At 73.0% G+C, this 47,251-nt stretch carries 38 protein-coding genes; 25 read left to right on the forward strand and 13 right to left on the reverse strand.

What is annotated here, in order from left to right; translation table 11 throughout:
* On the forward strand, nt 1–2,162 hold a 2,162-nt coding region (locus IEJ02_RS43175), incomplete at its 5' end, for a DUF6049 family protein (RefSeq protein ID WP_191069782.1).
* Between the two features lie 138 nt (nt 2,163–2,300).
* On the opposite strand, the gene IEJ02_RS43180 is transcribed toward IEJ02_RS43175, so the two are convergent.
* Entirely contained in the window at nt 2,301–3,572 is a 1,272-nt protein-coding gene (locus tag IEJ02_RS43180; protein ID WP_191069783.1) for a nucleotide sugar dehydrogenase, read from the reverse strand.
* A gap of 206 nt (nt 3,573–3,778) precedes the next feature.
* Between IEJ02_RS43180 and IEJ02_RS43185 the strand changes: the two genes are divergently transcribed.
* Entirely contained in the window at nt 3,779–5,485 is a 1,707-nt protein-coding gene (locus IEJ02_RS43185; protein ID WP_191069784.1) for a glycerol-3-phosphate dehydrogenase/oxidase, read from the forward strand.
* Between the two features lie 16 nt (nt 5,486–5,501).
* Here the strand turns inward: IEJ02_RS43185 and IEJ02_RS43190 are convergent, their stop codons facing one another.
* Complete coding sequence (locus tag IEJ02_RS43190; protein ID WP_191069785.1) at nt 5,502–6,698, reverse strand: serine hydrolase domain-containing protein; 1,197 nt, start codon at nt 6,696–6,698, stop codon at nt 5,502–5,504.
* Nucleotides 6,699–6,898: 200 nt separating this feature from the next.
* Here IEJ02_RS43190 and IEJ02_RS43195 point away from each other — a divergent pair, with 200 nt between their 5' ends.
* Entirely contained in the window at nt 6,899–8,902 is a 2,004-nt protein-coding gene (locus IEJ02_RS43195; RefSeq protein WP_191069786.1) for a serine/threonine-protein kinase, read from the forward strand.
* A gap of 157 nt (nt 8,903–9,059) precedes the next feature.
* Nucleotides 9,060–12,140, forward strand: a complete 3,081-nt coding sequence (locus IEJ02_RS43200) for a serine/threonine kinase C-terminal domain-containing protein (protein WP_191069787.1) — start codon at nt 9,060–9,062, stop codon at nt 12,138–12,140.
* A gap of 67 nt (nt 12,141–12,207) precedes the next feature.
* On the opposite strand, the gene IEJ02_RS43205 is transcribed toward IEJ02_RS43200, so the two are convergent.
* Nucleotides 12,208–13,755 (reverse strand): AMP-binding protein, encoded by a 1,548-nt coding sequence (locus IEJ02_RS43205; RefSeq protein WP_191069788.1) that lies wholly within the window; start codon nt 13,753–13,755, stop codon nt 12,208–12,210.
* Between the two features lie 147 nt (nt 13,756–13,902).
* On the opposite strand from IEJ02_RS43205, the gene IEJ02_RS43210 reads away from it, so the two are divergent.
* The 3 genes from IEJ02_RS43210 to IEJ02_RS43220 all read left to right on the forward strand — a co-directional run bounded on the left by IEJ02_RS43210 (nt 13,903) and on the right by IEJ02_RS43220 (nt 17,233).
* The gene (locus IEJ02_RS43210) at nt 13,903–15,066 is read left to right on the forward strand and encodes an acyl-CoA dehydrogenase family protein (protein WP_191069789.1); all 1,164 of its coding nucleotides are present in this window, start codon (nt 13,903–13,905) and stop codon (nt 15,064–15,066) included.
* Nucleotides 15,067–15,073: 7 nt separating this feature from the next.
* Entirely contained in the window at nt 15,074–16,210 is a 1,137-nt protein-coding gene (locus IEJ02_RS43215; RefSeq protein ID WP_191069790.1) for an acyl-CoA dehydrogenase family protein, read from the forward strand.
* Nucleotides 16,211–16,681: 471 nt separating this feature from the next.
* Nucleotides 16,682–17,233 carry an ATP-binding protein gene (locus tag IEJ02_RS43220; RefSeq protein ID WP_191069791.1) on the forward strand — a complete coding sequence of 184 codons (552 nt, stop codon included), beginning with the start codon at nt 16,682–16,684 and terminating at the stop codon, nt 17,231–17,233.
* 272 nt (nt 17,234–17,505) lie between these two features.
* On the opposite strand, the gene IEJ02_RS43225 is transcribed toward IEJ02_RS43220, so the two are convergent.
* A complete protein-coding gene (locus IEJ02_RS43225; RefSeq protein WP_191069792.1) occupies nt 17,506–18,432 on the reverse strand; it encodes a cyclase family protein in 927 nt (308 codons plus the stop codon).
* Between the two features lie 110 nt (nt 18,433–18,542).
* On the opposite strand from IEJ02_RS43225, the gene IEJ02_RS43230 reads away from it, so the two are divergent.
* From IEJ02_RS43230 to IEJ02_RS43280, 11 genes are all read left to right on the forward strand, one after another.
* The gene (locus IEJ02_RS43230; protein ID WP_191069793.1) at nt 18,543–19,454 is read left to right on the forward strand and encodes an SDR family oxidoreductase; all 912 of its coding nucleotides are present in this window, start codon (nt 18,543–18,545) and stop codon (nt 19,452–19,454) included.
* 58 nt (nt 19,455–19,512) lie between these two features.
* The gene (locus IEJ02_RS43235; protein WP_191069794.1) at nt 19,513–20,877 is read left to right on the forward strand and encodes an acyl-CoA dehydrogenase family protein; all 1,365 of its coding nucleotides are present in this window, start codon (nt 19,513–19,515) and stop codon (nt 20,875–20,877) included.
* Entirely contained in the window at nt 20,874–22,340 is a 1,467-nt protein-coding gene (locus IEJ02_RS43240; protein ID WP_191069795.1) for an aldehyde dehydrogenase family protein, read from the forward strand. Before IEJ02_RS43235 ends, IEJ02_RS43240 begins: the two co-directional genes overlap by 4 nt.
* A 21-nt stretch (nt 22,341–22,361) precedes the next feature.
* The gene (locus tag IEJ02_RS43245) at nt 22,362–23,411 is read left to right on the forward strand and encodes a Zn-dependent alcohol dehydrogenase (protein ID WP_191069796.1); all 1,050 of its coding nucleotides are present in this window, start codon (nt 22,362–22,364) and stop codon (nt 23,409–23,411) included.
* Between the two features lie 94 nt (nt 23,412–23,505).
* Entirely contained in the window at nt 23,506–24,237 is a 732-nt protein-coding gene (locus IEJ02_RS43250; protein WP_275562582.1) for an HAD family hydrolase, read from the forward strand.
* Nucleotides 24,234–25,271, forward strand: coding sequence for a LacI family DNA-binding transcriptional regulator (locus tag IEJ02_RS43255; protein ID WP_191069797.1), 1,038 nt, complete (start codon nt 24,234–24,236; stop codon nt 25,269–25,271). The genes IEJ02_RS43250 and IEJ02_RS43255 overlap by 4 nt, the downstream gene beginning before the upstream one ends.
* Nucleotides 25,272–25,320: 49 nt before the next feature.
* Nucleotides 25,321–25,980, forward strand: coding sequence for a 2'-5' RNA ligase family protein (locus IEJ02_RS43260; RefSeq protein WP_191069798.1), 660 nt, complete (start codon nt 25,321–25,323; stop codon nt 25,978–25,980).
* A 158-nt stretch (nt 25,981–26,138) separates the two neighbouring features.
* Entirely contained in the window at nt 26,139–27,047 is a 909-nt protein-coding gene (locus tag IEJ02_RS43265) for a carbohydrate ABC transporter permease (RefSeq protein ID WP_191069799.1), read from the forward strand.
* Nucleotides 27,044–27,934, forward strand: coding sequence for a carbohydrate ABC transporter permease (locus tag IEJ02_RS43270; protein ID WP_191069800.1), 891 nt, complete (start codon nt 27,044–27,046; stop codon nt 27,932–27,934). The genes IEJ02_RS43265 and IEJ02_RS43270 overlap by 4 nt, the downstream gene beginning before the upstream one ends.
* Before the next feature lie 61 nt (nt 27,935–27,995).
* The gene (locus tag IEJ02_RS43275) at nt 27,996–29,378 is read left to right on the forward strand and encodes an ABC transporter substrate-binding protein (protein ID WP_191069801.1); all 1,383 of its coding nucleotides are present in this window, start codon (nt 27,996–27,998) and stop codon (nt 29,376–29,378) included.
* Entirely contained in the window at nt 29,378–30,013 is a 636-nt protein-coding gene (locus IEJ02_RS43280; protein WP_191069802.1) for a 2'-5' RNA ligase family protein, read from the forward strand. Before IEJ02_RS43275 ends, IEJ02_RS43280 begins: the two co-directional genes overlap by 1 nt.
* 96 nt (nt 30,014–30,109) lie before the next feature.
* Here IEJ02_RS43280 and IEJ02_RS43285 read toward each other — a convergent pair whose 3' ends face one another.
* Nucleotides 30,110–31,165 carry a GlxA family transcriptional regulator gene (locus tag IEJ02_RS43285; protein ID WP_191069803.1) on the reverse strand — a complete coding sequence of 352 codons (1,056 nt, stop codon included), beginning with the start codon at nt 31,163–31,165 and terminating at the stop codon, nt 30,110–30,112.
* Between the two features lie 111 nt (nt 31,166–31,276).
* Between IEJ02_RS43285 and IEJ02_RS43290 the strand changes: the two genes are divergently transcribed.
* A complete protein-coding gene (locus IEJ02_RS43290; RefSeq protein WP_191069804.1) occupies nt 31,277–32,620 on the forward strand; it encodes an MFS transporter in 1,344 nt (447 codons plus the stop codon).
* Between the two features lie 262 nt (nt 32,621–32,882).
* Here IEJ02_RS43290 and IEJ02_RS43295 read toward each other — a convergent pair whose 3' ends face one another.
* From IEJ02_RS43295 to IEJ02_RS43310, 4 genes are all read right to left on the reverse strand, one after another.
* Nucleotides 32,883–33,500 (reverse strand): flavin reductase family protein, encoded by a 618-nt coding sequence (locus tag IEJ02_RS43295; RefSeq protein WP_191069817.1) that lies wholly within the window; start codon nt 33,498–33,500, stop codon nt 32,883–32,885.
* Nucleotides 33,501–33,657: 157 nt separating this feature from the next.
* Nucleotides 33,658–34,473 (reverse strand): enoyl-CoA hydratase/isomerase family protein, encoded by an 816-nt coding sequence (locus IEJ02_RS43300; protein WP_191069805.1) that lies wholly within the window; start codon nt 34,471–34,473, stop codon nt 33,658–33,660.
* Between the two features lie 16 nt (nt 34,474–34,489).
* Nucleotides 34,490–36,739, reverse strand: a complete 2,250-nt coding sequence (locus IEJ02_RS43305; RefSeq protein WP_191069806.1) for an acetate--CoA ligase family protein — start codon at nt 36,737–36,739, stop codon at nt 34,490–34,492.
* A gap of 201 nt (nt 36,740–36,940) precedes the next feature.
* Nucleotides 36,941–38,095, reverse strand: coding sequence for a flavin-containing monooxygenase (locus IEJ02_RS43310; RefSeq protein WP_191069807.1), 1,155 nt, complete (start codon nt 38,093–38,095; stop codon nt 36,941–36,943).
* A gap of 241 nt (nt 38,096–38,336) precedes the next feature.
* Between IEJ02_RS43310 and IEJ02_RS43315 the strand changes: the two genes are divergently transcribed.
* On the forward strand, nt 38,337–38,774 hold the full coding sequence (locus tag IEJ02_RS43315) for a DoxX family protein (protein WP_191069808.1): 438 nt from the start codon (nt 38,337–38,339) through the stop codon (nt 38,772–38,774).
* Nucleotides 38,771–39,238: a Zn-ribbon domain-containing OB-fold protein gene (locus tag IEJ02_RS43320; protein WP_191069809.1), complete on the forward strand. Its 468-nt coding sequence runs from the start codon at nt 38,771–38,773 to the stop codon at nt 39,236–39,238. The genes IEJ02_RS43315 and IEJ02_RS43320 overlap by 4 nt, the downstream gene beginning before the upstream one ends.
* Before the next feature lie 98 nt (nt 39,239–39,336).
* Here IEJ02_RS43320 and IEJ02_RS43325 read toward each other — a convergent pair whose 3' ends face one another.
* The 3 genes from IEJ02_RS43325 to IEJ02_RS50095 form a co-directional block, all read right to left on the reverse strand.
* Complete coding sequence (locus tag IEJ02_RS43325; protein ID WP_191069810.1) at nt 39,337–40,023, reverse strand: pyridoxine/pyridoxamine 5'-phosphate oxidase; 687 nt, start codon at nt 40,021–40,023, stop codon at nt 39,337–39,339.
* A 70-nt stretch (nt 40,024–40,093) separates the two neighbouring features.
* Nucleotides 40,094–41,272, reverse strand: coding sequence for a thiolase C-terminal domain-containing protein (locus tag IEJ02_RS43330; RefSeq protein ID WP_191069811.1), 1,179 nt, complete (start codon nt 41,270–41,272; stop codon nt 40,094–40,096).
* A 155-nt stretch (nt 41,273–41,427) separates the two neighbouring features.
* Nucleotides 41,428–41,556, reverse strand: coding sequence for a hypothetical protein (locus IEJ02_RS50095; protein ID WP_263408036.1), 129 nt, complete (start codon nt 41,554–41,556; stop codon nt 41,428–41,430).
* Between the two features lie 191 nt (nt 41,557–41,747).
* Between IEJ02_RS50095 and IEJ02_RS43335 the strand changes: the two genes are divergently transcribed.
* Both IEJ02_RS43335 and IEJ02_RS43340 read left to right on the forward strand, forming a co-directional pair.
* Nucleotides 41,748–43,133: an acyl-CoA dehydrogenase family protein gene (locus tag IEJ02_RS43335; protein WP_191069812.1), complete on the forward strand. Its 1,386-nt coding sequence runs from the start codon at nt 41,748–41,750 to the stop codon at nt 43,131–43,133.
* Nucleotides 43,133–43,615, forward strand: coding sequence for a nitroreductase family deazaflavin-dependent oxidoreductase (locus IEJ02_RS43340; RefSeq protein WP_191069813.1), 483 nt, complete (start codon nt 43,133–43,135; stop codon nt 43,613–43,615). Before IEJ02_RS43335 ends, IEJ02_RS43340 begins: the two co-directional genes overlap by 1 nt.
* A gap of 293 nt (nt 43,616–43,908) precedes the next feature.
* Here the strand turns inward: IEJ02_RS43340 and IEJ02_RS43345 are convergent, their stop codons facing one another.
* Complete coding sequence (locus tag IEJ02_RS43345; protein WP_191069814.1) at nt 43,909–44,556, reverse strand: TetR family transcriptional regulator; 648 nt, start codon at nt 44,554–44,556, stop codon at nt 43,909–43,911.
* A gap of 509 nt (nt 44,557–45,065) precedes the next feature.
* Between IEJ02_RS43345 and IEJ02_RS43350 the strand changes: the two genes are divergently transcribed.
* The gene (locus tag IEJ02_RS43350) at nt 45,066–45,935 is read left to right on the forward strand and encodes a VOC family protein (protein WP_191069815.1); all 870 of its coding nucleotides are present in this window, start codon (nt 45,066–45,068) and stop codon (nt 45,933–45,935) included.
* Nucleotides 45,936–46,165: 230 nt separating this feature from the next.
* Nucleotides 46,166–47,251 (forward strand): serine/threonine-protein kinase (locus IEJ02_RS43355; RefSeq protein ID WP_317986068.1); only part of this gene is annotated, 1,086 nt, incomplete at its 3' end.

Consider the following 47,251-nt stretch of genomic DNA (forward strand, 5'->3'; position numbering starts at 1 on the left):
CTCACCGCGCCGCCTCGGCGGACGGCCGGGGGGCTCGTGGCGCGGCCGCGCCGCGCGCCCGTGGGGCTTACGGCGCCGTTCCGGCGGACGGCCGGGGGGCTCGCGGGGCGCCGCGTGCCCCCTCGCGCCGGTACCCCGTATCCGTCGAGCTGGCCTCCCTCGCCCCGGCCGTGATCCGTCAGGGCGGTGAGCTGCGGATCAGTGGGCGGGTCACCAATACCTCGGGGCGGCGGGTCGGGACCGCGCGGATCGGGGTGCGGATCGGGGCCGCCGGGGCGATCGACACCCGGGGCGAGCTCGCCACCGTGGCCCGGCGCACGCCCCTGACCCGGGCCGACGGCCCCGAGGTGGCCGACCGCACGGCCCGACTCGCCCCGCTGCCGACCGGCGCCGAGCGCGGCTTCCGGCTCACCGTGCCCGTCCCCGACCTGGAGCTGGACGGCGCCGGGGCGTACGCGCTCACCGTGCACGTCGTCCGCGCGGACGGCGCGGCCGCCGGGACCGTGCTCGGGCTGACCCGCACCCATGTGTCCGCGTATCCCGACGCCACCCGGCTGGAGCCGCTGCGCACCACCGTGCTGTGGCCGGTCCTGGACACCCCGCGGATGGAGGCGCTGACCCTGCGCACCCAGGACAGCGTGCTGCCGGTCTTCCGCGACGACCAGCTGACCGCCGCCTTCGGGCCGGGCGGGCGGCTGCGGCGGCTGGTGGAGATGGGCAAGGGACAGCCGGTCACCTGGGTGCTCGACCCGGATCTGATCGTCCAGGCGCGGGCCATGGCCGCCGGCTACCGGGTGGCCCGTACGCCGGGCGACACCGATCCGCGGCACGCCGCCGAGGGGCAGGGCGGCGAGGCGGCGGCGGGCTGGCTGGCCGCGCTCCGCGCGGCGGTCCGGGGCCGCGAGGTGATCGCGCTGCCGTACGCGGACCCGGACCTGACCTCGCTCGCGCGCGGCGGCGGCGCCCCGCTCGCCGGGCTGCTGCGCCGGGCCTCGCGCACCGGCCGGAGCGTGGTGGACCGGGCGCTGGGCGTCCACGCGCGCGGCGGTGTGGGCTGGCCCGCGGGCGGCGAGCTGGACGACGGGATCGCCCGGTACGCCAAGGGGCTCGGCCTGGACACGGTGCTCGCCTCAGGCGCCGGGGTGGCCTCCGCCGGTGAGCTGGTCTCCGAAGGGGCCACCGACGACGGCGCCGTCTCGCTCGAGGGCAGCACGACCGCGCTGCGCTACGACGCGGCGATCGCGTCCCAGCTCTTCGCGAGCCACCCGGCCGCGGGCGCCTCCGGCGCGCCCGCCCGGCTGCGCCTGCGCCAGCGGCTGCTCGCCGAGACCCTTACGGCCGCGCGGGAGCTGCCGTACGCCCGCCGCGACCTGGTCATGGTGCCGCCGCGCCGGATGCCGCTCGCGGTCGGCCGGGTGCTGCTCACGGTGGTGGCCGAGGGCCGTAAGGCGGGCTGGCTGGAACCGGCCGGGTTCGCGGCCGCGCTGCGCAGGCCCACGGCCGGGCGGCTGCGGGGCTTCGACGGCTATCCGCTGGCGCGGCACGCCCCCGAGCTGCCGCCCTCCCGGCTCGCCGCGGTGGTCCGGGACCGGCTGCGGATGCGTGCCCTGGCCAAGGTGCTGTCGGACGCGCGGGCCACCGCCGCGTCCGTACGGGCCGCGCTGGCCCGCTCCGTGGCGACCGCCTGGCGCGCCGACCCGGCGGGCGCGGCCTCGTACCAGCGGGGGGTGTCCCGCTATCTGACCGCCTCGATCGCGTCGGTGCGGCTGGTGCCGAAGTCCACGGTGGTGGTGACCGGAGGGTCGGCGACCATCCCGGTCACCGTCGACAACGGCCTCCAGCAGGACCTCACCGGGGTGGAGCTCCGGGTCCTCTCCAGCCGCCCCGAGCGGCTGACCGCCCGGGACCGTGCGATGCCGGTCCAGGCGGCGCGGGCGGTGAGCCGTACGGTGCGGATCCGGGTGAAGGCGTACGCGAACGGGCCGGTGCGGCTGACCGCCCAGCTCTACACCACGGCCGACGGCAGGCCCTGGGGCGCGCCGATGACGTTCACGGCGGATGTGCGGGCGGTGCCGTCGGGAGCGGTGATCTTCGTGCTGGGCGGGACGGCGCTGATCGTGCTGGCGGTCGCGTTCCGGCTGCGGCGCACGCGGACCCGGTGACGGCGGGGCGCGGACCTGATGACGGCGGGGCGCGAAGCGATGACAGCGGGGTGCGGACCCGGTGACGGCGGGCCGCGAAAGCGATGAGGAGGGGCGCGAAGCGTTGACGAGAGGGCCTGAGGCGGCGCCCCGCGGGCCTCACAGCCGGTGCGCCGCCCCCGCCGGTCCCGCCCCCCGGGTGTCCAGCAGCAGCTGGGCCTTCACCGAGAGCCCCTGGAGGTCATAGGTGCGGTGCGGCTGGAGCAGGACGGTCAGGTCGGCGTCGGCCACCGCCTCGTACACCGAGTCGGCGCGCTCCACCTCGCGCCCCAGCACCCGCCAGCGCGTGACGTACGGATCGTGGTAGCTGAGCCGGGCGCCCAGCTCGATCAGCCGGGAGGCGATCTCCCGCGCGGGCGAGCCCTCCGCGTCGGCGACGTCGGCCTTGTAGCCGACGCCCAGCAGCAGGACGTGCGCGCCGCGCGCCGACTTCCCGTACTCGTTGAGCAGGGCCGTGCAGCGGCGGGTGACGTAGCCCGGCATCCGCCCGTTGACCTGCTGCGCGAGCTCCACCATGCGCAGCGGGATGCCGAGGCCGCGCTGCGGGTCGGCCATGTGGCCGTGGTCGACAGGTACGCCGTGGCCGCCGACGCCGGGGCCGGGACGGAAGGACTGGAAGCCGAACGGCTTGGTCTCGGCGCAGCGGACCACGTCCCACACATCGACGCCGAGGTCATGGCAGTACACCGCCATCTCGTTGACCAGGGCGATGTTGACGTGCCGGTAATTGGTCTCCAGGACCTTGACGGTCTCGGCCTCGCGGGTGCCGCGGGCCCGGACGACCTTCTCGGTGAAGCGCCCGTAGAAGGCGGCGGCCGCCTCGGTGCAGGCGGGGGTGAGGCCGCCGATGACCTTGGGGGTGTTGGCGGGGCCGTGGGCGCGGTTGCCCGGGTCGTGGCGGCAGGGGGAGTAGGCGAGGTGGAAGTCGCGCCCGGCCCGCAGCCCGGATCCCTCCTCGAGAAGCGGACGGAGGAATTCCTCGGTGGTGCCGGGGTACACGGTCGATTCCAGCAGAACGGTGGTGTGCGGGCGCAGCCGCGCCGCGAGCGTACGGGCCGCCTCGCCGACCGCCGACAGATCCAGTCTGCGGTCGTCCCCGCGCGGGGTCGGGGCGCAGATCACAGCGGTGCGGACGCGGCCGAGCTCGGCGGGGTCGGCGGTGATCCGGAAGCCCTGGGAGGCCATCCGGCGCAGCTCGGCGGCGGAGAGCAGGCCCTCGCCCGAGCCGGCGGGCAGCCGTCCGGCCCGGAGGTCGTGGGCCGCGCGCGGATCGGGGTCGTAGCCGACGGTGCGGACGCCGGCGGCGGTGGCCGCCCGGGCGAGAGGAATTCCGAGATGACCGAGTCCGATGACGGCGAGATCTGCGGGCATGACGTCGTGTCGTCCTTCCCGGGACGATGTCGGATGGCGCAAACCCCCCAAAGACAGACTAAGCGGAAATATGACTCGTATTCAGTATTGGTGAGGGGTGTTGACACGGTGTCGCGGCGACGGCCGGAGCAGTGGCATGGCACGGAGGGGAGAAAGCCAGGAAAATCGGCAGGGCGGCGTGACGTCGATCACAACGGGAGGCAGCGGTGAAAACACCGGCACTGGGACCGGCCGAGCGCGGCGAGGCGCTGGCCCGGATGGCGGACCGTGAGCTCGATGTGCTGGTCGTGGGCGGCGGGGTGGTCGGCGCGGGCACCGCGCTGGACGCCGCGACGCGGGGCCTGGAGACCGGTCTGGTCGAGTCGCGGGACTGGGCCTCCGGGACCTCCAGCCGGTCCAGCAAGCTGATCCACGGCGGGCTGCGCTATCTGGAGATGCTGGACTTCGCACTGGTGCGCGAGGCGCTGAAGGAGCGCGGGCTGCTGCTGGAGCGGATCGCACCGCACCTGGTCAAGCCCGTGCCGTTCCTGTACCCGCTGCGACACCGGGTCTGGGAGCGGTTCTACGCGGGCTCGGGCGTCGCGCTCTACGACACCATGTCGATCTCCTCCGGGCACGGCCGCGGACTGCCCGCCCACCGCCATCTGAGCCGCGGGCGCGCGCTGCGCGTGGCCCCCTGCCTCAAGAAGGACGCGCTGGTCGGGGCGTTGCAGTACTACGACGCCCAGATGGACGACGCCCGCTACGTCACCACGCTCGTGCGCACGGCGGCGGAGTACGGCGCCCATGTGGCCAACCGCGCGCGGGTGGTCGGCTTCCTGCGGGAGGGCGAGCGCGTGGTCGGCGCCCGGGTGCACGACCTGGAGCAGGGCGGCGAGTTCGAGGTCCGCGCCCGGCAGGTGGTCAACGCCACCGGGGTGTGGACCGACGAGACCCAGGCGCTGATCGGCGAGCGCGGCCAGTTCCACGTCCGGGCCTCCAAGGGCATCCACCTGGTGGTCCCCAAGGATCGCATCCACTCCACGACCGGGCTGATCCTGCGCACCGAGAAGAGCGTGCTGTTCGTGATCCCCTGGGGCAGGCACTGGATCATCGGCACCACGGACACCGACTGGGACCTGGACAAGGCCCACCCGGCCGCCTCCAGCGCCGATATCGACTATCTGCTGGAGCACGTCAACGAAGTTCTCGCGGTGCCGCTGACCCGCGACGACGTGGAGGGCGTCTACGCCGGGCTGCGCCCGCTGCTGGCCGGGGAGTCGGACGCCACCAGCAAGCTCTCCCGCGAGCACACGGTCGCCCATCCGGTGCCGGGCCTGGTGGTGGTCGCGGGCGGCAAGTACACCACGTACCGGGTGATGGCCAAGGACGCCGTGGACGAGGCGGTGCACGGCCTCGACCGCCGGGTCGGGCCCTGCGTCACCGAGGAGATCCCGCTGGTCGGGGCCGTCGGCTACAAGGCGCTGTGGAACGCCCGGGAGCGGATCGGCCGGCAGCACGGGCTGCACGCGGCGCGGATCGAGCATCTGCTCAACCGCTACGGCTCGGCGGCGCAGGAGGTGCTGGACCTGATCGCGGGCGACGCGTCCCTGGGGAAGCCGCTCGCCGGGGCGGAGGACTATCTGCGCGCCGAGGTCGCTTACGCCGCCTCGCACGAGGGGGCCCGCCACCTGGACGACGTCCTCACCCGCCGCACCCGCATCTCGATCGAGACCTTCGACCGCGGTACGCGCTGCGCCCGCGAGGTGGCCGAGCTGATGGGGCCCGTGCTGGGCTGGACCGGGGACCAGCTCGACCGGGAGGTCCAGCACTACGAGAAGCGGGTGGAGGCGGAGCGCGAGTCCCAGCGTCAGCCGGACGACCTGACGGCGGACGCGGCCCGGCTGGGCGCGCCGGACATCATCCCGCTGTAGGAGGAGGTCGCGTGTCTTACCGGCGAGGACAGAACTCGGCCTCGAGCAGGGATGTTTCGGCGGTCAGACCGGAGGCGGCGGTGCTGTTGAGCCGGTAGGCGAGGCTGCGGCGGCCGTCGGGTGTGGTCACGGCCAGCGCGTACGAGCCGTTGATCTCGCCGTTGTGGCCCCACAGCGTCACCCCGCACGCCAGCGGCACCGGGAAGAGCCCCATGCCGTACCGGCCGTCGGAGGCGGAGGTGTTCCGCATCTGCCGCAGCTCGGCCCGGGGCACGACCTTGCCGCGCAGCAGCCCGGGGAGGAGGCGGGTCAGATCGCCGAGCGTGGAGATCAGCTCCCCCGCGGCCCCCGCCGAGGAGGGGTTGAGGTCGGTGACATCGCGCCGGGCGCCGCCGTCCCCGGCCCCGCCGTCCCGCGTGTACGCGCGGCCGTGCGGGTCCGGGAGGGTGGTGCGGGTGCCGGGGAAGGAGGTGCCGTGCAGACGCAGGGGGGCGAGCACGTCGCGCCGGGCCTCGGTCGCGTAGGAGCGGCCGGTGACCCGCTGGACGACCATGCCCAGCAGCACGTAGTTGGTGTTGGAGTAGCGCCAGGTGGCCCCGGGTGCGGAGTACGGGCGGTGCGCGACGGCGGTCCGCACCAGGGAGGCGGGGGTGCGGGTGCGGTCGGCCGCCGCGGACAGCTGACGCGCCAGCGCCGGGTCGGCGGTGTAGTCGAACAGCCCGCTGGTCTGGTTCAGCAGCTGACGGATCGTGATGGCCCGGCCGTCGTTGCCGTGGCCGCGCACCAGCCCCGGGAGGTGTTCCTCCACCGTGTCGCCGAGGCCGAGCCGCCCCTGGGCGGCAAGACGCAGCGTCACCGCCGCGATGACGGTCTTGGTCAGGCTGCCCGCCCGGAAGCGGTCGTTCCGGTGGATCCGGCGTCCGGTGCTGACGTTCGCGACCCCCGAGGCGAGGTACCGCGTGCCGCCGCCCTCCCGGCGGATGAGCACCGCGGCCCCCGGCGCGTCGCCCTGGGCCGCCAACCGCCGTACGGCGGCGCGCAGGACGCCGTCACGGCCGCCCTCGGCGCCCGGGCTCGCGCTCGCGCCTGCCCGCGGGGCCGCGTCCCGGCCCGGTTGCGTGGCCGCCGCGTCCCGGCCCGGTTGCGTGGCCGCCGCGCCGCAGCCGGACAGGACGAGCGCGAGGGCGGTGGTGAGCGCCACGGCGGTCGGCATACGGCTCCGCCTGTGCCATCGTATGGCGGAGATGGGCATGACACGGACCTCCGTTTCCTGCGTACTCCCAGATGGTCGCAGGTACCGCGGTGGCCGCCACGCCGCGCCCCGGACCCGAGGCGGTTCCGGGTCCGCGGATGAGAGACAATGGACGCTCTCCCAGGGTGGGTTCAGGGTGGGTAGATTTACAGAGGGGTCGCATGTCGGAGGCTGAGAAGACGCAGGGTTCGACTGGGCGCCTCCTCGCCGGGCGGTACCGGCTCGGGGAGATCCTCGGTCAGGGCGGCATGGGCACGGTCTGGCGTGCGAGTGACCAGACCCTCGGCCGTACGGTCGCGGTCAAGGAGCTGCGCTTCCCGTCCAGCGTGGAGGAGGACGAGAAGAGACGGCTCATCACCCGTACGCTGCGCGAGGCGAAGGCGATCGCCCGGATCCGCAGCAACGGCGCCGTCACCGTCTACGACGTGGTCGACGAGGACGACCGCCCGTGGATCGTCATGGAGCTCATCGAGGGCCGCTCCCTCGCCGACGTCGTCCGCGACGACGGCCCGCTGACCCCCAAGCGCGCCGCCGAGGTCGGGCTCGCCGTCCTCGATGTGCTGCGCGCCGCCCACCAGGCGGGCATCCTGCACCGCGATGTGAAGCCCTCCAACGTGCTGATCTCGGACGACGGCCGGGTCGTCCTCACCGACTTCGGCATCGCCCAGGTCGAGGGCGACCCGTCGGTGACCTCGACCGGCATGCTCGTCGGCGCGCCCTCCTACATCTCCCCGGAGCGGGCCCGCGGCCACAAGCCCGGCCCGCCGGCCGACCTGTGGTCGCTGGGCGGGCTGCTGTACGCGGCGGTGGAGGGCGTGCCGCCGTACGACAAGAGCACGGCCATAGCGACCCTGACGGCCGTGATGACCGAGCCGGTGGAGCCGCCGAAGAACGCGGGCCCGCTGGAGGAGGTCATCTACGGCCTGCTCACCAAGGACCCGGACCGGCGGCTCGACGACGCCGGGGCGCGGGCGCTGCTGGAGCATGTGGTGAACGGGCCCGAGGTGACCAAGGCCCCCGCCGACGCGACCCGCACGATGAGCCTGCCGCCCGCCCCGTCGAAGGAGGACGAGGCAGACGCCGAGGCCAAGGAGACGGCCGTCGCGGAGCGCAGGCGCGGCGCGCTGAAGTCGGTGCGCAACGCGGCCGCCGCCGCGGCCGCGAAGAAGGCAGGGGACGAGAGCGGGGCGGCGTCGGGGGCGGTGTCGGCGTCGGCGTCGGGCGTGAAGTCCGGTGCGAAGTCCGGTGCGGCGGGCTCCGGGGCCGCGGGCTCCGCGTCGGACGCCGCGACGCCCGAGGCCGCGCCCGGCCCGCGGCCTCCCCTGCCGCCGCGCGCCTCGATCACCGACGTGGTCCCCAAGCGCACGCTGATCATCATCGCGGCGGTCGTGGTGCTCGCCATCGTGGCCACCGTGCTCGCCGTCGTCCTGAACGACGGTGGGGACGGCGGCGACAACGCCAAGGGCTCCTCCGGCGGCGACAAGTCCGCCTCCGCCGGGGCCTCGGGCGGCTCCAAGGAGGACCAGGGCAAGGGCACCGACAAGACCGGCCAGTCGGCGGGCGAGTCGCCGAAGACGGAGACGTCCGGCGGCAAGCGGAGCGGTCAGCCGGAGTCCTCCAAGGAGTCGGACGACAACTCGGGCAAGGGCGGCGGCGGAAGCGACGACAACAGCGGTAAGGGCAAGGGCGGCGGCGGTAAGGGCGGCCTGCCCGGCGGCTACAAGACCGTCAAGAGCTCCGACTTCCCGTTCAGCATGGCCATGCCGGAGGGCTGGTCGGTCCACCCCGGGAGCTATTCCGGAAGCCGTAAGTACTACGGCGGCTCCAGCATTCCGCGTATTCAGATCGACTTCACCAACGCGCCGAAGTCCGACGCGGAGGCGGACTGGCGCAAGAGCGAGGAGAACGCCCGGCGCACCATGTCCGGCTACAAGGGTCTCGGCATCAAGTCGGTCGACTGGCGCGGCTATCCGACCGTCGCGGACTGGGAGTTCGAGCGACTCGATCGGGACGGCAAGCGGGTCCACGTCATCAACCGCGGCTTCAAGGCGGACGGCAGCCATGGCTTCGCCATACTGATCACCTGCGAGGCGAGCAAGTGGGACGACAAGGAGTGCACCACCCTCCGCCAGACCGCCTTCGACACCTTCAAGATTACGGACTGAACACTCCTGTCGGCGAAGCGTCGTTCGGGCACGTATCGTGAGAGGCCCTAGACTGTGCGCAGCCGCAGGAACCCGCCAAAACGACCATATTTGAAGGGTTTTGCGCTGCGCTGATCGCTGATGAGGGCGGCGTTGGTCGCGCGCTTGGGGAGGCGTCGTGGAGGAGTACGCGGGCCGGGTGCTGGCCGACCGCTATCGCCTGCCCCTGCCCCCCGCCGACGAGTACGAACTGATCGAGACCCGCGCCTTCGACACCTACAGCGGGCAGGAAGTCCATCTGCGGCAGATACCGCTGCCGGAGGTCGTCGACGCGGAAGTCGTGGGTGACGACGCGCGGTGGGGCGGCGGTGGGCCGTCCGGGCGGAACGGCACGTCCGCCGGTGCCGGGCGTACGGCACGGGGCGGCGGTGACCCGGCCGTCCGGCGCGCCATCGCGGCGGCGACATCCGCCGCGCAGATCCCCGACCATCCCCGGCTCGGCCAGGTCTTCCATGTCTTCGCGGAGGCCGGAAGCCTGTGGATCGTCAGCGAACTGGTCTCCGGCCGCCCGCTGGCCGCGCTGCTCGCCGAGGGCACGCTCTCCCCGCACCGCGCCGCCGAGGTCGCCAACGACATCCTTACGGCGCTGCGAGCCCTGCACGCCCACGGCTGGGTGCACCGCAACATCACCGCCCGTACGGTGCTGTTGTGCGACGACGGGCGCGCGATGCTCACGGGGCTGGCGGCGGGCGCGGCGGAGGAGGCGCTGTGCGGCTACGACCCCGTTCCGGCGCCCGCGTCCTCGCCGTCGCCGGACGCCGTGTCCGCTGCTGAGGAAGGACCGTCGGCTGACGCCCCGGCCTCCCTGCCGCCGGGCCCGGCGGGTTCCGGCGACCACCCGGACCGGGCCGCCGGGGACCCGGCCGCCGGGGACCTGGCCGAGCGAGGGGACGCGGAGCGCGCCGCCATCCCCGGAGCCCGTACGGCCGAGGGCGGCGAGGCACGGCCGCACGGCGGCCCGCGCTACCACGACCAGGGCGCCGCGGGCGGCTTCCCGCCGCCGGGCCGCCCTTACGGTGGCCATGAACCGGCGGGCGCGGCACGACCCGACGAATCCGCGGGCGCGGCCTGGCCCGACGAACGGGCGGGCGCGGTCTGGCCCGAGGCCGACGGCCGGGAACACGGCGGCCAGGGCACATCGCCGAGTCTCCCCGAGCCACGGTCGCCTTATGGCGACCACGGGGCGCTGGAGGCGAGTTCGGGGCCGGGCGCGGGTGGCTCTGCGGGGTCCGGCGCGGGCGGTTCGGCGAGGCCCGGCGCAGGTGGCCCGGCGGGCCCGGGTGGTGCGGCGGGCGCGGGTCCGGGTCCGGGTCCGGGCGCGGGTGGTCCGGCGGGTGCGGGCGCCGGTGGTCCGGCGAGGCCACGGCCCGGCGGCCCGGTGTATCGGGATCAGGTGACGTTCGGCCCGGGGGCCGGTGGGCCCATGGCGCCATACCGGGACCAGGCGGCCGCCGGTGGGCTGCCCGGGCCGCGGCGGGTGGGCCGGCCGGGACAGCCGGAACAGCCGGGGGACCGGGAGGGCGAACGGGGCGGCGTCGGCGCCGATGCGCCGAACGCGGCCGCGCGGGCGGCACGGGCCAGCGCCATCGCCGCCTACGCGGCGGGCGCGCGGGCCGCCGCACGGGCCAACGTCGACGCGGCCCCCCACTCCCCGCACGCCCCCGAGCCCGCACCCGCACCCGAGCCCGCCCCGGAGCCGGTGACCGGCGGCGCTCGCTGGCCCGGTCAGCCGGAGGGGGCGGAGAACGCCCAGCCGACCGCCTCGGAAGCCCCGTCCGCCTCCGAAGGCCCGTCCGTCCCCCAAGGCCCGTCCGCCCCCGGAGGCGGCTCCTGGGACTCCGGCGGAGCCACCGGCGGCGGCCCCGCCACCGCGCTCGCCGCCGAACGCGCCCGCCAGGCCCGTATCGTCGTGGTCGGTGCCGTCACCGAGCGATGGGCGCCCGAGCAGGCGGGCCCGGTCCATGAGAACTGGCGGCTGGCGCCCCCGGTCGGCCCCGCCGCCGATCTGTGGGCGCTCGGCGTGCTGCTGTTCCGCGCGGTGCAGGGCCATGCCCCGTACCCGGAGGAGAGCGCCGCCGAGCTGGTGCAGATGGTCTGCGCGGAGGCACCCGCGTACGCGGAGGAGTGCGGTCCGCTGCGCCCCGTCGTCGAGTCGCTGATGCGCCAGGACCCCACCGAGCGCCCGGACTTCGAGGAGCTGCGCGGCTGGCTGCGGTCCCTGATCCGGTCGGCGCCCGAGCCGGACGTCGGCATCAGCACGGTCACGGTGCCCTCGCTCGGCTCGGGCGGCGCCTCCGACCCCCGGCGGCTGCCGATCGTCCGCAGGCGGGGCTGGCTGGTGCGCAGGGGCCGGGGTCGCCGCCCCGCCGCGGCGGCCGACGCGCCGGTGGGCCACGCGCGGCACCGGCGGGACAAGCGCGAGAAGCGGGAGCGGAGAGAGCCCCGGGAGACCCGGCAGGCTCCCCCGGCACCCACCGAGCGCAAGCCGCGCAGACTGGGGCGGATGCTGCTGCTCCTGATCCTCCTGGGGCTGGCGGCCGCGGTGCTCTACGCGATGATGTTCATGCCGCGCTCCAAGGACGACGGCGGCCAGGGGCGTACGGGCTCGGCCGGTGCGCCGAGCGCGGCACCGAGCGCCCCCGCGGGCGGCGACGGCGTCAAGGGCGACGGCGACGAGGGGGAGGCCGGAAAGCCCGCCGACCCCGGCGACCAGGAGCCGCAGTCCACCGACCCGGCCGGGCTGGCGAAGGGCTTCGCGGTCCGTAAGGACCCCAAGGGCTTCAAGGTCGCCGTTCACGAGGGCTGGACCCGCCGGGGCGAGAACGGCCGCGGCCAGATCCGCTACCTCGGCGGCGACTTCGAGCTGGTGGTCGTGGCCGGGCGGGACAAGATGTCCGAGTTCGGCGGCGACCCGATGGCGTACCAGCAGGACCGCGAGGCCGAACTGTCCGCCTTCCGCGGCTCCTCCTGGGCCTCGTCCTCCGGGCTGCGGCGGATCGACGTCGGCCGTACGGCTATGGCGGAGGGCGCGTTCACCTGGCGCGACAGCAGCGGGCGCAATGTGTACGCGCGCAACCTCGCGATGCTGATCGACGGCCGCTACCACGTGGTCCTGGTCATCGGCCCGGCCGATGAGCGCCGGGCGGTCAACCAGTACTTCGAGCAGGCCACGGCCACGTACAGCACCACCACCGGCTAGGCCCCAGGCGGCTCCCTCCGCTGGGGCTCCCTCCGCTGGGGGCCCCTCGGCTAAGGGGTTCCCTCCGCTAAGGGGTTCCCTCCGCGAACCGCTCCCGCAGCCGGTACTTCAGCACCTTCCGCAGCGTCTCATTGCGGGGCAGGGCGTCCACCACCTCGAGCCGCTCCGGCAGCTTGTGCACCGACAGCCCGGCCTCCCGCAGATACGACACGACCTGGCCCAGCGTCAGCGCCGCCGTCCCGGCCGGCTGCTCCACGACGGCGCAGACCAGCTCGCCCCGGTCCGGGTCGGGCAGGCCGATCACCGCCACATCGCCCACGTCCGGGTGCTGGTACAGCAGCTGCTCGATCTCCTTGGCCGAGATGTTCTCGCCCTTACGGATGATGATGTCCTTGACGCGGCCGGTCAGCACCAGATGGCCGCTCTCCGTAAGGTGGCCGAGATCGCCGGTAAGGAAGAAGCCGTCCGCGTCGAACGCCTTACGGGTCTCGGCCTCGTCCAGATATCCGGCGCAGACCGCCTCGCCGCGCAGCCGCACCTGACCGTCCACCACCCGGATCTCCATCTCCCGGGGCGGCCGGCCCTCGGTGGTGGCCAGGTTCTCGTCCGTGTCGTCCGGCGATCCCATGGTGATCATGGGGACTTCTGTCATCCCGTAGCCGTGGGTGAGGGTGCAGCCCAGCTCCCGTACGACCTCGTAGTAGAGCTCGGGCGGTTTGGGCGCGCCGCCGCCCGCGAGCAGCCGCAGGGTGGGGATGAGCCGGCGCGAGGGATTCTTGCGCTGCTCGGCCAGGAACATCGAGTAGAAGGCCGTGCTGCCGCCCGCGACCGTCACTCCGTGCCGCCGGTAGGCGGGCAGCGACTCCGGCAGCGAGAAGTGCTCGAGCAGCACGGCGGGGAAGCCGTAGAGCAGCAGCATCACGGTGTAGTCGGGCCCCGCGACATGGGCGTACGGGAAGGCCATGGACCCGACGTCGTCCGGGCCGAGCCGCAGCGCGTGGGCGAGGCAGGCACCGGCGGCGATGAGGCTGCGGTCGGTGTGCAGCACGCCCTTGGGGTCGGAGGTGGTGCCCGAGGTCCAGTAGATCCAGCGGACGGCCCGCCCGTCGGTGGGCGGTGGCGGCAGCCGCACCGCCTTGGGGTCGGCCACCGGCAGCGTGTCGTACGCCTCGAAGACCATCGGCGGCTCCGGCAGTTCGGCGGCCAGGCGGCGCGCCATCGCCGTGTGGTCGAAGCCGCGCCACCGGCCGGGCACGGCGAAGAACCGCGCCCCGGACTCGCGGAGCGCGAACCGCACCTCGCGGTCGCGGTAGTAGGGGATGAGCGGGGTCTGCATGGCGCCGAGGCGGGCGAGCGCCATGGTCAGCACGACCGTCTCGATCCGGGTGGGCAGCTGCCAGGCGACCCGGCTGCCCGGGCGTATCCCCAGCTGGTACAGCCCGGCGGCGGTCCGCTCCGCGCGGGTACGCAGGGCGCCGAAGGTCAGCCGCCGGTCGTGGCGGGCGGAGGCGGTGGCCTGGAGCAGGGCGGGGGCGTCGGGGGTGAGCGCGGCGCGCCGCTCGAGCAGTTCCCACAGCGTCGCCGATGTGCCGAGCTCATGCGCGATGTCGGTCATCCCGGCCTCCCGTGGGACGGTAGCTGACGATCCATCAGATAGTGCTGGAAGCGTAAGGGCGCGCGCCTTGTCGGTCCAGGGGGCGCGGGCTAGCCTGCGGAAGCCCGCCTTGCCTGACGGGCCATCAGAAAGGGAGGTCGGCCGCTGATGGATCTCACCTACACGGAGGACGAGGAGGACTTCCGGCACCGGTTGCGCGCCTGGCTCGCCGACGTCCTGCCCAAGCTGCCGGACCGCCCGCACCCGGCCGACTGGCCCGGCCGCCGCGCCTACGACTGCGGCTGGCAGCGCATGCTCCACGACGCGGGCTACGCCGGGCTGCACTGGCCGACGGACGCGGGCGGCCGGGGCGCGACGCCCACCCAGCATCTGATCTTCCTGGAGGAGACCGAGCGGGCCGGTGCGCCCTATGTGGGCGCGGGGTTCGTCGGACTGCTGCACGCGGGCCCCACCATCGCCGCCGAGGGCACCCCCGAGCAGCGGGCGCGCTGGCTGCCGCCGATCCTGCGCGGGGACGAGGTCTGGTGCCAGGGGTTCTCCGAACCGGACGCCGGCTCCGACCTGGCGTCGCTGCGCACCCGGGCGGTACGGGACGGCGATGCGTACGTCATCAGCGGCAGCAAGATCTGGACCTCGCACGCCGAGATCGCCGACTGGTGCGAACTATTGGTGCGCACCGCGCCGGTAAACGCCGACACGCCGAAGCACCGGGGCATCACCTGGCTCGCGATGCCGATGGACGCGCCGGGGGTGACGGTGCGGCCGCTGCGAACCCTGGCCGGGACGGCGGAGTTCGCCGAGGTGTTCCTGGACGAGGTGCGGGTGCCGGTCAGCCACCGGGTCGGGGAGGAGAACGACGGCTGGCGGGTGACCATGGTGACCCTCTCCTTCGAGCGCGGTACGGCCTTCGTGGGCGAGGTGGTCGCCTGTAGGCGGGTACTGGAGGCGCTGGCCCGGACGGCGCGGGCCAACGGGCGCTGGGACGACGCGGTGCTGCGGCGCCGGTTGGGGCGGCTCGCGGCGGAGTGCGCGGCGCTGTGGCGGCTCACCCAGTGGAACGTGAGCGAGGCGCAGCGCACCGGCGGGGTGCCGGGCGTTGGCGGCTCGGTCTTCAAACTGCGCTTCTCGCAGGTGCGGCAGGAGCTGTACGACGCGGCCGCCGAGGTGCTGGGGCCGGACGCGCTGGACGCCGGTCAGGAGTGGGTCGCCGACCGGCTCTCCTCGCTCTCGTACACCATCGCGGCGGGGACCTCGCAGATCCAGCGGAACATCGTGGCCGAGCGGATCCTCGGCCTGCCGAAGGGACGGTGAGCGGGGCGTGGACTTCCAGCTCACGGACGACCAGCGGGCGCTGCGGACGGGCATGCGCGAACTCCTGGAACGGCGCTTTCCGCGGGCCCGGCTGCGGGCGGTGGTGGACGGGGACGCGGCGCGGGGCGACGGGATGGCGGAGGGGGGCGACGGGGCGGCGGAGGGGGGCGACGGGGCGGCGGCGCGGGGCGGGGAGCTGGACCGGGCGCTGTGGCGGGAGCTGGGCGCGGCCGGCCTCTTCGCGCTGCGGGTGCCGGAGTCGGCGGGCGGGGTGGGGCTGGGGCTGCCGGAGGCGGTGCTGGCCTTCGAGGAGGCGGGCCGGGCGCTGTTGCCGGGACCGCTGGTCGCGACGGAGCTGGCGGCGGGGCTGTGGGCGGCGGGGTCGTTCGGGAGGGGGCCTGCGGGGTCTTTGGCGGCGGGTGCGGCCCAGGGCGAGACGGTGGTGACGGCGCTGGAGGAGGGCGGTGCGCCGGTCGAGCATCTGGCGTCCGCCGAGGCGGTGCTGGTGCTGGGGCCGACGGCGGTCGCGGTGATTCCGGCGGAGCAGGCGGCGCGTTCGGCGGAGCCGATGCGCTCCGTCGACCCGGCCACCCCACTGCACCGGCCAACCCCGAGCCGAACCCGGCTTGACCAGGCGGGCCAGCCCGACCGGACGGGCCAGCCCGACCGGACGGACCAGGCGGGGCCGGGGCGTTCGGGGCTCGCCGCCCGGCTGCGCCGCGAGGCGGCGCTGCTGACCGCGGCCCAACAGCTGGGCAGCGCCTCCCGTACGGTCGAGCTCGCGGTGGACCATGCCAAGCACCGCACCCAGTTCGGCCGACCGATCGGCGCCTTCCAGGCCGTACAGCATCTGTGCGCCCAGATGCTGGTTCGTGCCGAATCAGCCAGAAGTGTGGTGTATGCCGCGGCGGTCACAGAAGACCCGGGTGACATCGCGGCCGCCAAACTGCTCGCCGATGAGGCCGCCGTCCACAATGCCCGCGATTGTCTGCAAGTCCACGGCGGGATGGGCTTCACCTGGGAGGCGGACGTCCATCTCCATCTCAAGCGGGCCTGGGTGCGGGCAGGTCAGTGGCAGTCCGTGGCGGCGGCGGAGGAGGAACTGGCGGCCGGGCTCGTGTCGACCGTTGAAACATGTTTGTAGCCGGGCTCGATGGATACGCCTGAATTGTTGGGATGTCGCATTCTCTGGGAAGATCCCCAGGGCTTCCGAGGTGACCGAGCGTTGATACCAGGTTGTTTCCTAGGCGTGACTCGTCACAGGGTGGAGTCGGGCCCGGGCTCGGGTACTCTCCGTGGGGTGCGAGCGCTTATGGGGTGCGAGAGGCCCGGCGTTGCCCATGGGGCGATTCCGGGCATGACGACGTGCCCCGCTCGCCCGGGGTGCGCGACGCCCCAACCTCGATGTTCGAGTCCTCAGGACGCGTGTCGCACAGTATGCCCCACGCATACTCCTTGGCGCTGGAATATGACCGAAGCGCTTGTTGGGGTGACTGTACGTCAACCATGCTGTCGCGCACGGGGGTACCTCCCAGCGGTAGCTGGGGGAGTGTCACGGTCCGTGACCTCTTGGAGGTACAAGGCGATGTGTCTGCCGGTTCGGATGGTGTGAGCGGTGCAGGTGCTTCAGGCGCAGATGGAGGTCAGGCCCGACCCGGCGGAGGTGAGTCGTGCCCGTCGGTGGGCGCGTTCGCGGCTTGTCGGGTCCGGTATCGGAGCCGATGAGCCAGTCGCTGAGACGTTGATTCTGCTCATTTCCGAACTCGTCACCAACGCCGTGGTGCACACCGGCTGTCCGGCCGTGCTGCGGATGCTCTTCCCCGCCCAGGGGGTGAGCGGCGGGAGCGGTGCCGGGGGTGGGGTGCCGGGGCCGTTCACGAGCCGGGATGCCGGTGCGGGCACGGTCCGGGTCGAGGTCGCCGACGCCAGTGACCGTGCTCCGCGCCAGCGCTGCGCCGATGAGGAGGACACTCATGGGCGCGGTCTGGAGCTGGTCGACGGTCTCGCCGACCGCTGGGGCTGGCAGCCGGAGGGCTCCGGGAAGCGGATCTGGTGTGAAATCGACCGCGCGAAGGGCGAGGAGCAGCTCTCCAAGAAGCGAGCGGCCTCTCATGCGCCGTCACACATAGGGCGAATCAGACAAAGTCCAGACCAGGTGTTGACGTGACGTGTTCGGTTGATCACTCTAGGATCAGCGATTCGTCGCGAGGGGACGCCGAGGGCTGTGGTGTCTTTGTGGACCGTGTGTTCACGGGGACGTTCCTTGGCGAGTGCGGGTCGCGCCCCCGCTGCTGAAACAGGGCTCAGCGTCGGGAGCCGGGTGGCGGTGCGCGGTGCCGTGCTCGGGGCGCGCATGAGCGCACCGCCACCCGAAAGAGAGCGGCCCGCCGTCCCTTCCATGGGTATCGGAGAGGTCAAGGCCTCGGCGGCGTCAAGCCGTCAGAGGATCGCGACGGGTGCCACGGGCGCGCCCGTGCCGCCGACGAACGGCTCCGGCGGGGCCGACAGCAGAAAGGCGTAGCGCCCCTCCTCGGCGCAGGTCTCGGAGAGCTCCTCCAGATTCCAGTTCTGGCCCTGGAGCATGCCCATCTCGACCAGGTCGAGGGCGTGGACCGGCATCCAGAGGTCCTCGATCTCGGGTGGGAAGGCCTCGAAGGTCAGCGTGTCATTGGCGACCGCCGCCACATCCCGGGCGTGGAACCACTCGGGCGTGCGCAGGGACAGCCCCGGTGAGGGGAAGGCGTACGCCTCCTTCTCGCCCGCCAGATAGCGCTGGATCTGCCCGGTGCGGACGAGCGCGATATCGCCGGAGCGCACCCTCGTCCCGGCCAGCTCCTCGGCGGCGTCGAGGTCTTCGGGGGTGACCACATGCCCCTCGGGCAGCCGCTCGGTGCCCCGGGCCCGGGCCACATCGAGGAGCACCCCGCGCGAGACGAGGGGCCCCGCCTTGTCGATACCGCTGAAGGCGGCGCGGTCATGAGTGGTGATGGAGTCGGCGGGGCGGCCGTTGTAGATCCTGCCGGAGTGCGAGACATGGGTCAGCCCGTCCCAGTGGGTACCGGCCTGGAGCCCCATCGTCACGGCGTCGTCGCTGGTCGCCACCGTGCCCGGGCCGAACATCTCGAAGTTGACCGCGATCATCGTATGCAGCGGGTTGACCCGCCCGGGGATCATTCCGGTCTGGATGCCGTCCTGCCGCAGCGGTACCGCGAGCGGTATGCGACGGCCGGTCCGTATCGTCGCGGCGGCGTCCCGGACCACGGCATCGGTGATCAGGTTGAGCGTGCCGATCTCGTCCGCCGTCCCCCAGCGACCCCAGTTGTTGACCCGCTTGGCGATCTCGTGGAACTCGGCTGGCAGCGACATGGCGTCTCCTTCGGTGTTCCCGGTCGACGTTTGTGCGCGGGGGCTTGTACTCGGGCCGCGTCTGCTCAAAAATCTAACGGACCGTCAGAAACTCCGGGAGGGGATGCGACGTGGGCAACTTCTTGGACGGCAAGGTGGTCGCCGTCACCGGGGCCGGACGCGGTATCGGACGTGCGGTGGCCCTCGCCTGCGCGGCCGAGGGGGCACAGGTCGTCGTCAACGACTACGGAGTCTCGATCGAGGGCGGCGAACCGAGCAGCGAGGTCGCCGAGGCCGTGGTCAAGGAGATCGCGGCGGCGGGCGGCGAGGCGGTCGCGGTCGCCGACGACGTCTCGACCATGGCCGGTGGCCAGCGGATCGTGGACACCGCGCTGGAGCGGTACGGACGGCTGGACGGGGTCGTCTGCGTCGCCGGGATCCTGCGCGAGCGGATGCTCTTCAACATGTCCGAGGAAGAGTGGGACCCGGTCGTCGCCACCCATCTCAAGGGCACCTTCACGGTCTTCCGGGCGGCGTCGGCGGTGATGCGCCGCCAGCGCTCCGGCACCCTGATCGGTTTCACCAGCGGCAACCACCAGGGCAGCGTCGCCCAGGCCAACTACGCCTCCGCCAAGGGCGGGATCATCTCCCTGGTGCGCAGCGCAGCGCTGGGGCTGCACAAGTACGGCGTCACGGCGAACTGTGTCGCCCCGGTCGCCCGCACCCGGATGTCCGCCAACGTGCCGATGGAGCTCAAGGAGATCGGCGAGCCGGAGGACGTGGCGGCCCTGGTCGTCTATCTGCTGAGCGAACGCGCCCGCGCGGAGCGGATCACCGGGCAGGTCTATACGATCGCGGGCCCCAAGATCGCGGTCTGGGCCCAGCCCCGCGAACTGCGCGCGGGATACGCCGAGGGCGCCTGGACCCCGGAGAAGATCGCCGACTTCCTCCCGGGCACGGTCGGCACCGACCCCATGCCGATGCTGGCCCAGCTGGAGGCCATGGCCCAGGCCGCCGCCGACGGCCGGCGCCCCAACGCCTGACCCCGGCAAGGGCGAGGCGTGCCGGGAACACCCACCAGGGCCGACGAGGGGAGAGGCTGTGGACTTCGCTTTCGGGCCGGAGGACGAGCGGTTCCGTGCCGAGGCGCGCGACTGGCTGGCCGAGCACTTCACCGGCCCGTTCGCCGCCCTCAAGCAGCAGACCGGCGGCCACCCCGGTGAGGGGCACGGCGACATGGCGGTCCGCCGCGCCTGGGAACGTGAACTCGGCACGGGGGGCTGGATCGGCCTGGGCTGGGACCGTACGGACGGGGCGTACGGCAACCGCGCCGCGACGCTGACCCAACAGGTCGTCTGGGCCGAGGAGTACGCCCGCGCCGGGGCGCCCGGCCGGCTGGGCCATATCGGCGAGAACCTCCTCGGGCCCACCCTGCTCGCCCATGGCGACTCCGCCCAGCGCACCCGCTTCCTGCCGCCCATCGCCCGAGGCGAGGAGGTGTGGTGCCAGGGCTACAGCGAACCCGACGCCGGTTCGGACCTCGCCGGGCTGCGGACCCGCGCCGTCCGCGACCCGGGCGAGCGCACCTATCGCATCACCGGGCAGAAGATCTGGACCTCCCTCGCCCATGAGGCCGACTGGTGCTTTGTGCTGGCGCGCACCGAGGAGGGCTCACAGCGCCATCATGGACTCTCCTTTCTGCTGGTGCCCATGGACCAGCCGGGACGGATCGAGGTGCGGCCGATCCGGCAGCTGACCGGGACCGCTGAGTTCAACGAGGTGTTCTTCGACGGGGCCGTGGCCCGCTCCGAACACCTCGTCGGCGGCGCGGGCCACGGCTGGCGCGTGGCCATGAGCCTGCTGGCGGTGGAGCGCGGGGTCTCCACCCTGGTCCAGCAGATCGGCTTCGCCCAGGAGCTGAGCCGGGTGGTGCGGCTGGCGCTGGAGACCGGCGCGGCGGAGGAGCCCGTCCTGCGCGACCGGCTGATACGGCAGTGGGCCGAGCTCAAGGCCATGCGCTGGAACGCCCTGCGCACCCTGGGCAGCGCACAGAGCCCCGCCCCGAACTCCGCCCGGCCGGCCCGGGACCCCGCCCCGCGGAAGGCCGCCCCCCATGACCTCCCTCCGAGGAACGCGGACCCCCGGGCCACCGGCTCACCCGACCCGGGCTCACCCGCCCCCGGCCCCCAGTACTCCGGCCCGCAGGACCCCGGCGCGCCCAGCGTCGCCAAGCTGCTGTGGGGCGGCTGGCATCAGCGGCTCGGCGAGCTGGCCGTGCAGGTGAGAGGCGCCGCGGCCGCACTCGGCCCGGCGCGCTGGACCGCCGGCCGGCCGTACGAACTCGACGCCTTCCAGCGTCTCTTCCTCTTCTCCCGCGCCGACACCATCTACGGCGGCTCGGACGAGATCCAGCGCACCATCATCGCCGAGCGCGTACTTCACCTCCCCAAGGAATCACGCCGATGACGAAGACCTACGCGCACTGGATCGGCGGCTCGTGGCGGGCTCCCGGGAACGGGCACTACCCCGTCATCAACCCCGCCACCGAGGAAACCGTCGGCCATGCCCCCGAGGCCGACCCGGCCGATGTGGACGCCGCGGTCCGGGCCGCCCGGGCCGCGTACGACGGCTGGTCGCGCACCGCCCCGAAGGAGCGCGCCGCCGTACTCGACCGGGCCGCCGATCTGCTCGCCGAGCACGCCCCGGACCTGGTGCCCCTCGTCCAGGCGGAGACCGGGGCGACGCTGCGCGTCACCTCGTCCCTCCAGGTGCCCCCGGCGATCGACCGCTTCCGCCGCTATGCGCGCGGCGCCCTCGAACCGGACACCGTGCCGCTGGCCCCGCTGCCCGTGGCCGCCACCCCGCTGGCGCCCGGCGGGCTGATCGGGGCGGCAGCGGTCCGCCGTCCCCTGGGTGTCGTCTGCTGCATCACCTCCTACAACTTCCCTCTCACGAATCTCGCGGGCAAGGTGGCCCCGGCCCTGGCCATGGGCAATACGGTCGTGGCCAAACCCGCGCCGCAAGATCCGCTGTGCTGTCTCGAACTCGGCCCCCTGCTGAAGGAGGCCGGGCTCCCGGACGGTGCCTTCAATGTCGTCACCGGCTCGCGCGCGGCCGCCGGCGAGGCGCTGGTCGCGCACCCCGGTGTCGACATGGTCAGCTTCACCGGATCCACCGCCGTGGGGAAGAAGATCGCCGAATCCGCGGGGCGGTCGATGAAACGCACCCTGATGGAACTCGGGGGCAAGGGCGCGGCCATCGTCCTGGGGGACGCCGACGAGCGAGTGATCGCGTCGGCGGTCGGGGCGGTCGGTTCGACCTTCTCCTTTCACAGCGGGCAGATCTGCACGGCGCCGACCCGTGTGCTCGTCCATCGATCGCTGTACGAGAAGGTCATCGCCGCACTCACACACTACGCAGAGTCACTGAAGATCGGGGACCCTGTGGATAACTCCACGGTCGTCGGTCCGTTGATCTCCGCCGCGCAGCGCGATCGCGTCGAGGCGTATGTCTCCGGCGCCCGTGAGCAGGGCGCCCGGATCGTCGTGGGCGGCGAACGCCCCGCGCTCAAGCCCGGCTTCTACGTGGCCCCCACCCTCATCGCCGACGCCGACCCCGCGATGACCGTCGCGCGCGAGGAGCTGTTCGGCCCGGTCGTCGTGGCTCTGCCCTTCGACGACGAGGACGAGGCGGTGCGGATCGCCGACGCCACCCCCTACGGCCTCTACGACTACGTCTTCAGCGCCGACGCGGGCCGCGCCTGGGCCCTGGCCGCCCGTCTGCGCAGCGGAAACGTCGGCATCAACACCGCCCAGCGCCACCCCGAGACACCGTTCGGCGGCTTCAAGGAAAGCGGAGTCGGCCGCGACGGCGGCTCGTTCGGCCTGCACGCGTACAGCGAACTCCAGTCGCTGGTCTGGGTCGCCTGAGGCACCGGAAGGGTGATGAGGATGAGGGGCGTCATCTTCGACGGCACCGCGCCGCGCGTGGTCGGGGACTTGGCGGTGCGCGACCCCGGCCCCGGCGAGGTGCTGGTGCGCATCGCCGCCGCCGGGCTGTGCCACAGCGATCTGTCGGTCGTCGACGGCACCATCCCCTTCCCCCTCCCCGTGGTCCTCGGCCACGAGGGCGCGGGCGTGGTCGAGCAGGTCGGGCCGGGCGTCACCCATGTCGCGCCCGGTGATCATGTGGCGCTCTCCACCCTCGCCAACTGCGGGACCTGCGCCGACTGCGCCCGGGGCCGCCCCACCATGTGCCGCGCGGCGATCGGCCGGCCGACCCGGCCGTTCCGCCGCGGTGACGAGCGGCTGTACAACTTCGCCTCGAACTCCGCCTTCGCCGAGCGCACCCTCGTCACCGCCGTCCAGGTGGTGCCGATCCCCGAGGACATTCCGCTCGTCCCCGCCGCCCTCATCGGCTGTGCCGTCCTCACCGGCGTCGGCGCCGTGCTCAACCGCGCCAAGGTGGACCGCGGTGAGTCGGTCGTCGTCATCGGCAGCGGCGGCATCGGTCTCAATGTGCTGCAGGGGGCCCGGATCGCCGGGGCGTCGCCCATCGTCGCCGTGGACTCCAACCCCGCCAAGGAGCCGATGGCCCGCCGGTTCGGCGCGACCCACTTCGTCCCCTCCGCCGACGCCGTACGGGAGATCCTGCCGACCGGCGCGGACCACGCCTTCGAATGCGTCGGCTCCACCCGGCTCATCCGCCAGGCCGTCGATCTGCTCGACCGGCACGGCCAGGCGGTGCTGCTCGGGGTGCCGCCCGCCGACGCCGAGGCGGCCTTCCGCGTCTCCTCCATGTATCTGGACAAGTCCATCCTGGGCTGCCGCTACGGCTCCTCACGGCCACAGGCCGACATCGCGCTGTACGCCGACCTCTACCGGCAGGGGCGGCTGCTGCTGGACGAACTCGTGAGCAGGACTTACCCGTTGGAGGACTTCGCCAAGGCCGCCGACGACGCCCACCACGGCCGGGTGGCGCGCGCCGTGCTCACGTTCTGAACGGGCGTCCGGTGCGTCTGGCGACGAGGGCTGTTCACCCTGCCTTCCCGTCGCCGTTGCCCCGCTCGTGGGCCTCGCCGGTTACGTTGCCCTGGTGGAACGTTCCCGCCTGGATGGCGCAGCCGATGTGACAGCCGATGTGACAGCCGAGACGGCAGCCGATATGGACACCCCTCCCACCGTGGTCTTCGACCTCGGCGAGGTGCTGACGCGGCCGCGCGGTCTGTCCGGTCTGGAGGAGCGGCTGGCCGCGCTGCTCGGCGTCGAGGAAGCGGCGTTCGCCCAGGCGTACTGGGCGCATCGCGACGCCTACGACCTCGGCAGCTCCGACACCGCCTACTGGTCGGCCGTGGCCGGCGCGCTCGGCGCCCCGCTGCGCCCCGGCACGGTCGACGCGCTCGTGAGCGCCGAAGTCGAGATCTGGACACGGCTCGACGGGCCCTCCCACGCCCTGGTGGCGGACCTGAAGCGGCAGGGCACCCGTCTCGCGCTGCTGTCGAACGCCCCCCATGCGCTGGCCCGGACCGCCGAGCGCAGCGACTGGTCCGCGCACTTCGACCGGCTGATGTTCTCGGCGGACCACGGCCTCGCCAAGCCCGACCTCGCCGTCTACCAGCGGATGACCGAGCTTCTCGGCACACCGCCGGAGCGTGTCCTCTTCTTCGATGACCGCCGTAAGAACGTCGACGCGGCCAGGGAGTACGGCTGGGACGCCCATCTGTGGACCGGGGCCACGGCCGCCCGCGCCGTCCTCGCCGACCGAGGCCTGCTGCCCCACGGGCCGACCCCGGACGGCTCCATGAGCTGTGGTACTGGTAGCCGGTGACGGAGGAAAAGGCCAATAGGGCGCCCACGATCATCGACATAGCGCGGGAAGCGGGGGTGTCGAAGTCCGCGGTCTCCCGGGCCCTGCTGGGACAGGGACGCATCAGCGAGGAGGCCCGCTCGCGCATCCTCGACGCCGCCCAGCGGCTCGGCTACGTCAAGAACGCCATGGCGCAGGGGCTGGTCGCGCAGCGGACGCACACCCTGGGGGTGCTCGTCCGCGACGCCGTCCGCCCCTTCTACGGGCAACTCCACGCGGCCCTCCAGGGGCGCGCCATCGAAGGCGGCTACAGGGTCGTCACCGCCACCGGCGTACGGGACTTCGCCCTCGCCGAGGAGCGCCGTGCCCTGCAGACGCTCCTCTCCCTGAGGGTCGAGGGTCTGGTGGTGTGCAGCGGTCTGCTTCCGGCCCGGGACATCGCCCCCTTCGTCGAACGGGTGCCGACGGTCGTCGCCGGGCGGCCGGAGCCGCATCCGGCGATCAACAGCGTCTACTGCGACGAGGAGGACGGCGCGGAGCAGCTCGTGGACCACCTGGTGTCCCTCGGGCACCGCCGGGTGGCCGTGCTGCTGGTGCCGGAGACGCTGTCCTTCACGCAGTACGCCCGTACCGCCGCGATGGTGAACGGCCTGCGGGAACGCGGTGTCGACACGGTCGTCACCGAACTGGCCGACGGCCGGGAAGCCCCCGCCGACGCGGTGCCCGCACTGCTCGCGGACCGCGAGATCACAGCGATCATGTGCCCCCAGGACGACGCCATGGTCAGCGTCCTGGAACGGCTCCGTCGAGCCGGAGTGCGGGTGCCCGACGACATGTCGGTCACCGGCTTCGACGGCATCGGGCCGCTCACCACCCCGCTCCTCGGGCTGACCACGCTGCGCCAGCCGTTGGACGAGGTCGGCCGACGCGCCATCGACCTGCTGCTGGAGCTGCGCGAGGACCGCTCCATGCCCACCCGCCACATCCCCCTGCGCGGGGCGCTGGTGGCCGGAACCACCACCGCCCCACCCCCGCCCCATCCCGCGCGGCGCTGAATCCGGGGCCCGCCCGCCGGAACCGCGCCGCTGACGTACCGGAGAAACCATGTCCGCGCCCTCGGCCGCCTCGTCCTTCCGCTACGGCGTCTTCCTCCGCCCCGACCCCGGCACCTGCGCCCTGCTGACCGATCTCCATCTGCTGCTCAGGCAGCAGTACGGGCTGGTCTCCTGCGCGGCCTACCCGCCCCACGCCACCCTGGTGGGCAATATGCCCACCGACGCGCCGGAGGACGAGCTGACCGATCGGATCGGTACGGCGCTGGCGGGCACCGTCTCCTTCACCGCGTACAACGTGGGCATCGAGAAGGGCGGAGGAGGCATCGGGTTCAATCTGCACGGCCTGCCCGATGGCTCCCCGAACCCCGGGATCACCGCCCTGCTCGACACGGTGCGCCGGGCGGTGGCGCCCGTGGCCAGGCCGATGGACCACTACCGCGCCAACCCGCTGGACCCCGGCCGCTTCCGCGCGCATCTGTCGATCGCCTCCCATGAGCTGCTGCTGCGCCCCGAACTCCGGCCGGAAATCCTCGATTTCGTCGAGGGCCTGGGATGGGAGCCGCCGCGGAGCTTCACGGCCGACACGGTCTCGCTGTTCCGCTTCCGGAGCCCGGACTGGCATGCGCAGTGGTGGCTCCATATGACCTGGGACCACGTCCGCAGCTGGCGCCTGGAGCCGGGCGCGGCGGTGACCCTCGATGCCGCGTGACGCCCCCGCGACCTCCCCGCGCCGGGGGCGTTGCGTCCCCGAGGCGTCGCTCCGGCGGCAGGGCCGCGCCCGAGGCCACGTGTCGTCACTGAGGACGTTCGTCGGGCCGTAACCTTTCGGCCGCCCCCAGGACGTCGGTGCCGCATAGCTTTTCAGCCATGTGCGGGAACGTTCCACCACTGAAGCGCGCGAGCCCTCGTCGCCCCCGGCTCGGCCCCTGGCTGACCGTGCCGACCCTGCTGTTGATCGCTGTCTTCCTCTACTGGCCCCTGGGGCGCGGCATTTGGCTGAGCACCCGGGGGACCGACCTGCTCGGCAATCCGACCCGCTCGGTCGGGTTCGACAACTACACCCAGCTGCTGACCGACCCGGCGAGCCGCCGCGTGCTGCTCACCACGCTCACCCTCACGGTCGCCAGCGTGGCCATGGCCACGGCGGGGGCGCTGGCGGCCGTGCTGCCGCTGCGCCGCCGCATCGCCGGACGCCGCCTCTTCCAGCTCGTCTTCTCCCTTCCCTTCGCCTACTCCGCCGCCTCGGCCTCGGCCTGTTTCGCCGGGCTGTTCGCCCCGTCGGTCGGCACGCTCAACCACGTCCTGGCAAAGCTGGGGTACGAGGGTCCGCCGTGGCTGCAGTCCCCGGGGTGGGCGATGCTGTGCGTGGCCCTGGCGACCGCCTGGTACGAGTTCGGGTTCGCCGTCCTCGTTCTGACGGCCGCTGTCCGGAATCTGCCCTCGGAGGTCCTGGAGGCCGCGGAGCTGGACGGGGCGAGCGGTGTGCGGCTGGTGCGCAGCGTGATCGTGCCGTTGATCTCGCCCAGCCTGTTCTTCCTCGCCGTCACCCAGACGATCAGCGGACTGCAGATCTTCACGCAGGTTCAGGTGCTCACCCGGGGCGGCCCCTCCGACGCGACGACCACCCTGGTCGTGGAGTTGTATCGGCGGGCCTTCGGCGGCGGGGTGCCCGACTACGGCCGGGCCTCGGCCATCGCGGTCGTACTGCTGGCGCTCGTCCTGCTCGTCACCGCCGTGCAGTTCCTCGTCCTCAACCGCCGGGTGACCACCTCATGACCGTCTCCACGACACCCACGCGCCCCACGGTCGCCGAGGCCACCGCGGCGGCCCGAAGGCCGCGGAGGTCGCGACCCCCGCTGCGCGCACGCGACATGGTGCGCTGGTTCTGGCTCGTCGCCCTTACGGTCGTCATCGGCTTCCCGGTCTACGTCACGCTGCTGACCGGGTTGCTGCCGCCGCAGGACGTGGCGCACGGAACGCTGCTGCCCACCCGGCTGACCCTGGACAACTTCCGTGAGGCGCTGCGCAATGTGCCCTTCGGGCAGCAGTACGTCGTCAGCGTGCTCGTCACCGCCCTGCAGACGGGCGGCCAGCTGCTGACGTCCTCACTGGCCGCGTACGCCCTGGTGTTCCCGCGCTGGAGGGGGCGCGCGGTGGCGTTCGCCGTGATCGTCGCCACCCTGGCGATCCCCGGTGAAAGCCTGGTCATCCCGAACTACGAACTCGTCACCGGCCTCGGGCTGCGCGACTCCCTTCTCGGGATCACCTTGCCGTTCCTGGCCGCCGGGTACCCGGTCTTCCTGCTGCGGCAGGCGTTCCTCACCCTCCCCCGGGAGGTGTGGGAGGCGGCGCGGCTGGACGGCTGCGGCGATCTGCGCTGCCTCTTCCTCGTCGTCCTCCCGATGGCCAGGCCGCAGGTGACCGCGGCCACCCTGTGGAGCGCGCTGGCCGCCTGGAACGGCTACTTCTGGCCCCTGCTCATCACCGACTCCCCGGACCGGCGCACCGTCCAGGTGGGGATCTCCCAGCTGGTCAACGCCGAGTCGACCAGCCCCGGCGTGATCTACGCCGGTACCACCCTCGTCCTCCTTCCCACCCTCCTGCTCGTCATCGTGGGCCAGCGCTTCCTGCTCCGCGGCCTCGCCCGCACCTCCCCGCGCTGACACCGCTCTCCCCACCTCCCCGCACCCCTTTCCCAGATGCCCTTCCCGGAGGAACACCACCATGCGCAGAAGCGCGTCCGTCCTCGCCGCCCTCGTGGCGCTGACCGCCCTCAGCGGCTGCGGCGGCAACGGTAAGAACGACACCGGCGATTCCGGCCAGGCCCCCGGCCCCGCGGCCCTCAAGGCCGCCAAGGGGCCCGTCACCGTCACCCTGTGGCACGGCCTCGGCGACACCAACGCCGTGGCGCTCCAGAAGCTCGTCGACCGGTTCAACGCCCAGCACCGCGGCAAGATCGAGATCAAGGCCGTCTACCAGGGCCAGTACCCCGACGTGCTCGCCAAGTACACCGCCGCCATCCGCGACAAGAGCACCCCGAGCCTGCTGCTCTCCTACGACATCAGCACCGGCTTCCTGCACGACGCGGGCCAGACCGTGCCCGCCCAGGACCTGGCCGAGGCCAACCCCGGCACGCTGTCCCTGGACGACATCCGGCCCGCCGCGCGCAACTACTACAGCGCCCAGGGCAAGTTGATGGCCGTCCCCTTCAACACGTCGATGCCGATGCTCTACGTCAACGACGACCTGCTGAAGAAGGCGGGGCTGCCCGCGAACACGCCCCTGAACACCCTGGACCAGGTGGTCGCCGCCGCGAAGACCGTCCACCGTAAGGTGCCGAAGGCCGGGGGTCTGGTCCAGCCCTTCGACACCTGGTGGATCGAGCAGCTGACCGCCGCCGCCGGAGTGCCCTACTGCGGGCCCGACAACGGCCGTAAGGGCAGCACCGCGTCCAGTGTGAAGCTCACCAGCCCGCAGCAGCGCAAGGCCATCGGCGCCGTGAGCGACCTCTACACCAGCGGCGCCGGACTGGACACCGGTGAGGACGGCTCCAACGCCGTGACCGCCTTCCAGCAGGGCAAGGTCGCGATGATGTTCAACAGCAGCGGAGCCGCCGGGAAGGTCAAGGAGGGCGCCGACTTCCCCTACCGGGCCCTGCCCTATCCGCTGTCCGGTCCGGCCGCGACCTCCGGGCCCGTCGTCGGCGGCGCGGCCCTGTGGGTCAACGGCCCCGGCCACAGCGCCGCCGAGCAGGCCGCCTCCTGGCAGGTGGCCGCCTTCCTGGCCTCGCCCGCGTCCCAGGAGGAGTTCAGCCGCGCGACCGGCTACGCGCCCATCAACAAGAAGGTGGACGCCCTGCCCGGCCAGCGGAAGACCCTCGCCGCCCGGCCCGATCTCAAGGCCGTCATCGACCAGTTCAACAAGACGCCCGCCACCACGGCCACGGCGGGATGCCTGACCGGCGCGATGCCCACCGTGCGCACCGATGTGCTCGGCCCGATCCAGTCCGCCTTCGCCGGGAAGACGCCGCTGGACACCGCGCTGAAGAACGCCGAATCCGCCGCCAACCGCGACATCGATCGCTACCGGGAGCAGGCAGGTCAGTGATGCGAGACAACCCCCATCGCTACGGAGTCTTCCTCCGCCCCGATCCGCAGACCTGCGCGGTGCTCGCGCGGCTGCACCTGCTCATGAAGCAGCAGTACGGCCTCGTCTCGTGCGCGGCGTTCCCGCCCCACGCGACCCTGGCGGGCAATGTGCACGCCACGGTCACCGAGGAGGAGCTGATCGCGGCGCTGGACCCGCTGCTGTCCGAGACCACGTCGTTCACCACGTACAACTCCGGTATCGACCGGCACGGCAAGGGGTTCGCGTACAACGTGCACCATCTGCCGGACGGGACGCCCAACCCCGAGATGGTCGACCTGGCGGTCTCGGTGAACGCCGCGCTGGCGCCGGTGTCGTCCGTTCAGCCGGACTTTCTCTTCAAACCCTTCGACCCGGCGGAATTCCGGGCGCATCTGTCCGTGGCCTCCCATGAGCTGACCCTGCGGCCCGACCTCTACGAGGAGATCGGGGAGTTCCTGGACACTCTGGTCGCGGACCCGCCCAAGCGGTTCACCGCCGAGACCATCTCGCTGTTCCGCTTCCGCAGCGGCGACTGGAACGCGCAGTGGTGGCGGGACATGACCTGGGTGCACGTCCGCAGCTGGCGGCTCCAGGGCGCCGAGGCGGCCGTGTGAGGGCGTGGGAGTGGCCCTGTGACGGCGCGGGAGTGGTCCTGTGGCGCCACGGGAGCCCGTGACGGCGAGAGAGCGGTCATGACGGGCTGAGCGGCCTTACGCGCGGGCGTCGGCGCCGGAAGCGGTACCGGCCTCGGCGCCCGCGCGGAAGGTGCGGCGGTAGGCCGTGGGAGAGACCCCCACGGCCGCCTGGAAGTGCTGGCGCAGGGACGCGGGGGAGCCGAAACCGGCCTCGCGCGTCACCTGGTCCACCGACAGATCGGTGCCCTCCAGGAGATGACGGGCCCGCTCGACCCGCTGCTGGGTCAGCCACTGGCCCGGGCTGACGCCGACCTCCTCGCGGAAGCGACGGGTGAACGTCCGTACGCTCATCGACTCCTGGGCGGCCAGTTCCCGCAGCGAGATGGGCCGGTCCAGCCGGCCGAGCGCCCAGGCGCGGGCCGTCGTCGTGGTGGCCTGCTGGGGTTCGGGCAGCGGGCGCGGGATGTACTGGGCCTGGCCGCCGTCGCGGTGGGGCGGTACCAGGCTGCGCCGGGCGACGTCGTTGGCGACGGCCGTGCCGTGGTCGCGCCGCACCAGATGCAGACACAGGTCGATCCCCGAGGCGACACCGGCCGAGGTGAGCACATCGCCGTCGTCCACGAACAGCACGTTCGGATCGACATCGACGGTCGGGAAGAGGCGCTGGAAGCGGTCGGCGCTGGACCAATGGGTGGTGGCCGGGCGGCCGTCGAGAAGCCCCGCGGCGGCCAGCACGAACGAACCGGTGCAGATGGACACCCAGCGCACGCCCGGCCGGGCATGGGCCAGCGCGCTGCCGAGCGACTCGGTCATCACGCCCTCCTCGTGGACCGGGCCGAGTTCGTACGAGGCGGGCACCACGATGGTGTCGGCCTCGGCGAGGGCCTCCGGGCCGAGCTCCACGGCGATCGGGAAGTCGGCGTCCGTGGGCACCAGACCGGGCTCGGGGGTGCAGGTGACCACCTCGTACAGCCGTCGGCGGTCGGCGGAGCGGGCCTTGCCGAAGATCCGGTACGGAATGCCCAGCTCGAAGGGGATCACGCCGGGGAGGGCGAGAACGACGACGCGATGGCGCTCGTCGGTGGTCCCGGGTGGGGAGTGGGGCGCGGATCGGGGTTGGGGTGGGGACACTTCCGGCCTCCCGTCGTTCGGACACGGCCCGAAAGGGGCATGGCCCGATCCTAGCGAATGCTGTCCCTCGGGCCACTCGTCCGTGCCGACCAGCTGCTCGATGCTGGTCCGGTGACGCAGACGACCGAGCTCTCCGATCCCCCCGAACAGGACGAACAGCCGGAACGGCCCGCCCGGCCCACACGGCGGGCCCTCCTACACCTACCGCACCGTGCCTGGTCGGTCGCCGCCATCGCCTTTGTGACGATCATCGGCGCGGCCGGATTCGCCTCCCTGCCCGGTCTGCTCATCGACCCGCTCCATGAGGAATTCGGCTGGTCGCGCGGCACGATCGGGTTCGCGGTCTCCGTCAACCTCGCCCTCTATGGGCTCACCGCTCCCTTCGCCGCCGCCCTGATGGATCGCTTCGGCATCCGTAAGGTCGTCGCGGCCGCGCTCGTCGTCATCGCGACCGGTGGCGGCCTTACGGTCTTCATGAGCGAGCCCTGGCAGCTCATCCTGTGCTGGGGTGTGCTGGTCGGCCTCGGCAGTGGCTCCATGGCGCTGGCCTTCGCCGCGACCGTGACCAACCGGTGGTTCGTGGCCCGGCGCGGGCTGGTCACCGGCATCCTCACGGCGGGCGGGGCCTCCGGGCAGCTGATCTTCCTCCCGCTGCTCTCCTGGATCGTCGAAGGGCACGAATGGCGGCCCGCCGCGATCACCGTCTCGGTCGCCGCGCTGGCGATCGTGCCCCTCGTCTGGCTGCTGCTGCGGGACTACCCCACGGACGTGGGCCTCGCCGCGTACGGCGCCGACGGGCCGCCCGCCCCGCGGCCCGCGCCCCGGCGCGGTGCGGCCCGGCGGGCCGTCAAGGCCCTCACCTCGGCCTCGCGCACCGGCTCCTTCTGGTTGCTCGCGGGGACCTTCGCGATCTGCGGCGCGTCCACGAACGGCCTCGTCAAGACCCACTTCGTGCCCGCCGCGCATGACCACGGCATGCCGGTGACGGCCGCCGCGAGCCTGCTCGCCGTCATCGGCGTCTTCGACATCGTGGGGACGGTGGCCTCCGGCTGGTTCACCGACCGCTTCGACGCGCGACGGCTGCTGGCCGTGTACTACGCGCTGCGCGGGCTCTCGCTGATGTTCCTGCCGATCCTGCTGGACGACGTGGTCCATCCGCCGATGCTCTTCTTCATCGTCTTCTACGGCCTCGACTGGGTCGCCACCGTGCCGCCGACGATGGCGCTGTGCCGGGAGCAGTACGGGGAGGACAGTGCGATCGTCTTCGGCTGGGTGCTCGCCTCCCACCAGGTGGGGGCCGGGGTCGTGGCCTTCGTGGGCGGCGCGGCGCGGGACACCTTCGGCTCGTACGACCTGGTCTGGTACGGCTCGGGGGCGCTGTGCGCGATCGCCGCGCTGATGTCGCTGGTCATCCGGCGCGGCCCGGGCGCGAAGACCGCGTCGGCGACGGTCTAGGGGCCGACGGATCTCGGCGCCTGCGGCGGGCCACGCGGCGGAGCCGCATATCGGTGCTTCCCCCTCCCCGCCCCTTCCCTCAACTGGGGCTCCGCCCCAGACCCCGGGGGCCCAGGGGCGAAGCCCCTGCCACGTGGCGGAGCCGCATATCGATGCTGCGGGAAGGGGCGGGGAGGGGAACCGGCCGGACACCCCGTAAGGCCGCCTGGGCCTNCGGCCGGACACCCCGTAAGGCCGCCTGGGCCTACGCGAACGGGCGGCCTCAGGGAAGCGCCGTGAACTCCCCGAAGGAGCCGCGGTGGAAGAGCAGCGGCCCCGATCGCGCGGCGGGCGCGTCCGTGCCCAGGGCCCGGACGCGGCTCACCACGACCAGATGGTCGCCGCCCGTGTGCACGGCGTGGATCGCGCAGTCGATCCACGCCGGGACGTCCGCGAGCCGCGGTGAGCCGGTGACCGGGGACGGCTCGTAGCGGACGCCCGCGAACTTGTCGGGGCGCCGCGAGCCGCTGACCGCGAAGGAGCGGCACAGCTCGCCCTGGTGCGCGCCCAGGACATTGACGCAGAAGACGCCGGCGCGGGCGATGCGCGGCCAGGTCGTGGAGGTGCGGGCCACCATGAAGGCGACCAGCGGCGGGTCCAGCGACAGCGAGGCGAAGGACTGGCAGGCGAAACCGGCCGGTCCGTTCTCGTCGGCCGTGGCGATCACGGTGACCCCGCTGGCGAAGTGGCCCAGAACACGGCGGAATTCGGCCGGGTCGACCGGGGGCCGCTCATCGTCGCGCACACAGCGCAGCTCGGGCGGGGGCAGCGGGTCGACCGGTGGTACGGAGGCGGTCGGCGAGCCGACCGCCCGGAGGTAGCGGACGGCGGTGGCGGCCATACCGGCGTGTCCCATCATGGCCCCGTCCCCCTTTCTCGCTTGCTCGGATTTCTGGCTTGCCCGGGTTCTGCCTCGCTGTCCCGGGTTCCCTGACGGCGGTTCCTCAGCGGACTCCATGGCCTCAGCGGTCTCAGCGGGCTCCGTGGCCTCAGCGGTCTCACCGGCCTCGGTACACGGGCGGCCGGCGCTCGACGAACGCGCGGACGCCCTCCTGAGCGTCGGCCGTGGTCATGTTGATCTCCTGCGCCGCCGCCTCGGCGGCGAACGCGGCCGGGCGGCCGGACTCCAGCGAGGAGTTCACCAGCGCCTTGGTGAGGGCCAGGGCACGGGTGGGCCCCGCGGCCAGGCGCTCGGCCCAGGCGCGGGCGGTCTTGGCCAGGTCGTCGTCCGGAACGACCCGGTTGACCAGGCCCAGCCGCTCGGCCTCGGCGGCGGGCAGCGCATCGCCGAAGAACATCAGCTCCTTCGCGCGCTGCGGGCCGATCAGCCGGGGGAGGAGATACGCACCGCCCCCGTCGGGGACCAGGCCGCGGCGGACGAACACCTCGATGAAGACGGCCGATTCGGCGGCCAGCACCAGATCGCAGGCGAGGGCGAGATGGGCGCCGAGCCCGGCCGCGGTGCCGTTGACCGCGGCGATCACCGGCTTCTCGCAGTCGAGGACGGCGGCGATGAGCCGCTGCGCTCCGCCGCGGATCAGCCGGGCGACATCGCCCGCGACCCGTTCGGCCCCGTCCGTCGCACCGCGCAGATCCGCTCCCGCGCAGAACCCCTTGCCGGTGGCGGTCAGCACGACGGCCCGGACGGATGGGTCCGCGGAGGCGTGGTCCAGCAGCGAAATCAGGTGTTCTCGCTGGTCGGGGGTGATGGCGTTCATCGCCGAGGGGCGGTTGAGGGTGATCCACGAGACGCCGTTGTCAGTGGTGTGCCGTAGAACGGAGTCACGTGAGTCTTCAAGGGGGGAAGAGGTCATGGCAACGCTCCATGCGTCAGCGGCAGATCGCCAGGGCGTCCAGCGCCACGGCACCTTGGCCGCGTTCCAGCACCATCAGCGGATTGACGTCCAGTTCGGCGAGGTGGTCCCCGAGTTCAAGGGCCATGCGCTGGACCCGCAGCACGACCTCGACGAGCGCGTCCACATCGGCGGGGGGAGCGCCGCGCACACCGTCGAGGAGGGCGCGGCCGCGCAGTTCGGCGAGCATCGCGCGCGCCTGGTCCTCGCCGAACGGGGGGACGCGTACGGCGGCGTCACGGAGGACGTCGACGAGCACGCCCCCTATACCGACGGTCACGGTCGGCCCGAAGAGGGGGTCCTGGCTCATGCCGACCACCATCTCCACCCCGCGCTCGACCATCTGGCAGACCAGCACCCCGTCCAGCTCGACGCCTTCGTAGCGGGCGATGTCGGTGAGCTCCCGATAGGTGTCGCGGACCTGGCTGGCCGAGGTCAGCCCCAGCCGGACCAGGCCCAGCTCGGTCTTGTGGGCGAGCTGCGGCGCGGACGCCTTCATGACCACGGGGTAGCCCACCAGACCCGCGGCGCGGACGGCCGCGGCCGCGCTGGTCACCAGCTGTTCGCGCGGCACCCGGATGCCGTACGCCCGCAGCAGCTGTTTCGCCGCGTGCTCGCTCAGGTGGTCTCCTGGGCGCAGCAGATCGCGCACCTTGCGAAGGGAGGGGGACGGCGTGCGCGGGGCGTCCTCGAACGGGGAGCGGTAGGAGGCGGTGAAGCGGTGGTGTCCCAGATAGGCGCGCACGGCGGTGATGCAGTTGGCGAACGTCCGGAAGGTGGCCACGCGGGAGGAGCCCAGCAGGGTGGTGCGGTAGGCGTCCTCGGTGCCGACCGGCGAGCCCCACACCACGCACACCAGCTTGTCCGTCTGCTCCGCCGCGTCCACCAGGTCCTGCGCCAGCTTGTCGCTCATGGGCGGGAAGGGGCCGGTGATCGGGCAGATCAGCACGCCCACGGCCGGATCGGCGAGGATCGCGTCGATGATCTTGCGGCCGCGCCAGTCGCCGACCGGGTGGCCCCCGTTGTCCACCGGGTTGGCCACGCTGAGATCGCTGGGTATCCACTGGTGGAGCTCGGTCTGCTTCTCGGGGGAGAGGGTGGGCAGGGTGAGGCCCGCCGCGGTGGCGAGGTCGGAGAAGTGGGCCCCGGTGCCCCCGGAGATCGAATACACCACGACGCCCTCGGCGAGCGGCGGGCGGGCGCGGGCGAGCAGCGCCGCCGTGTCCTGCAGCTCGTCCAGGCCGTCCACGCGGATCACGCCGAACTGCCGCATGGCCGCGTCCACCACCGCGTCCGAGCCGGTCAGCTTGCCGGTGTGGGAGGCGGCCGTGCGGGCGCCGGTCTCGGTGCGGCCGACCTTCACGGCGACGACGGGCACCTTGGCGCGGGCGGCCCGGTCGGCGGCGAGGAGGAAGCCGCGGCCGTCCTTCAGTCCCTCCGCGTACAGGGCGATGGCGCCGACCTCGGGCCGGGTGGCGAAGTAGGAGATGAAGTCGGAGGTCTCCAGATCGGCCTCGTTGCCGGTCGGGGCCCAGTGGCTGAGCCGGATGCCGAGCTCCTGGAGGGTGAAGACCGGGCGGCCCTGGTGGCCTGACTGGGTGATGAGGGCGATGGCGGGCCCGTCGAGGTCGTCGCGGAACTTCTCGAAGGCGTTGAGGTTGGTGTTGGGGCCGAGCAGCCGCAGCCCGGCGCCGCGGGCCGCGGCGGCCAGCCGGGCCTGCGCGGCGGCGCCCTCGGGGCCGGTCTCGGCGAAGCCGGAGGCGAAGACGACGGCGAACCTCACCTTGCTCCCGTCGAGTTCCTCGATCACCGGGAGCGGGTCGCGGACGAGGAGGACGGCGAGGTCCACGGGTTCGGGCAGCGCGGCCACGGACGGTACGCACGGAATGCCGAAGACGGCGGGACGGGAGGGATGCACGGGGTGCAGCCGGGCGCCGACGCGTTCGGCCCAGGCCAGGAGCTGGCGGGTGATACCGGTGTTGGGGCGGCCGTCCGCGTCGGAGGCGCCGATGAGCGCCACCGACTCGGGATGGAAGAAGCGGTCCAGATCGGGGACGGTGGAGTGCAGCGGGCGCCCGCTGACGTCCACGTCGTCCACGCCTTCGGCGGTCCCGCCCGCCGCGGGCCTGCTGTGGACATGCACGGCGGGGCCGGGGGCCTGACCGCAGGCGACGGCGCGGGCATGACGGGAGTTGGTGGTCAGGGTGCCGTAGGTCGATCCAAGCATCGGTATCCGCCACTCCTGCTCGTTGGCCAATAACCGGGTAGGTGACCAGGGGATTCGGCGTCGGCCGCCGCAGCAGACCTGACGCCAAGTCACATTACCCAGTAGTCAGGTTACTGAACTGACGGCCTGTCAGGAATGCTCGCGGCGCGGGGAACACGCAGGGTGACGGCGGGGTCGGCGACATCGCGGCCCGCCCCGCCGTCATGCCGTCGTGCGGGCGACCGTCTTGGCGATCTTCCGGGCGTCGATGGCCAGTTCGCGCAGCATCCCGCTGATCGGATTGGTGTAGCCCGTGAAGTGCAGTCCCGGCGCGGACTTCAGGGTCCGCCGGCCGTGGGGGAGGGGGCGGCCGCGGTCGTCGAGCACGCCCAGGTGGCCGACCAGCTCCTCCAGGCCGCGCCGGTAGCCGGTCGCGGCGATCACCACCTCGGGGTTGATCCGCGAGCCGTCGGCCAGGACCACCTTGTCCAGGTCGAAGGAGTCCACCGCCGAGACCACCTCCACCCGCCCCGTCCGCACCGCGTCGACCAGCCCCACGTCCTGGACCGGGATCGCGCCCTCCCGTACGCGGGTGTAGAGCCCGGTGTCGGGCCAGGGTAGGCCGTGCTCGGTCAGGTCCGGCATGCTCACCCGGCACATCACCCGCGCCGCCCGGTCCACCGCGCGCCGCGGCAGCCTGCGCACCAGGATGCCGGTGGCCTGCGCGGGCCAGCCGGCCGTCGAGCGGCGCAGGATGTGCGGCACGGTGCGGATCGCCAGCCGCACCCGGGCCGCGCCGCCCTCGACCAGGTCGACCGCGATCTCGGCGCCGGTGTTGCCCACGCCGACCACCAGGACGTCACGGCCCTCGAAGGGGCGGGCGTTGCGGTAGTGGGCGGCGTGCAGCAGCTCACCGGTGTAGTCGGCGCGGCCCGGCCAGTCCGGCAGCCGTGGGGTGTGGTTGAAGCCCGTCGCGACGACGACCACGGGCGAGGACGGCGTACGGCCGCCCGTGGCGCGCAGTACCCACTCCGTGTCGTCGGACGACCGGTCGATGCGGGAGACCTCGACGCCCGTGACGATCTCCAGTCGGTGGTGCTCGACATAGCGCTCCAGGTAGCGCACCACGTCGTCGCGCCCGACCCACCGTCCGTAGGACCGGGGGATCGGCAGCCCGGGGAGCGCGGAGAGTCTGCGCGTGGTGTGCAGGTGCAGCCGGTCGTAGTGGTTCCGCCAGGACGTGGCGACCGCGTCGGACTTCTCCAGGACGACGGCGCGGATCCCGCGGTGGCTGAGCGCGGCAGCGGCGGCGAGTCCGCCCGGTCCGCCGCCGATCACATAGACGGGTGAGGACTTCTCGGGGGAGCGGTCGGCCATGCGGGTGAGCGTAGTCGGGTATTTGACGGGTTTCGGTCAAGCGATCCGGTCAAAGTGATTCCGGATGGGTTGCGGAGAGGTCACGGTCGGTCGCCGCCGGACCGTCGCTGCGGTGTCCCGTCGGTCGCCATTCCGGGTTCCGGCGGTTTTCGTTCCCCTGGTGCGACCCCTTGCGCGGGCCGCGCCCGGCCCGTGAAACTGACGTACCGTCAGATTCGCCGGGACGGGAGGGTGGAGGACGATGCGGACGATCGGGCTCGACGGGGCCGAATGGCTCGCCGTACTGCGCATCGGACTCGGCCTGTGGTGGCTCGAGAGCTGGCGGCACAAGGACAAGAAGGACTGGTTCGAGCGCGGCACCGGCATCGGCTGGGCGGTGGGCGTGGCCGCCAAGCACCGCTGGGCGTTCGTCCGCGGCGGCTTCGACGCGGTGGTCACACCCCGCCCCAAGGTCATGGCGTATGTCGTCGTCTACGCGGAGCTGGCTCTCGGGCTCGGGCTGACGCTCGGCTTCCTGACCCCCATTGCCCTGATCGGCGCGATCGTGCTCAATCTGCTCTATTTCCTGCTCATGATCCACGACTGGGCGGAGCAGGGGCAGAACTCGATGATGGTGCTGATCTCCGTGGTCGGGCTCTTCGGCATGAGCTGGCAGACCTGGTCGCTGGACGAGGCATGAGGGCTGTTTCTGTGAGCCCGACGCCGCCCGCGGGCGCTCCGCGCTTCGACCTGCCCGAGATCGACGCCTTCACCCGCCCCTACTGGGACGCCGCCGCCGAAGGCCGGCTGCTGATCCGGCGCTGCGGTGGGTGCGGCCGGGCCCATCACTACCCGCGCGAGTTCTGCCCGTACTGCTGGAGCGCGAACGTCGCCTGGGAGGCGGCGAGCGGCGCCGCGTCGCTCTACACGTGGTCCGTGGTGCACCGCAATGACCTGCCGCCGTTCGGCGCCCGCGTCCCGTACACCGCCGCCGTCGTCGACCTCGCCGAGGGGCCGCGGATGATGACCGAGCTCATCGAGGTCCCGGAGGGCGGGCCGAGGGTGGGGATGCGGCTCCGGGTGGCGTTCCGGGGGGCTGGGGCCGCCGAGGCGGCCGAGGGGGACGCGCCGGTCGTTCCTGTCTTCCGGCCGGTGCCCGCGTAGCCTGGCGCTGCCCGACAGGGCTTACGGCGTGGCCGCCTTACGGTCGCGTTGTTCAACGGTGCACGCCTTACGGTCGTCGCCGTACGGCCGTGCCGCCCTTATGGCCACAGCAGCTCCCGCCGCCAGCCGCCGGGTTCCCCGGGGTCGCGGCGGTAGCGGACCCGTACGTGCCGCCGCCGCGCCTCCTCCTGGTAGAACTCGACCTCGTCCGCCTCCAGGACGTACAGGGTCCAGGTGGGGGCGGTCGCGTCCGGTTCGCGGTCGGCCCGTTCGTACGCCGCCTCGAAGGCCCGTAGCAGCTCCTCGTACGAGCCGAGCACCTCGCTCTGCCGTCCGCTCCCGGCCAGCGCCGCCGCGAGCGCCGCGGGGGAGCGGCCGCGCAGATCGGCCTCGCTCTCCTCCGGTCCGGCCTCGCCGACCCGCCCGCTGAGGCGCACCTGACGGCCCGGCCGCATCCAGTGGAACGCGAGCGAGGCATACGGCCGCTCGGCCAGCTCCCGGCCCTTACGGCTGGTGCGATGGGTGCCGAAGTGCCAGCCGCGCTCATCGGCGTCGTGCAGCATCACCGTGCGCTGGGACGGGCGGCAGTCGGCGCCCGCGGTGGCCAGGGTCATGGTGTGCGGGCCGGGTTCCCCCGCCTCGGCGGCCTCCCGCAGCCATCGCCGGAAGAGCGGAAGCGGTGCGTCCGGGGCCGTGGCCGGGTCGAAGACGGGCAGTTCGCCCGCATGGGGTACGCGCAGGCCGCGCAGCAGTGCGCGGAATTCCTCATCCTCGTGCTCGCTCATCGGCTCCCCATCCGATCACCCGTGAGGGGCCGGGGCAAGCGGGGGCGTACGTACGGCCGGGGCGGGCCCGTCAGCCGCGGCCCAGGACCACCGTGCCCGCCGAGCAGAACCAGCCCCCCGTGCCCGAGGCCACGGCCAGTTCCGGCAGCCGTCCGCCCGCCTTGCGCACCTGCCGCGCCCCGGCCTCGCCGCGTAGCTGCCGTACCGCCTCGACCAGCAGGAACAGTCCGCGCATCCCCGGGTGGCAGGCGGAGAGGCCACCGCCGTCGGTGTTGGTCGGCAGCTCGCCGTCCCGTGTCAGCCGCCCCTTCGCCGCGAACGCCCCGCCCTCGCCCTTGGCGCAGAAGCCGAGGTCCTCCAGCGTCACCAGGGTCATATAGGTGAAGGCGTCATAGAGCTCGGCCACATCGATCTCCGACGGCCCGACGCCCGCCCGCGCGAAGGCGGCCCGCCCGGAGGCCGCGGCCGGGGAGACCGTGAAGTCCTCCCATTCGGACATGGTGGTGTGCGAGACCGCCGTGCCCGAACCCAGCACCCACACCGGGGGTTTCGCCGTGTCCGGTACGTACTCCTCGGCCACGAGCAGCACCGCGCAGCCGCCGTCCGAGCGGATGCAGCAGTGCAGCTTGGTGAAGGGATCGGCGATCATCGGGCCGCTCAGGACGTCATCGACCGTGATCGGTTCACGAAACATCGCGTCCGGATTGTGCCCGGCATTGATGCGTGCCTGAACGGCGATGTCCGCCAGCTGTTCGAGTGTGGTGCCGTACTCATGCATATGGCGGCGCGCGGCCATCGCGTACTTGGCGACCAGCGTGTGCCCGTACGGGACCTCGAACTGAAGCGGTCCGCGCGCCCCGAAGGAGAGGTTCGCGGTGCGGCGGCCCGCGCGGATGTCCGCGCGGGCGGTGGAGCCGTAGACGAGCAGAACGGCTCGGGCGTGCCCGGCGGCGATCGCGTCCGCCGCGTGCGCCGCCATGACCTCCCAGGTGGAGCCGCCGACGGCCGTCGAGTCGGTCCAGGTCGGCCGCAGCCCCAGATACTCGGCCACCTCGACCGGCGCGAGGGTGCCGAGCCCCGCCGAGGCGAAGCCGTCGACGACCGACCGGTCGAGACCGGAGTCGGCGAGGGCCCGGCGGGCGGCCTGGGCATGGAGGGCGTAGGGGGTGGCCGTGTCGACGCGGCCGCAGTCGGAGAGGGCGACGCCGACGACGGCGACCTTACGGGTGCGCTGTGCTGCGGGCGGCATGAATCTGACGGTACATCAGATTCGGGGGAGCGGAAGGGGGTGCATGCGCGGGCACGGCGAGACCCGGGTGAAGGGGGTGGTCCGGACGATCTCCCGTATGGCCGTGCTCGCGCCTCGAACACAAGCCCCGTCCGGACCACGCGTGAGGCGCCCGGCTACTGCAGGAACTGCCCCACACAAGCGGCGATCGCCACCAGAAGGCTCAGCACTCCGATCACGACCTGCCACTTGTCCGGGCCGGTCCACCGGTCGTCGCTCGTCTCCTGCGTGCTCCGATCGTCCATTACCCCTCCTCGCTCCTCCGACAGGCCCCGGAGGTCAGGGCCACCGCCGGTCCGGTCGCGCTCCGGCGGAGGATGCGGGGAGGAACGTGGTAGGGCGACAGCAGCTTAGCCGTGGATGGGGCGGGAGGGGTGGGAAAGTCCGGAGCTCGTCCCTAGTATGACGGCCCGTCAGAAAACGGAGGTGCTCGCCGATGGACGCCGCGTTCACCGAGGAACAGGACGAGATCCGCCGTACGCTGCGCACTCTGCTGCGGGAGCGGTGCGGGCCGGACGAGGTCAAGGCGGCGGTCCAGACCGCGCCCGGCTATGACGAGGCCCTGTGGCGGCGGCTCGCCCGGATGCTCGGCCTGCCGGGCCTCGCCCTTCCGGCGGCGTACGGGGGCGTCGGCTGCGGCGTCACCGAGCTGGCGCTGGTCTGTGAGGAGACCGGGCGGGTGCTGCTCCCCTCGCCGCTCCTGGCCACCGCCGTGTTCGCCGCGCCCCTGGTCGCCGCGCTCGGCACGGAGGCGCAGCGCGCCGACCTGCTGCCGCGCATCGCGGACGGCGCCCTTACGGCGGCACTCGCGGTGCCGGGGCGCGCGCTGCCCGAAGCGCTCGGGCTCGTAGGAGCGAGGGACGGCGCGTGGGCCGGTGGGGGGCGCGCGGGGGGCGTCCAGGCGCGCCCGGACCGGGACGGCGGCGCGGGGTGGCGGCTGTACGGGCAGGTGGACCAGGTGCCGGGCGGGCACAGCGCCGACCTGCTGCTGGTCGCCGCCCGCGCCGGGGGCTATACGCGCGGGCGGACGCTGCTGTTCCTCGTCCGGGCGGGGGCGGACGGGCTGGTCCGCACCCGGCTGACCGCGCTCGACGCGACCCGGCCGCAGGCCCGGATCGAGCTGCGGAACGTCCCGGCCGAGCTGCTGGGGGTGGACGGCGGCGGGAGTGGGAGCGGGAGCGGGGAGGCGGTGGCCGAGGCGCTGGCGGCCGTGGGTACGGCGGCCGCGGCCGTGCTCGCCGCCGAGGCCGTGGGGGCTGCGGACGCGGCCCTCACCCGGACGGTGGAGTACGTGCGGGCGCGTGAGCAGTTCGGCCGTCCCATCGGCTCCTTCCAGGCGGTCAAGCACCGGCTGGCGGATGTGTACGTCGCGGTCCAGGCGGCCCGTTCGGCGGCGTACTACGCGGCCTGGGCCGCGGCCGAGGGCGGAGGGGGCGGTACGCACGGTGCGGGCGGTAGGGAAGCCGCGGTCGCGGGCGGGCTGGCGCTCGCGCAGGCGCTGGAGGCACAGCGCACGGCGGCGGCCGAGGCGGTGCAGCTGCACGGCGGTATCGGCTTCACCTGGGAGCATGACGCGCATCTCTACTTCAAGCGGGCCGCCTCGGACGAGCTGCTCTTCGGCCCCGTCCACCGGCTGCGGGCGCGGGCCGCGGAACGGGAGGGACTCTTCGGCGCGGCCGATCGCCCTCCTTACGGTGGCCATGAAGGGCGTGGCGGGAGCGGCGGAAGCGGCGGCCACCACGGGGACGGCGGGCCCGGTGGGCCTGATGGGCGAGACGGGTCCGACGGGCGCGATGGGCCGCGGAAGGCGGTGACGGTCTGATGGCCGGTTACGGCGTGAAGCTGGTCCGTAAGGTGTCCTCGACCCGCGCCTTCGCCAAGGTCGCGCCCCATGTCATCCCCGCGTTCGACCGCACCGTCCACCGGCTGACCCGCGGCAAGGTGCTGCCGAGCGCGCGGATGCTGCCGGGCGTGATCCTTACGGCGCGCGGGGCCAGGTCGGGGCTTCCCCGCCGTACGCCGCTGGCCTGCATGCCGGAGGACGGCGGCACCTGGATCCTGATCGGCAGCAACTTCGGCCGTCCGGGCCATCCGCTCTGGACCACGAACCTCCTGAAGCACCCGGAAGCGGAGATCAGCTGGCGGGGCCGGGACATCGCCGTCCGGGCACGCCTGCTGGAGGGCGCCGAGCGCGAGGCGGCCTGGGCCGCGGTCCTCGCCTTCTGGCCGCCGTACGCGACCTATCAGTCCCGGGTGGACCGCGAGATCCGCCTCTTCCGCCTCCACCGCATCGAGGAGGGCTGAAGCCGGTCCTCGGGGCCGTGGAGGAGGGCCGGCCCGGTCCCTCCGGGTCGAGGGCGCCCAGCGCCCCTCCCGTCGGGGTGCCCGGCACCCCCGGTCAGGGGCACCCGGCGCCCCGGCGGAGTCCCCGTTCCTCCCCATGGGCGAGCCCATGGCCCAACCAGCCAGTGACCGCAACGGGCCGCGGCGGATCACTGGGGAGTGATCCGCCGCGGCGTGACAGGACGTGCGGGCCCGGCCGGGCAGCCGGCGGGGAGGGGCCGGGGAGGGGAGGCCGGGGAAGGGGCGCGGATTCGTTACTTCGGCGGCTTGCGGCCGGTGATCCCGAGGTGGACGAGCCAGGTCAGGCTCGGCCTGAGGTCGGCCTGCTTGACGCCCCAGCTCTGGAAGCCCTTCTGGTGCGCCGCGACCGCCGCCAGCATGGCGACCAGCGAGCCCGCGATGGCCCCAGGGTTGAGGTCCTTGTCGATCCGGCCCTTGGTCTGCTGCTCCTTGACGGCGTCCGTCAGGGAGTTGGTGACGGAGTTGAGGATCTTCATGCGGATCTTGTAGAACCGCTTGTCACCCTCGGCGGCGCCCAGGTCGACGACCCTCAGGATGGCGTCGTGTTTGCGCCAAAAGGAGAGGAACCCCTCGACCAGGTCCTCCGCCGCGGTCGCCCCCGACTTGCCGGCCCATGAGCGGTCGGCGACCAGATCGGTCAGGCTCGCGCCCTCCTTCGCCATCTCCTCGGCGAGCTCGAGGACCGCGCCCTCCACATCGGGGAAGTACTGGTAGAACGTCGCAGGCGAGGTCCCTGCCTTACGTGCGACATCGATGACCTTGACGTCTCGATACGGGGAGGTGCTGAGCATCTCGCCGAGGCAGTCGAGCAGCTTCTGCCGCGTCGCCTGCCCGCGACGACCGGCCACCCGCCCGTCGACTGTGCGTACTTGTCCTGTCATGCCGTCAGCTTACCGAGGGGTGATCGGAGCGCGATTCGGCTGCGTGCAAATGGGGTTAGGGCGGGATGAGGGGGTTTGCGAACCTCGCCGAGCAGGCTGGAATGGCTGATTCCGACCCCTGTCCACAGTCGTCAAGCCCTCAATCACCGCTCACCCACGCGGGTGAATCGTGTTATCAACAGCCTGTGGATAACAACGGTGGATGACGCCGTCGGATCTGTCTCCGAGGCAAAAGGATTGGCCAAATATTTCGAGTTCCGGGGCGAGCAGACCGGGCGATACCCCGTTAGCGTGGCAAGTGAGGTGAACGAACCAAGCGGCTCCAAACACGCGCCAAGCATCTCCAAACGGGCTGTGAGCAAGCTCCGAGGTGAGCGGGCTCCGGGGCGAGCGGGCTCCGAGCTGAGTCGGCTCCGGAACGAGCGGGCTCCGGGGCGAGTCGGCTCCGGGACGAGCGGGCTCCGAGGCGAGCAAGTCCGAGGACCGAGGGACGCGGGAGGATCCGGGCCATGGCGGCATTCGCGGAAGGCGTGCCCTGCTGGGCGGATGTGCTGCTGTCCGACCTCGCGGCGGGCCGGCGCTTCTACGGCGAGCTCTTCGGCTGGACCTTCCAGGAGATCGCCACCGACTACGGCACGTTCACCCGGGCTCTCCTCGGCGGTAAGGACGTCGCGGGGCTGGTGCCCAAGCCGGACGGCCGGATGCCCACCGTCTGGAACATCTACTTCGCCGCCCGGGACGCCGCCGCGACCGCCGTACGGATCCGCGAGGCCGGTGGCCGGGTGATCACCCCGCCGGTGTGGATCGACGAGTTCTGCGTCATGGCGACGGCCGCCGACCCGGGCGGCGCCGTCTTCGGGATCTGGCAGGCGGGCAGCCACACCGGCTTCGCGCGGCGCGGCACGCCCGGTTCGTACGGCTGGACCGAGGTCCACACGCGTCAGCCGCGCGCCGTGGACGCCTTCTACCGGGCGGTCTTCGGCTACGGGATGACACCCGCCGCGCCGCCCTCCGCGCCGCCCGCCGCGCCGCCTCCTGAAAGGCCTCCCGCACCGCCCCCAGGCGCGCCCCCCGCACCGCCCCCCGCCGAGGGCTCACCGGCCGACGTGGTCCTGTGGACGCCGCGCGGAGAGCCCCCGGACCCCCGTCACGCGATCGGCGGACGCGTCGTGATGGGTGAGGAGTACCCGGCCGTTCTGCCCGCCCACTTCCTGACGTACTTTGTGGTGGCGGATTGCGATCAGACGTCGCGCACGGCCCACCGGCTGGGCGGGCGGGTTCTCAAGACCACCGAAGATACGCCGTACGGGCGTTTCGCGGTCCTTGCGGACAATCAGGGCGCGGCCTTCGCCGTCATCGACACCTCGACGGCGGGCTGAACCCGGGGCGGATAACTGGGCGATACGGGCCTGCGGGCACTTGGATGGTCCCCGGTCGAACCGGACGGACCCCGGCTCCGTATCGCCCGATGACACGACGATTCGCCCCCGGGTTCGCAACCGCCGCCTTCGCCAGAGAGAATGCAGGATGCGTGCCGCCGGTTGGTTTGTCGGTGAGACGCTGCACGGGGCTGTATTTTTTCAAGCCCCCACGGGGAGGTGGCAGGCAAGTGGTGGAGCAGCTGACGCAGCACGATCCGAGGCGGATCGGCCCTTTCGAGGTGCTCGGCCGTCTCGGCGCGGGCGGCATGGGGCTGGTCTATCTGGCCCGCTCGGCATCGGGCCGACGGGTCGCGATCAAGACGGTCCGGACCGAGCTCGCCGAGGACCAGCTGTTCCGTGTCCGATTCACCCGTGAGGTGGAGGCGGCCCGCGCGGTCAGCGGCTTCTACACGGCCGCGGTCGTGGACGCCGATCCGCGCGCCGCGGTGCCGTGGCTGGCCACGGCCTATGTGCCGGCGCCCTCCCTCGAGGAAATCGTCAACGAGTGCGGGCCGATGCCGGCCCAGGCGGTGCGCTGGCTGGCGGCCGGGGTCGCCGAGGCGCTGCAGTCCATCCATGGCGCGGGCCTGGTCCACCGGGATCTGAAGCCGTCCAATGTGCTGGTCGTCGAGGACGGCCCGCGCGTGATCGACTTCGGTATCGCCTCCGGTGTCTCGAACACCCGGCTGACGATGACCAACGTCGCGGTCGGCACCCCCGCCTACATGTCCCCCGAGCAGGCGCGCGACTCGCGCAGTGTGACGGGCGCGAGCGACATCTTCTCGCTCGGCTCGACCCTGACCTTCGCGGCCACCGGGCACGCGCCCTTCCACGGCGCCAACCCGGTGGAGACCGTGTTCATGCTGCTGCGCGAGGGCCCCGATCTGGCCGGGCTGCCCGACGAGCTGCGGCCGCTGATCGAGTCGTGCATGCAGATGGAGCCCGAGCGGCGGCCGTCCCCGGCCGATCTGCAGTCCCAGCTGGCCCCGCATCTGTTCGCCTCCAACGCCGACGACAGCGGTACGGCCTCGGCCTGGCTGCCGCCCGGCGCCGTCGCGCTCATCGAGCGCAAGCGCAGCGGCCGCAACCAGGTGCGCGGCTCCTCCCGGCCCGCGGCCGGAGGCGGCCGTCCCTCCGGGGGCGCGGGGAACGCCGGAAGCGCCGCGAGCGCGGGCAGCCGCCCCTCCGCGCCGCTCCCGCCGGAGCGCCCGCCCACGTCACAGCCCTCGTACGCCCCGGCCGCGGGAGCCGCCGCGGACGGCCACGGCGGGCGG

Source organism: Streptomyces sp. 5-10 (assembly GCF_014712245.1).
In the GTDB taxonomy this organism is placed as follows: Bacteria; Actinomycetota; Actinomycetes; order Streptomycetales; family Streptomycetaceae; genus Streptomyces; species Streptomyces violaceusniger.

Bases quoted from the DNA above. Each gene is read 5' to 3' on its own strand.
- IEJ02_RS43240 (WP_191069795.1), top strand. From the start codon at position 20,874: ATGACGAAGACCTACGCGCACTGGATCGGCGGCTCGTGGCGGGCTCCC.
- IEJ02_RS43330 (WP_191069811.1), bottom strand. From the start codon at position 41,272: ATGCCGCCCGCAGCACAGCGCACCCGTAAGGTCGCCGTCGTCGGCGTC.
- IEJ02_RS43260 (WP_191069798.1), top strand. From the start codon at position 25,321: ATGTCCGCGCCCTCGGCCGCCTCGTCCTTCCGCTACGGCGTCTTCCTC.
- IEJ02_RS43275 (WP_191069801.1), top strand. From the start codon at position 27,996: ATGCGCAGAAGCGCGTCCGTCCTCGCCGCCCTCGTGGCGCTGACCGCC.
- IEJ02_RS43350 (WP_191069815.1), top strand. From the start codon at position 45,066: ATGGCGGCATTCGCGGAAGGCGTGCCCTGCTGGGCGGATGTGCTGCTG.
- IEJ02_RS43310 (WP_191069807.1), bottom strand. From the start codon at position 38,095: ATGGCCGACCGCTCCCCCGAGAAGTCCTCACCCGTCTATGTGATCGGC.
- IEJ02_RS43280 (WP_191069802.1), top strand. From the start codon at position 29,378: ATGCGAGACAACCCCCATCGCTACGGAGTCTTCCTCCGCCCCGATCCG.
- IEJ02_RS43325 (WP_191069810.1), bottom strand. From the start codon at position 40,023: ATGAGCGAGCACGAGGATGAGGAATTCCGCGCACTGCTGCGCGGCCTG.
- IEJ02_RS43345 (WP_191069814.1), bottom strand. From the start codon at position 44,556: ATGACAGGACAAGTACGCACAGTCGACGGGCGGGTGGCCGGTCGTCGC.
- IEJ02_RS43300 (WP_191069805.1), bottom strand. From the start codon at position 34,473: ATGACCTCTTCCCCCCTTGAAGACTCACGTGACTCCGTTCTACGGCAC.
- IEJ02_RS43335 (WP_191069812.1), top strand. From the start codon at position 41,748: ATGGACGCCGCGTTCACCGAGGAACAGGACGAGATCCGCCGTACGCTG.
- IEJ02_RS43210 (WP_191069789.1), top strand. From the start codon at position 13,903: ATGGATCTCACCTACACGGAGGACGAGGAGGACTTCCGGCACCGGTTG.
- IEJ02_RS43190 (WP_191069785.1), bottom strand. From the start codon at position 6,698: ATGCCGACCGCCGTGGCGCTCACCACCGCCCTCGCGCTCGTCCTGTCC.
- IEJ02_RS43340 (WP_191069813.1), top strand. From the start codon at position 43,133: ATGGCCGGTTACGGCGTGAAGCTGGTCCGTAAGGTGTCCTCGACCCGC.
- IEJ02_RS43270 (WP_191069800.1), top strand. From the start codon at position 27,044: ATGACCGTCTCCACGACACCCACGCGCCCCACGGTCGCCGAGGCCACC.
- IEJ02_RS43315 (WP_191069808.1), top strand. From the start codon at position 38,337: ATGCGGACGATCGGGCTCGACGGGGCCGAATGGCTCGCCGTACTGCGC.
- IEJ02_RS43180 (WP_191069783.1), bottom strand. From the start codon at position 3,572: ATGCCCGCAGATCTCGCCGTCATCGGACTCGGTCATCTCGGAATTCCT.
- IEJ02_RS43305 (WP_191069806.1), bottom strand. From the start codon at position 36,739: ATGCTTGGATCGACCTACGGCACCCTGACCACCAACTCCCGTCATGCC.
- IEJ02_RS43245 (WP_191069796.1), top strand. From the start codon at position 22,362: ATGAGGGGCGTCATCTTCGACGGCACCGCGCCGCGCGTGGTCGGGGAC.
- IEJ02_RS43295 (WP_191069817.1), bottom strand. From the start codon at position 33,500: ATGGCCGCCACCGCCGTCCGCTACCTCCGGGCGGTCGGCTCGCCGACC.
- IEJ02_RS43320 (WP_191069809.1), top strand. From the start codon at position 38,771: ATGAGGGCTGTTTCTGTGAGCCCGACGCCGCCCGCGGGCGCTCCGCGC.
- IEJ02_RS43265 (WP_191069799.1), top strand. From the start codon at position 26,139: ATGTGCGGGAACGTTCCACCACTGAAGCGCGCGAGCCCTCGTCGCCCC.
- IEJ02_RS43195 (WP_191069786.1), top strand. From the start codon at position 6,899: ATGTCGGAGGCTGAGAAGACGCAGGGTTCGACTGGGCGCCTCCTCGCC.
- IEJ02_RS50095 (WP_263408036.1), bottom strand. From the start codon at position 41,556: ATGGACGATCGGAGCACGCAGGAGACGAGCGACGACCGGTGGACCGGC.
- IEJ02_RS43225 (WP_191069792.1), bottom strand. From the start codon at position 18,432: ATGTCGCTGCCAGCCGAGTTCCACGAGATCGCCAAGCGGGTCAACAAC.
- IEJ02_RS43205 (WP_191069788.1), bottom strand. From the start codon at position 13,755: ATGACCGACATCGCGCATGAGCTCGGCACATCGGCGACGCTGTGGGAA.